This is a genomic window from Sphingobacterium sp. UBA5670 (assembly GCF_002420705.1).
Taxonomy (GTDB): domain Bacteria; phylum Bacteroidota; class Bacteroidia; order Sphingobacteriales; family Sphingobacteriaceae; genus Sphingobacterium.
The window spans coordinates 1-48,555 of the sequence record NZ_DIIM01000016.1 but is presented as its reverse complement, the minus strand read 5'-3'; the positions used below and the strand labels follow the sequence as shown (position 1 = coordinate 48,555).

At 38.6% G+C, this 48,555-nt stretch carries 48 protein-coding genes; 21 read left to right on the top strand and 27 right to left on the bottom strand.

Annotation, left to right across the window (positions count from 1 at the left end; genetic code table 11):
* Window positions 1–15: 15 nt before the first annotated feature.
* Complete coding sequence (locus B3C94_RS13170; protein ID WP_293904358.1) at window positions 16–1,173, bottom strand: aspartate aminotransferase family protein; 1,158 nt, start codon at window positions 1,171–1,173, stop codon at window positions 16–18.
* A gap of 219 nt (window positions 1,174–1,392) precedes the next feature.
* On the opposite strand from B3C94_RS13170, the gene B3C94_RS13165 reads away from it, so the two are divergent.
* From B3C94_RS13165 to B3C94_RS13155, 3 genes are all read left to right on the top strand, one after another.
* The gene (locus tag B3C94_RS13165; protein ID WP_293904356.1) at window positions 1,393–2,826 is read left to right on the top strand and encodes a PLP-dependent aminotransferase family protein; all 1,434 of its coding nucleotides are present in this window, start codon (window positions 1,393–1,395) and stop codon (window positions 2,824–2,826) included.
* Window positions 2,827–3,131: 305 nt separating this feature from the next.
* The gene (locus B3C94_RS13160; RefSeq protein WP_293904354.1) at window positions 3,132–4,130 is read left to right on the top strand and encodes a beta-ketoacyl-ACP synthase III; all 999 of its coding nucleotides are present in this window, start codon (window positions 3,132–3,134) and stop codon (window positions 4,128–4,130) included.
* A 267-nt stretch (window positions 4,131–4,397) separates the two neighbouring features.
* A complete protein-coding gene (locus B3C94_RS13155) occupies window positions 4,398–5,315 on the top strand; it encodes a class I SAM-dependent methyltransferase (protein WP_293904352.1) in 918 nt (305 codons plus the stop codon).
* 115 nt (window positions 5,316–5,430) lie between these two features.
* On the opposite strand, the gene B3C94_RS13150 is transcribed toward B3C94_RS13155, so the two are convergent.
* The 10 genes from B3C94_RS13150 to B3C94_RS13105 all read right to left on the bottom strand — a co-directional run bounded on the left by B3C94_RS13150 (window position 5,431) and on the right by B3C94_RS13105 (window position 17,638).
* Entirely contained in the window at window positions 5,431–6,129 is a 699-nt protein-coding gene (locus B3C94_RS13150; protein ID WP_293904351.1) for a LytR/AlgR family response regulator transcription factor, read from the bottom strand.
* Window positions 6,130–6,134: 5 nt separating this feature from the next.
* Entirely contained in the window at window positions 6,135–7,259 is a 1,125-nt protein-coding gene (locus B3C94_RS13145) for a sensor histidine kinase (protein WP_293904350.1), read from the bottom strand.
* A 191-nt stretch (window positions 7,260–7,450) separates the two neighbouring features.
* Entirely contained in the window at window positions 7,451–8,569 is a 1,119-nt protein-coding gene (locus tag B3C94_RS13140; protein ID WP_293904349.1) for a sensor histidine kinase, read from the bottom strand.
* A 381-nt stretch (window positions 8,570–8,950) separates the two neighbouring features.
* Window positions 8,951–10,111: a sensor histidine kinase gene (locus B3C94_RS13135; RefSeq protein ID WP_293904347.1), complete on the bottom strand. Its 1,161-nt coding sequence runs from the start codon at window positions 10,109–10,111 to the stop codon at window positions 8,951–8,953.
* 406 nt (window positions 10,112–10,517) lie between these two features.
* Window positions 10,518–11,012 (bottom strand): hypothetical protein, encoded by a 495-nt coding sequence (locus tag B3C94_RS13130; protein WP_293904345.1) that lies wholly within the window; start codon window positions 11,010–11,012, stop codon window positions 10,518–10,520.
* Between the two features lie 241 nt (window positions 11,013–11,253).
* Entirely contained in the window at window positions 11,254–12,084 is an 831-nt protein-coding gene (locus B3C94_RS13125) for a hypothetical protein (RefSeq protein WP_293904343.1), read from the bottom strand.
* 631 nt (window positions 12,085–12,715) lie between these two features.
* Complete coding sequence (locus B3C94_RS13120; RefSeq protein ID WP_293904341.1) at window positions 12,716–14,992, bottom strand: multicopper oxidase family protein; 2,277 nt, start codon at window positions 14,990–14,992, stop codon at window positions 12,716–12,718.
* Between the two features lie 231 nt (window positions 14,993–15,223).
* Window positions 15,224–16,108 (bottom strand): DUF3347 domain-containing protein, encoded by an 885-nt coding sequence (locus B3C94_RS13115; protein ID WP_293904339.1) that lies wholly within the window; start codon window positions 16,106–16,108, stop codon window positions 15,224–15,226.
* Window positions 16,109–16,281: 173 nt separating this feature from the next.
* Entirely contained in the window at window positions 16,282–16,686 is a 405-nt protein-coding gene (locus B3C94_RS13110) for a hypothetical protein (RefSeq protein ID WP_293904337.1), read from the bottom strand.
* Between the two features lie 145 nt (window positions 16,687–16,831).
* Window positions 16,832–17,638: an alpha/beta hydrolase gene (locus B3C94_RS13105; RefSeq protein WP_293904335.1), complete on the bottom strand. Its 807-nt coding sequence runs from the start codon at window positions 17,636–17,638 to the stop codon at window positions 16,832–16,834.
* 179 nt (window positions 17,639–17,817) lie between these two features.
* On the opposite strand from B3C94_RS13105, the gene B3C94_RS13100 reads away from it, so the two are divergent.
* The 3 genes from B3C94_RS13100 (at window position 17,818) to B3C94_RS13090 (ending at window position 19,463) form a co-directional block, all read left to right on the top strand.
* Window positions 17,818–18,258 carry an SRPBCC family protein gene (locus tag B3C94_RS13100; RefSeq protein WP_293904333.1) on the top strand — a complete coding sequence of 147 codons (441 nt, stop codon included), beginning with the start codon at window positions 17,818–17,820 and terminating at the stop codon, window positions 18,256–18,258.
* A 240-nt stretch (window positions 18,259–18,498) separates the two neighbouring features.
* The gene (locus tag B3C94_RS13095; RefSeq protein ID WP_293904331.1) at window positions 18,499–18,957 is read left to right on the top strand and encodes a MaoC family dehydratase; all 459 of its coding nucleotides are present in this window, start codon (window positions 18,499–18,501) and stop codon (window positions 18,955–18,957) included.
* Between the two features lie 41 nt (window positions 18,958–18,998).
* Entirely contained in the window at window positions 18,999–19,463 is a 465-nt protein-coding gene (locus tag B3C94_RS13090) for a GNAT family N-acetyltransferase (RefSeq protein WP_293904329.1), read from the top strand.
* On the opposite strand, the gene B3C94_RS13085 is transcribed toward B3C94_RS13090, so the two are convergent.
* Complete coding sequence (locus B3C94_RS13085; RefSeq protein ID WP_293904327.1) at window positions 19,460–20,434, bottom strand: YeiH family protein; 975 nt, start codon at window positions 20,432–20,434, stop codon at window positions 19,460–19,462. The genes B3C94_RS13090 and B3C94_RS13085 overlap by 4 nt on opposite strands.
* A gap of 238 nt (window positions 20,435–20,672) precedes the next feature.
* Between B3C94_RS13085 and B3C94_RS13080 the strand changes: the two genes are divergently transcribed.
* Window positions 20,673–21,032, top strand: coding sequence for a bleomycin resistance protein (locus B3C94_RS13080; protein WP_293904325.1), 360 nt, complete (start codon window positions 20,673–20,675; stop codon window positions 21,030–21,032).
* 75 nt (window positions 21,033–21,107) lie between these two features.
* Here B3C94_RS13080 and cysM read toward each other — a convergent pair whose 3' ends face one another.
* The 4 genes from cysM to B3C94_RS13060 form a co-directional block, all read right to left on the bottom strand.
* The gene (gene cysM / locus B3C94_RS13075; RefSeq protein WP_293904323.1) at window positions 21,108–21,980 is read right to left on the bottom strand and encodes a cysteine synthase CysM; all 873 of its coding nucleotides are present in this window, start codon (window positions 21,978–21,980) and stop codon (window positions 21,108–21,110) included.
* A gap of 5 nt (window positions 21,981–21,985) precedes the next feature.
* Complete coding sequence (locus B3C94_RS13070; protein ID WP_293904321.1) at window positions 21,986–22,795, bottom strand: serine O-acetyltransferase; 810 nt, start codon at window positions 22,793–22,795, stop codon at window positions 21,986–21,988.
* 121 nt (window positions 22,796–22,916) lie between these two features.
* A complete protein-coding gene (locus tag B3C94_RS13065) occupies window positions 22,917–23,300 on the bottom strand; it encodes a DUF3037 domain-containing protein (RefSeq protein WP_293904319.1) in 384 nt (127 codons plus the stop codon).
* Entirely contained in the window at window positions 23,278–24,075 is a 798-nt protein-coding gene (locus B3C94_RS13060) for a HipA family kinase (RefSeq protein ID WP_293904317.1), read from the bottom strand. Before B3C94_RS13060 ends, B3C94_RS13065 begins: the two co-directional genes overlap by 23 nt.
* A gap of 303 nt (window positions 24,076–24,378) precedes the next feature.
* Here B3C94_RS13060 and B3C94_RS13055 point away from each other — a divergent pair, with 303 nt between their 5' ends.
* From B3C94_RS13055 to B3C94_RS13040, 4 genes are read left to right on the top strand one after another with little or no spacing between them, the layout of a single operon-like run.
* Window positions 24,379–24,921: a DUF1599 domain-containing protein gene (locus tag B3C94_RS13055; RefSeq protein WP_293904315.1), complete on the top strand. Its 543-nt coding sequence runs from the start codon at window positions 24,379–24,381 to the stop codon at window positions 24,919–24,921.
* A 7-nt stretch (window positions 24,922–24,928) separates the two neighbouring features.
* On the top strand, window positions 24,929–26,113 hold the full coding sequence (locus tag B3C94_RS13050) for a BT_3928 family protein (protein WP_293904313.1): 1,185 nt from the start codon (window positions 24,929–24,931) through the stop codon (window positions 26,111–26,113).
* Window positions 26,114–26,118: 5 nt separating this feature from the next.
* On the top strand, window positions 26,119–26,634 hold the full coding sequence (locus B3C94_RS13045) for a shikimate kinase (RefSeq protein ID WP_293904311.1): 516 nt from the start codon (window positions 26,119–26,121) through the stop codon (window positions 26,632–26,634).
* The gene (locus tag B3C94_RS13040; protein WP_293904309.1) at window positions 26,635–27,576 is read left to right on the top strand and encodes a glycerophosphodiester phosphodiesterase family protein; all 942 of its coding nucleotides are present in this window, start codon (window positions 26,635–26,637) and stop codon (window positions 27,574–27,576) included.
* 737 nt (window positions 27,577–28,313) lie between these two features.
* Here B3C94_RS13040 and B3C94_RS13035 read toward each other — a convergent pair.
* Together B3C94_RS13035 and B3C94_RS13030 are read right to left on the bottom strand one after the other, a co-directional pair.
* Window positions 28,314–28,610 (bottom strand): hypothetical protein, encoded by a 297-nt coding sequence (locus B3C94_RS13035; protein WP_293904307.1) that lies wholly within the window; start codon window positions 28,608–28,610, stop codon window positions 28,314–28,316.
* 8 nt (window positions 28,611–28,618) lie between these two features.
* Window positions 28,619–28,828 (bottom strand): hypothetical protein, encoded by a 210-nt coding sequence (locus B3C94_RS13030; RefSeq protein ID WP_293904305.1) that lies wholly within the window; start codon window positions 28,826–28,828, stop codon window positions 28,619–28,621.
* A 279-nt stretch (window positions 28,829–29,107) separates the two neighbouring features.
* Between B3C94_RS13030 and B3C94_RS13025 the strand changes: the two genes are divergently transcribed.
* Window positions 29,108–29,632: a hypothetical protein gene (locus tag B3C94_RS13025; protein WP_293904303.1), complete on the top strand. Its 525-nt coding sequence runs from the start codon at window positions 29,108–29,110 to the stop codon at window positions 29,630–29,632.
* Between the two features lie 202 nt (window positions 29,633–29,834).
* On the opposite strand, the gene B3C94_RS13020 is transcribed toward B3C94_RS13025, so the two are convergent.
* Window positions 29,835–30,410, bottom strand: a complete 576-nt coding sequence (locus B3C94_RS13020; protein ID WP_293904301.1) for a 2,3-bisphosphoglycerate-dependent phosphoglycerate mutase — start codon at window positions 30,408–30,410, stop codon at window positions 29,835–29,837.
* 429 nt (window positions 30,411–30,839) lie between these two features.
* Between B3C94_RS13020 and B3C94_RS13015 the strand changes: the two genes are divergently transcribed.
* From B3C94_RS13015 to B3C94_RS13005, 3 genes are all read left to right on the top strand, one after another.
* On the top strand, window positions 30,840–31,214 hold the full coding sequence (locus tag B3C94_RS13015; RefSeq protein ID WP_293904299.1) for a BlaI/MecI/CopY family transcriptional regulator: 375 nt from the start codon (window positions 30,840–30,842) through the stop codon (window positions 31,212–31,214).
* Window positions 31,211–32,578: a M56 family metallopeptidase gene (locus B3C94_RS13010; protein ID WP_293904297.1), complete on the top strand. Its 1,368-nt coding sequence runs from the start codon at window positions 31,211–31,213 to the stop codon at window positions 32,576–32,578. The genes B3C94_RS13015 and B3C94_RS13010 overlap by 4 nt, the downstream gene beginning before the upstream one ends.
* 321 nt (window positions 32,579–32,899) lie before the next feature.
* On the top strand, window positions 32,900–34,192 hold the full coding sequence (locus B3C94_RS13005) for a hypothetical protein (protein ID WP_293904295.1): 1,293 nt from the start codon (window positions 32,900–32,902) through the stop codon (window positions 34,190–34,192).
* 103 nt (window positions 34,193–34,295) lie between these two features.
* On the opposite strand, the gene B3C94_RS13000 is transcribed toward B3C94_RS13005, so the two are convergent.
* From B3C94_RS13000 to B3C94_RS12985, 4 genes are all read right to left on the bottom strand, one after another.
* A complete protein-coding gene (locus B3C94_RS13000; protein WP_293904293.1) occupies window positions 34,296–34,727 on the bottom strand; it encodes a hypothetical protein in 432 nt (143 codons plus the stop codon).
* Window positions 34,728–35,300: 573 nt separating this feature from the next.
* Window positions 35,301–37,691, bottom strand: coding sequence for a PDZ domain-containing protein (locus tag B3C94_RS12995; protein WP_293904291.1), 2,391 nt, complete (start codon window positions 37,689–37,691; stop codon window positions 35,301–35,303).
* 182 nt (window positions 37,692–37,873) lie between these two features.
* Window positions 37,874–38,281, bottom strand: a complete 408-nt coding sequence (locus tag B3C94_RS12990; RefSeq protein ID WP_293904289.1) for an EthD family reductase — start codon at window positions 38,279–38,281, stop codon at window positions 37,874–37,876.
* A gap of 75 nt (window positions 38,282–38,356) precedes the next feature.
* Window positions 38,357–39,412 carry an alpha-L-fucosidase gene (locus B3C94_RS12985; RefSeq protein ID WP_293904287.1) on the bottom strand — a complete coding sequence of 352 codons (1,056 nt, stop codon included), beginning with the start codon at window positions 39,410–39,412 and terminating at the stop codon, window positions 38,357–38,359.
* A 326-nt stretch (window positions 39,413–39,738) separates the two neighbouring features.
* On the opposite strand from B3C94_RS12985, the gene B3C94_RS12980 reads away from it, so the two are divergent.
* Window positions 39,739–40,236 carry a DinB family protein gene (locus B3C94_RS12980; protein ID WP_293904285.1) on the top strand — a complete coding sequence of 166 codons (498 nt, stop codon included), beginning with the start codon at window positions 39,739–39,741 and terminating at the stop codon, window positions 40,234–40,236.
* A 413-nt stretch (window positions 40,237–40,649) separates the two neighbouring features.
* Here the strand turns inward: B3C94_RS12980 and B3C94_RS12975 are convergent, their stop codons facing one another.
* On the bottom strand, window positions 40,650–42,146 hold the full coding sequence (locus B3C94_RS12975) for an acetyl-CoA hydrolase/transferase family protein (protein WP_293904283.1): 1,497 nt from the start codon (window positions 42,144–42,146) through the stop codon (window positions 40,650–40,652).
* 432 nt (window positions 42,147–42,578) lie between these two features.
* On the opposite strand from B3C94_RS12975, the gene B3C94_RS12970 reads away from it, so the two are divergent.
* Window positions 42,579–43,412 carry an AraC family transcriptional regulator gene (locus tag B3C94_RS12970; RefSeq protein ID WP_293904281.1) on the top strand — a complete coding sequence of 278 codons (834 nt, stop codon included), beginning with the start codon at window positions 42,579–42,581 and terminating at the stop codon, window positions 43,410–43,412.
* A 39-nt stretch (window positions 43,413–43,451) separates the two neighbouring features.
* Window positions 43,452–44,303 (top strand): 3-keto-disaccharide hydrolase, encoded by an 852-nt coding sequence (locus tag B3C94_RS12965; protein WP_293904279.1) that lies wholly within the window; start codon window positions 43,452–43,454, stop codon window positions 44,301–44,303.
* Window positions 44,304–44,534: 231 nt separating this feature from the next.
* Here B3C94_RS12965 and rpsT read toward each other — a convergent pair whose 3' ends face one another.
* Window positions 44,535–44,789, bottom strand: a complete 255-nt coding sequence (gene rpsT / locus B3C94_RS12960; protein WP_046671646.1) for a 30S ribosomal protein S20 — start codon at window positions 44,787–44,789, stop codon at window positions 44,535–44,537.
* Between the two features lie 113 nt (window positions 44,790–44,902).
* Here rpsT and B3C94_RS12955 point away from each other — a divergent pair, with 113 nt between their 5' ends.
* Both B3C94_RS12955 and sucD read left to right on the top strand, forming a co-directional pair.
* Window positions 44,903–45,436 (top strand): RNA methyltransferase, encoded by a 534-nt coding sequence (locus B3C94_RS12955; protein WP_293904274.1) that lies wholly within the window; start codon window positions 44,903–44,905, stop codon window positions 45,434–45,436.
* 90 nt (window positions 45,437–45,526) lie between these two features.
* Window positions 45,527–46,399: a succinate--CoA ligase subunit alpha gene (gene sucD, locus B3C94_RS12950; RefSeq protein WP_046671644.1), complete on the top strand. Its 873-nt coding sequence runs from the start codon at window positions 45,527–45,529 to the stop codon at window positions 46,397–46,399.
* Window positions 46,400–46,478: 79 nt separating this feature from the next.
* Here sucD and B3C94_RS12945 read toward each other — a convergent pair whose 3' ends face one another.
* Both B3C94_RS12945 and B3C94_RS12940 read right to left on the bottom strand, forming a co-directional pair.
* Window positions 46,479–46,979, bottom strand: coding sequence for a DinB family protein (locus B3C94_RS12945; RefSeq protein ID WP_293904272.1), 501 nt, complete (start codon window positions 46,977–46,979; stop codon window positions 46,479–46,481).
* A gap of 7 nt (window positions 46,980–46,986) precedes the next feature.
* Window positions 46,987–47,874, bottom strand: coding sequence for a DUF4886 domain-containing protein (locus B3C94_RS12940; protein ID WP_293904270.1), 888 nt, complete (start codon window positions 47,872–47,874; stop codon window positions 46,987–46,989).
* A 419-nt stretch (window positions 47,875–48,293) separates the two neighbouring features.
* On the opposite strand from B3C94_RS12940, the gene B3C94_RS12935 reads away from it, so the two are divergent.
* On the top strand, window positions 48,294–48,555 hold a 262-nt coding region (locus B3C94_RS12935), incomplete at its 3' end, for a hypothetical protein (protein WP_293904268.1).

The following is a 48,555-nucleotide window of genomic DNA, read 5'->3' as shown; positions in this document are numbered from 1 at the left end:
CAATCAATCAATCAATCAATGTACCGAAACAGTGAAGGATGATTTCTCTTGTTGTATGAGCTTCCGTAGACTCTCCAAAAATAGCACAGCATGTTCTCTGCTGAAACACAGTGGTGGTAATAAACGGAGGGTGTAGTGTCCTGCATATCCTGTAAAAATCTTTTCAGAAAAAAGGAGGTTTTCTCTAAGTTGCTGGATATCGTTCTCAAACTCGACACCAATCATCAAACCCTGACCTCTCACCTCGCCTACACCGTCCATTTTTCTCAATTCAGCCAACAAAAATCCCCCTACAGCTGCCGCATTTTCGATCAGCTGTTCATTATGGATCACATCGAGTACTGCCAACGCTGCCGCGCAGATTGCATGGCTTCCGCCGAAGGTCGTCCCCAGTTGCCCGATGACCGGTTTAATTTTAGGCGAAATAATTGTCGCTCCCATAGGCAGCCCATTAGCAATTCCTTTAGCAACGGTAATTAAATCAGCTTCTATTCCTGCATGCTGATGCGCAAAGAAAAGTCCCGTACGTCCATATCCACATTGAATTTCATCCAAAATAAGCATGGTGCCAGTTTTCGTGCAGATTGCTCTTACTTCCTGCAAGAAACTATGACTTGCCTGATGAATTCCCCCGACACCTTGAATAGGTTCAATAATGACAGCACAGTATTCTTCAGTTTCCAATTGTCCTTTCAAACTGGAAATCTCGTTGAAAGGTGTAAAGACAAATTGTTCACTGTCATTTAATGGTGCCCGAATTGACCGGATGTCCGTCGCCGAAACCGCTGCTGAAGTTCTTCCGTGAAACGCATTGGACATTGCCAATACCTTCTTCCTTCCGGTATGGAAAGAAGCAAGCTTCAGTGCATTTTCATTTGCCTCGGCGCCTGAATTGCTAAAAAAAACAGCGTAATCTGGATAACCACAGGCAATGCCCAAGCGACGGGCCAAACGATCCTGCAAATCGTTTTTTACAGCATTCGAATAAAATCCAATTTTATTCATCTGCTGTAAAACCTGTTTAACAACATGAGGATGGCTATGCCCGACAGAAATAACGGCATGACCGCCGTACATATCCAGATATGCCTGCTGCTGGTCATCGTAAACAAAACAGCCAAGAGCATGCTCAATGGCAATATCAACTTTCTCAAAAACGGGAAATGGTTTCATGGATCGCTTAGCATTAGTAAAATTCAAAAATCTATTTAAATTACCTCTAATTCCTAGTCCAAGACGGTTATTTATTACTGGTCCAGACCATATAGACAACAAACAAAATAGCTCATCTTGAATAAAATAGCAGATCAGCGATCAAACAGCAGCTATCCAATATATTTTAATCATGAAGAACAATTGTATCTTTGAACAATTACCTGATACCATAGCCTCATGCTTAGACCTTGGAATTTAACACTGGATATTGACAGATCCTCCTCAAAAGCGATTTACATCCAAATAGCGGATGGTATTGCTGCTGATATACAATCTGGCAGGCTGCCAAAGGGAACAGTGTTGCCCAGCAGCAGATCACTGGCCGCCCAGTTAAACTTAAACCGGAATACGGTAGTTGATGCCATTCAATTGTTGCTCAGCGAAGGCTGGCTGGTTAGTCAAGCCCGCAGAGGTATATTCGTAGCACAACAATTACCCTATGGCTCCAACCTCTATATCGCACAGAGAAACGAATTGTCGGATCATCAGCCTCCTATAGGTATTATCTTCGATGACGGAAATCCAGACAGCAAGATCGCACCGGTAGAACAGCTTGGCCGGGCCTATCGTCAGATTTTTAAACGCAGTGCGCGCTGGAAAATGATGGGTTATGCCGATCCGCGGGGACATCTTGATTTTCGGGAAGAAATCGCCAATATGCTTAACATCGAACGTAAAATGCATATTAATAAAGATAATCTCTGTGTCAGTCGAGGGAGCCAAATGGCCATGTATCTGGTCGCCCAGTGCCTGTTACAGCACGATGATTATATCTTTGTGGAGTCCCCAGGATACCATTCGGCCTGGAAGATCTTTGAAAAAGCCGGCGCAAGATTGATTCCAATCCCCGTCGATGCCGATGGTCTTATCGTTGAAGAACTGCTGCCTCATTTAGTGAAAAAGAATCCTATTAAGGCGCTTTACCTGACCCCGCATCGACAGTATCCAACCACTGTAACATTAAGCAAAGAACGAAGATCACAATTAATAGCGTTATCCAACCAATATAACTTCACTATCATTGAGGATGATTACGATTACGAATTTCATTTCGAACAAACGCCTTATTATCCGCTTGCTTCCCAGCAGGAGCTGATCAATACCGTTTACATCGGGACACTGAGCAAAGTTGTCGCTCCCGCCCTCCGTATCGGTTATCTTGCGACACGGAACGAGCAGCTGCTGCAACAGGTTGTCGATCTCCGCTACATCATCGATATCCAGGGCGACAATATTATGGAGCAAGCTGTACTGGAACTGATTCAGGATGGAACAATCCGCAGGCATATCCGAAAAGCTACACAGCTTTACAAAAAGAAGCGCGATTTTATGATCAGTCAATTGGATATGCACCTTAAGGATCATGTTGATTATACCTGTCCGCAGGGTGGGCTAGCTGTCTGGCTATCTTTTAAACATCAAATCGACTGGGCATTCCTCTTTAAAAAACTAACCGAAAAATCGGTCCATATACCGCATCCCGAAAACTACAGCCGAGGAAATGTTTTTGGTGGAATTCGACTGGGATATGGATCCTTATCGGAGGAACTGATTGAAGAAGGGATCGTTATTTTGGCATCACTTTTAGAACAGGCTCGACGCTCTTCCTGACCAGGACGATAGGCAAAAATTGCTAGACTATTTTTCAATTTGGACGCACCTGATTAGATTAAAATTTCGAAAAAACAAGCTCATTCAATATTTAATTCCGTTCCATCAAGACCGATTAAAAGATTAGTATAGCAAATACGTAAAAAACAGTTAAAAGTGTTGTCAAAACGTAATTATTTTGTCAAAAATCAACTTTTTCACTTATTAATCGCATAAATTAACCGTAGTTTTACGGCGCGAAAACGCACGGGCTATTTCTAGTGGGATAGCTATATAATAAGAGAGAGAATAGAGTACATTAATTTATGACGGAGAGAATACCCAGCAGGCCATATGCAGCAATAACTGGTGTTGGCGGATACATTCCACCAAACAAAAGATCGAATACAGATTTAGAACAGTTTTGCGATACATCCGATGAGTGGATTATCAAACGTACAGGTATTAAGGAGCGGAGAATTTTAGAAGAGAATCTTGCCACGTCAGACATGGCTGTGAAAGCTATACACGATTTGGCGAAACAATATCATAAAAATCTGAATGATGTAGATGCCCTAATTGTGGCTACTTCGACGCCAGATATGCCTATGCCGGCGACAGCAAATATCATTTTAGAAAAATTAGGTCTTACGAATGTTTGGGCTTTTGACGTCAATGCTGCATGCTCTGGATTCTTATACGCCCTGGACATGGCTTCTGCGCTTGTGGAGACAGGACGTTATAAAAACGTGCTCGTCGTTGGTGCAGACAATATCAGCACTTATGTAGATCTAAAAGACCGTTCAACCAACATCCTTTTTGGTGATGGTGCTGGCGTTATATGGCTAGAACCTTCCTTAGAGGGCGGAATCATGGACGCTTATCTTTGTAGCAACGGTTCAGGAAGAGAATTTTTAAAAATAGAGGCTGGAGGTTCTTTGTATCCTATCGATAGCAATCTTCCTGTTAATGACAACAGATTTCTGAAACAAGACGGTAAGACCGTATTCAGACATGCAGTACAGTCCATGAGCGATGCCTGTAACACCGTTTTACAACGTAACAGCCTTCAGATTGAAGATATCAACTGGTTAATTCCCCATCAGGCCAATCAGCGCATTATTGATGCTGTTGGGCGCAGCCTGAATATAGCAGAAGACAGAGCCTTGAGTAATATTGAATATTTAGGAAACACTATTGCCGCCACGATCCCATTGTGTATCTGGCAGAATATTAAAAAATTAAATACAGGTGATTTAGTCATGTTAACCGCCTTTGGTGCTGGTTTCTCTTGGGGAGCCAGCCTATTTAAATGGATGATTTAAGCAATCAAAACTTCAGTCGTCATAAAATTCACACTATGATTAAACGCCAGGAATTAACCATTTCTGGCGTTTTTCTTTACAAGCTCACACCAAAACATATTCTCTATTGCTAAACTGCTTCCAAGCATCTTCATCATGAAAGACCATACTACAGCCATGGCATCTAAGTAAAAAGAGAGTTGGTATAGGTCAAAATGACGTTGGTCGAGATTTTTTGATTAATCGAGAGTTCGATGGTATTTTATACGATTCAAAGCAATCAAATATATGGAAAGTATAAAACCATTTCAAGAAGACAGTTACAATAGACATTCCAATTGGTATACGAATCTCTTCCCCGAAAAAAAACAGAAGATAGCCTTGCTAAATGGAATAAAAACATATAAAGGTACAATAAACCATTGGTTACAGAATCAGTTTTTTGAATGTGTCAAACCCATTACAAAATATAAGAATGCATCTTGGCTGACCGTAGGTGACGCTTACGGGCATGATGCAAATTATTTAATCGAAAGTGGCGTTCAGCATGTAATTGCTTCCGATATAAGTGATGAATTTCTTTCCGTATCTAAAGAAGTTGGCATTATTGAACACTACTCGGCCGAAAATGCAGAAAATCTCTCGTTCGAAAATAGTAGCATAGACTATATTTTGTGTAAAGAGACCTATCATCATTTTCCACGGCCCTATGCCGCTCTTTATGAAATGATCCGCGTAGCAAAAAAAGGAATTGTTATTATTGAGCCACAAGATCCAATCATGAGAATGCCCTTTCTGTTATTTATGAGCAATGTTTTAGAGAAGATAAAATATAGTTTAGTAAATAAAATATGGAAGAACCGTTTTTCTTACGAAGCTGTGGGCAATTTCGTCTATAAGGTCTCCGAAAGAGAAATGGAAAAATTTGCAGCCGGTATTAATTTACCCATGGTAGCGATCAAAAGTTTCAATCCAAATTTCTGGTTCCCTGGAAGTGAAAAAATACCCGCGTTAAAGTCTGAGAAGAAGTTTAGAAAAATTCTCCTCAAAAAAGGTCTCAGGGATTTCTTATCAAATTTGGGCATAGTACCAAGTCAGTCTTTAAGCATTATCATATTTAAAACCCTTCCAGACATAGAATTACAGGAATCGCTAAAGAAAGAGGGATATAAGCTAGTCGAAATACCTAAAAATCCATACCTCTGAAATTAAAAACAATTTATGTAATAAAGTGTCCCTATTCGCTTTATTACATAAACTGATGAAAACCCGCAGAAGTCATAACCTTTTTAAACCAGATGCTTTTAAACAGGATCTAATTTCAGCTTATTCCTAAACGTTTGTAAAGTTCAATTTTATATTGACCTCCTATTGGAATATCGTCAAGACTTCCCCTCATTTTTATAATATTTCCCTCCACTCTTTTGGCAAAATCCAAGTTAACAATATAGGATTTGTGAACGCGAATAAACTGTTTAGCACCGATCAAGGCTTCTTCCATATCAATCAGCTTCTTCCAAACATTATATTTTTTTTCTAAGGTTTCAATCAGCACATAATCTTTATCGCCTTTGATATAAAATACTTCATTGTATGGTGTAATAATAATATTTGATCTATCCTTGATTATCAGAAAATTCAATCCAGAGTTATTATTTCTTTCGGATTCTAGAAATGCCTCAGCCTTTTCAATAGTTTGAATAAGTCTTTCTACTCCAAAGGGCTTTAAAACATAATCTAGTACATTTAATTGATACCCTTCAATAGCATAATTTGGATCCCCAGTCACAAATACAAATAACGGTGGATTTTTCAAGCTTTTTAGAAACGTTACTCCATCTAGATCTGGCATCCGTATATCACAAAAAACAAGATCGACTGTATTAGACTTTACAATCGCCATAGCGTCTAGCGCATTGCTATAGCCCCCTAAAACTTCGACATTAGGAATTTTCCTTAAATGCGACACAAGTATATCTTGCGCCAATTCCTCGTCATCAATTACAATACATTTAATCATTTCTCTCAATTATTCATGTCAATTTTCAAAAAAACAGTGTAACTATCAGGCTCTTCATTAATATCCAGAGAATATTTGTTACTATAATTCAATTCTAATCTTCTTTTGACGTTTTGTAAGCCAATCCCCCCTTTTGGAGGCTCTTTACTATCTCTATTTACGCCATTTGCAACTAAAAAATTTAAAATTCCCTCATTTAAACCTAATGATATTTTAATCCAAGCATTAATTCTACTTCGTTCGGGACCATGTTTAATAGCATTTTCAATAAATGGCAGAAGCATAAGCGGGACAATCCAATAAGGATCATTAATTTCATCTATTTGAAAATCTAATTTTACATACTGTTCAAACTTAGTTGTAATCAGATTAAGGTACGCGCGCAGGAATTGAATTTCCTTTGACAGATATATTTTATCGTCATCAGTTTGATATAGTGTATATCCAAGCATGTTAGAGAGCTGCATTATTGATTCCGCGGTTTTCGGGGAATCCTTTTCAGCCAATCTATAGATACTATTCAATGTATTAAAAAGAAAATGTGGAGCCACCTGAGATTTTAATATCTCTAGCTCCAATTTCAGATTATCTCGCTCTAGCCTCATCTTATCCCGCTCAAGACTAAACCTATCGCGCTCTGAAACTGTTAACTTATAAGCGTCATCAAATATTACTTTTGTTAATTTTATCGACAAAGGGAGGGATACTAAAAACAAGAAATCAAGTATAAAATCAGGAATCTTCTCTAGTTTATAGACACCTAGATAACCGTCCCCAAGAAAAATATTAAAATAATTGTATATTCTCTCCTCAGATGGTGGAATAAAATTGATTGCCATTTTACAGGCAAAATAGTTGACGTTGACCCACCAAAAATAAGCAAATAGAGAAAATAATAATGTTGGTACTATTTTACCTTTTGCCACTAAATTTGGCATTATCCAAGAAGCTAAATAAAACAAACTTGCTGTAACGATAAAATCACTAAGAGTGAAAATCCAGTAATATTTACCAACCAGCCTTTCATAAGTAAAAAAATATAAGACTAACACCCCTATCCAAAATAGGAGATGAATTAGAAGACGTGTTTTTGACGAATACCATTTTCCCAAAACATTTTCACTTCTCATAATTAAAAACTATAACACTTAACAACTAAGTTTAATTTAATATAATAACCAAAGTAAATTAAAAAAATATTTATTTGATTGGTAGAATACTGTAACATTCTCAACCTATGAGAACCTAGCCGCTGTACCAAAGTCCAGGGTCTTTTTCTTTTAGAGTACACCTCTACCAAAAGCCAAGATCGCACGATTTATTACAATTTAATTTCAAGTACTACGGAGTAGCTATTCAGATTATCTGACATGTTTAACGTGTACCTATCCTTATATCGAAGTTCCAGTCTCCTTTTAACATTCTGTAATCCAATTCCGCCTTGGGGTGATTCAGCACCGTTTTTGTTTACACCATTTGCAACAACGAATCTTAAAATACCATCATTTAAACTTAATGATATTTTAATCCAAGCATTAATTCTACTTCGTTCGGGACCATGTTTAATCGCATTTTCAATAAATGGCAGAAGCATAAGCGGGACAATCCAATAAGGGTCATTAATTTCATCTATTTGAAAATCTAATTTTACATACCGTCCAAACCTAGTTGTAATCAGATTAAGGTATGCGCGCAGGAATTGAATTTCCTTTGACAGATGTATTTTATCGTCATCAGTTTGATATAGCGTATATCCAAGCATGTTAGAGAGCTGCATTATTGATTCCGCGGTTTTCGGGGAATCCTTTTCAGCCAATCTATAGATACTATTCAATGTATTAAAAAGAAAATGTGGAGCCACCTGAGATTTTAATATCTCTAGCTCCAATTTCAGATTATCTCGCTCCAAAATAGATTTTTCAAGCTCTAATCTGGTCTTATTTCTTTCCATTACTAACACTATATTTGCGTGTTCTACAATTGATTTAACTAATTTGGGTGTCAAAGGTAATGAGACCAGAAATAAAAAGTCTAAAATTAGTACTGGTGCTTTATCAGGGTTATATATGCCTAAAAACCCATCTTTAAGAAAGTAATTCACATATCTATATATACGTTCATCTGTAGATGGAACCGTATTCTTCAACAAGTCACATGTAATATATGTGAATGCCAGCCACCAACAATAGGAAAATATAAAAAAAAGCAAAATTGGTATTACCTGTCCTTTTGCCACCCACTTAGAAATTAACCATGTGGCAGAATAAAAAAGACTTGTTGTAACAATAAGTTCCTTGATTACAAATGCCCAAATATATGAACCACCAAATCTCAGGAAAGTTAAATAGTAAATAGTGCACACCAAAGCCCAGAATGCAACATGACAGATTACCCTGACAGGAGGTATATACCATTTTCCCCAAATATTCTCACTCCTCATTTACTATAGGGTTAAATTTATTAAAAAAAATACAACAAAACATGTAAGTAAATTATTAAAAATCGTAACTATTCAGGTAGAACACTGTTTGATTATCAATTAATTGCGTTTTATTGCTAAAATATGATAAATACTAAAAATCTGATTTACAAGATCTTATTTTGATAGTTTTTAATTCTGTTAAGAATGTTCAATTTCTGTAATATTCTATTTACTGATAATCAATGATTTAATATACCTGAATAGTTACTAAAAATCATCATAAACTTCCTATCTATAAAAACATAAAGATTCTACAAAAACTATTCTTGTAGTCTGACCTATGCAGGGTCTTTTTCTTTTAGAGTACACCTCTGCCAAAAGTCGAGATCGCACGATTTATTACAATTTAATTTCAAGTACTATGGAGTAGCTATTCAGATTGTCTGACATGTTTAACGTGTACCTATCCTTATATCGAAGTTCCAGTCTCCTTTTAACATTCTGTAATCCAATTCCGCCTTGGGGTGATTCAGCATTGTTTTTGTTTATACCATTTGCAACAACGAATCTTAAAATACCATCTTCTATTGTTAATGAAACATTAATCCAGGCATCCTTTCTGCTTCTATCTGGCCCGTGTTTGATCGCATTTTCAATAAATGGCAACAAGATCAGCGGTACGATTCGATAAGGCTCATTTATCCTCGTTATATTAAAATTTAGATTAACACTGTCACCAAATCTGATCCGGATAAGATCCAAATAATCATTTAAAAACTGAATTTCTTTGGCAATAAATATTTTATCATCATTAGCCTGGTAGAGCATATACCGAAGCATATTAGACAATTTCATAATAGTATCAGCGGTACTGGTTTCTCTTTTTTCCGCTAGCCTATAAACGCTATTTAATGTATTAAATAAAAAATGGGGAGAGATCTGGGATTTAAGGGCTTCCAATTCCATTTTAAGGTTATCTCGTTCCAGACTTGCTCTATCCAATTCTAGATTAGTATTCTTTAATTCTAACTTTGCCTTTTCGAGTTTCAGTTCTGTCTGATTCTTTTCTAACAAGAGTACTTTGTTACCTTGGGCGATAAGAAGCTTAACCAGTTTTGGTGCTAAAGGTATGGATACAAGAAGCAGAAAATCGGGAAAAGCACTAGGGAATTTTTCAAGTTTATAAACCCCAAAATATCCGTCACGAACGAAAAATTGAACGTATTTGTATATACCACCGTCTGTTTCAAGCACGATATTCTTCAAAAGCTCACAAGTTAAATAGGTAATATTTAGCCACCAAAGATAGGAAAAGAGAATAAATAACAACAGTGGCAACACCTTTCCTTTCGTAACCCATTTCGTTATTATCCAAATTCCAGAATAAAACAAGGTTACAGTGACAAAGAGTTCCTTCAATACAAAGATCCACATATAATCTCCTCCAAGTCTTCGAAATGTAAAATAATACAAAAAAAAGACCAGCATCCAAAAAATTATATGCACGACCACCCGAACATACAGTGTATACCATTTTCCCCAAATAATTTCACTTCTCATTTTAAGATCGGTTTACCTACTAATATCTTTTTATTCAATATGTAGTCAAAAATTCACTAAATATAATAAAGAAAAATAATTGGAACCGTCACAATTTTCTTCCAAATATAACGCTCAGAACTGCCAATATTTTATTGCCATTATATTTAAACTGAGGGAATCTATTATTGTATAATAAGATTAACTGTATCCCTATATTCTGAATTATATCGTCGAATGGAACTAAGCCATGCTTTACATTATAGAGAATTGTAATCAATTAAATTGCCACTTGATTATTAGCAATAAGTCGATTTAATCCGCTCTATTTCTTCTAATGTGATGATATCTTTAATATAAAAGCTGGTATGTCTTATCAGAAACCTTACCATTAGAATAATGATCAATAGCTAGCCAAATGTTATTTTTAATCATTTTTTAGCTTAATCAATTTCACCTCAATAGGATTGCCAAGATTGCTTTCTGATATTTGTTTTCCATTGATTAAAATCTGAGAATAACCTATCATAGAATCCGTCCTTTCAACTTTTAATTTGATTGATATATCAGAATACCCTTTTACAACTAATATACTTTCCGCATAATCATTATTTTGTGGAGTAAGATTCCCAAAAACTTTAAGTACTTTCTCCTTTAGGCTTTCTTCATCTACTATTTCCATATTTTTAGGAAGGTCAAGATTCGAGTGATTTTGGATTTCCCTCTCACCTGCCTTGTTTACATAATATAAATCCACATCACCCATTCCCAATGAACCTCCTTTTGACTCAAAAATATTATTTCCCTCTCCGTCTGTCAAAGCTAATCGTACCTCGCTATGAACATGTGCACTGTATGCTTCCTCTCCCTTTTTACAAGAAAATAATGTAAAAAGAATTATCAATAATCCCAGTTTTTGCATATTGTAATTATTTTTTTATTGAATATACTATTCCTCTTTTATATTGGTAATTTGGAATCCAAACCAGCCTTTATTAGACCTCCCCATCTCCAATTCATGTGAAAATATAGGAAAGATGCCTCCCCTTTTCCAAGTACCGTCAAGATTTTGCTCACTACAGCTTGTACCACCTCGGACCAAACCTACCTCCCAAACATAACTAACATCATAAGTATGAAGAATAAAAACGATTTTGCCGCTACTAACTACCAAGTGGCATTCCATTACCGATTGCCCATTTTCGACTTCTCTTCTCTTTTAACTGTCCCTTTTCATCATAGATATTATAACTAGCACTTACCACATTATTCTGAATATTATAATCGGTAATTTTCACAGAATAATCTGCCGGAATATTATTTGTCTCCTTTAGGTTATCTCGCCAGATAACAACTTGTTTTCCCGCCCATTTGTCCTCGACACTAGCGACTATTTGCATCCTACCCACATAGCCGTCATTTAAGAACAGCATATATTCATAGTTGTTAATCGGTATATTCCATAAACCACCAGAAGGGTAGTAAGCATCAGAAGCATCAATATCCTTGGTATAGCGAATGGAAAAATCCCGCTCATAACAGACCAACTGCGTTCCCCGCTGTCCAAGCCCCATAAAACCGCCACCCCGGTTAAGGTCTTTATCTGTCCCCTCCCGGACCAACAACGAATTACCATACCACTGAACTAATTGATTGTCTAGAACTTTATAAGTCCAGTCTAAGGGTTCTTCAACTTTATACTTTTTGGTATAAAATTTCTTACTATCAAGATCTATATTAGCCAGAAGCTGAATATGTTTTTCTTGTATATCTAGGTTATCGAGCACAATTCTTAATGAAAGCGTGGCATGATTGGCATTGATATATTTACTAGGCGCAACAAGAAAGGTAAAAAGCTTTCTTGAACTTTCAGGAATCTCACTTGCTTCAATTGTCGGGCAAACTTCTGAAAAAATGGTCTTTCCATCTTTATTATCGACTCTGATCTCTAATGTATTGTCCAACGTATTTACCACATAGTATTGATTCCCCATGCTATCCGTTTTAGCTTGGGTTCTCCATTTTTCATTTCTTTTTACCGGAACATCTGGCGTATCTTTTTTACATGAGAATAAGAAGCATGCAATTAGTAAACATACACTTATAATCCCTAAACTCTTTTGTTTATATGCTGTATTCATCATCATAAAATATATTTAATGGTCAGATTCACCGTCAGAACTTGGACTGAATACTTTCATTCGGATGATAAAAGATCTTCTTCCCTAACTATTGATAATTCTAAAGATTATCTTATTAATTACCAAATTATTTCTACAAACGGTGTTTTTACCCATACAAACACATCGATTGACACGATGAGAAACTTACGACTTTATGATTTTCTCTTTTGTTAACAGATTTTATGAACTCTTACCTCATAAGGAGCAAACAATACGGTACTTTTTTATTAAATAACAGGGACTTTATAGGTACCTTATTCGGACTTTATAGGGACCTCATTCGGATGAAAGCGTATAAAGTCCGATTTTAGTCCGGATAATATAAGTTTGAAATCCGTTTTATTTCAGAATCTATCTAGTAATTGCTCCCTGTTTTAACCGAACAAAAAAAAGGGGCTCTGCGTTCAGCAAAGCCCCCCGAAACAGTTAAAAAATCTACTTATTAATAATTCAACGACAAGCCTACACCAAAGCCCATATCACTATCGTAATGCGTTCTGAAAGCCATATTTTTGGTGATAACATAATTTAGTCCAGCCATATATTCTAGGTCGGAATTGAACATAAAATCGCCGCGGATCCTTCTAGAAATTGGAATATCTTCACGCATCAGCTGCAGCCGCACAATACCATCGTGATACATCTCCGCCTGAAAATTGACCAACATGGGCAAAGTGTACATAAAACCGAGGCTTACAGCTTTGCGGCTATCTTTTTTATTGGCTTGCCCAAAAATATTTTTCTCGTGTTCGTCCTCGCCCATGCGGCGATAGCGATAATCAAAACCAACAAAAGGCATAAACCATTGCATTTTCCCAAAAAATCTTCCCAAGTGGGTTTCTACCTCATAGCCATGCATATCGTTATAACCCAATCGCCATTCGGAACCAAGTTGCCAACGGGCATTCTGAAACATCGCCTGACCGTCATTTCCATTGGTAGCAAAGTCATTTTGCGCCATGAAATGAGTCATATTGCTTTCCATCTGCAATTCTTTATAGGCTTTAGCTTTGTCCGGAAGATAGGGATTTTTATAATCGTCTACGGCAAAAACGCGATTCATCCCGGCCATCATATGATACAGAATGTGGCAATGGAAAAACCAGTCCCCTTCTTCATTCGCCAGGAATTCGATTGTATCCGTTTCCATTGGCATGATATCAACCACATTTTTCAGTGGTGCTTTTGCCCCTTTACCATTCAGCAATCGAAAATCAAAACCGTGCAGATGTATCGGATGACGCATCATTGAATTATTATAGATGGTAATGCGTAATACCTCGCCCTTTTTTACAGGTATCTTATCCGTTTCAGAGAGAATTTTATTGTCCATGCTCCATACATAACGACTCATATTTCCTGTAAGGGTAAATTTGAGATCTCGTATCGGCGCTTCTTTAGGCAGTTCAGTCCCCTGAGGAGACTCCAGCATCGCATAGTTTAGCGTAACAATATCACCCAATGCATTGGCATTATAACGATTAGGATCTTCGTCCATTTTCATTTGTCCATGATCCATACCGCTATGTTTGCTGTGATCTTCTTTTTTCTTTCCATCACCTGTAATTTCGGGATACATCACCACATTCATATCCATCTGATTCAGACTCATCTTCATGCCCATATCATTGAGATCCCCATTCATCTTCATCATGTCGTTCATCATCTTCATCCCTTCAAAATATTTAAGGCGGGGAAGTGGGGAAATCAACTGTTTGATACCATTTCCGACAAAATAACTGGCAGATTGTGTTCGATCTTCTGTTGTTGCCATGAATTCGTAAGCTGTACCTTCATTTGGGATTGTTACAACGACATCATAAGTCTCCGATACTGCAATCATTAATCGATCGACCTCAACAGGTACCACATCATTCCCATCATTTGCAACAACGGTAATTTTACCACCTGCGTAGCGCAGCCAAAAATAAGACGAAGCACCACCGTTGGAAATTCGTAAACGCACTTGATCTCCTGCTTTCAATGCTTGACCATTCACCGACTTTAAATCCGTGGAATGAGCCCCGTTCATTAAGACTTTATCATAATAGACATCACTGACATCCATCGCTAGCTGACGTTTCCATTCATTCGTGACTTTCGTCTTAAACTTCCCTTCTTTAATTGCTTCGACGTACGATTGTGTAGCCCCTTTTTTTATCGCGGCCCAATCGTTGGCCGTGTGTAGCATCCGCTGAATGTTATCGGGGTTATAATTTGTCCATTCACTCAATATAACGGGAAGCGTGGGTAAATCATCAATTCCTTTTCGGAAAGTCTTATCATCAGCACGCTTGTTGAGAATAAGGCTACCATACATACCGATCTGTTCCTGTAGGCCCGAGTGCGAATGATACCAATGTGTACCGTGTTGAATTATCGGAAAACGATAGGTATAAGTCGAATTCGCCTTTATAGGTTCTTGCGTCAGGTGTGGCACACCGTCTTCTTTGTTCGGCAGAAAAATACCATGCCAGTGTAGCGAAGTACTCTCTTTTAACTCATTGTGGACAACAATTTCCGCTGTATCTCCTTCTGTAAAAGTCAGTGTAGGCATCGGAATCTGTCCATTTACAGCGATTGCCCGTTTTGATTTGCCGGCATAATTGACAATTGTATCCCGTACGTAAAGGTCATGACGAACCACTTTCTGGGCCAGCACTGTCAGTTGTGCCATCAATAGTAAAACAACCGTTAATATATTACTCTTTTTACTCATCTTAATTCATTTACTTGATTTCGTATTCCGTTACTCATAGGTCCTACCCCATACTGATAGATCAGTCTCGCACGTTAGTGTCTCGTGATCAATGGTGTAACTGATAAACTTATCAACAAAATCAATATCAAATAGTTTACCCAGACTTTTGCATCACTGCGAAGTCCTACACAGCGTACAGATGCCGTTGTACAAGCCAACCAATGTGAAAATAATCCATAAGGAGGGCGATTAGTTTAACGTTTCTATTGTACTTCCACAACTAATCATTTGCGCACCAAAGAATGGGTTTTTCACTGCATTCTCCTTACTTAACCAATGCGCACCCTTGCCTTCATTAAACATCGGGCAATGCTGATAATAAATAGGTCCATCCAATTTACTCACCTTCAGCAACTCATACATAGCGTTTGAAAGAGAAGCAAAAGCCACCCGTTGCTTAGCAACATCTTTATTTTTACTTATACCTGTCGCGTCGGTTGCCAGCTTACTCATAACCTTCATCCATATGGTATGTTCATCGTGGCTAAGTTTATTCATATCGACAGTTTTGATTGCAGTTTGAAATGTCTCTGCTTGAGCTGCTGCCGCCACTGCATCTGTCTTCACCAAAGCATCCTTTAGCGCAAAGTAAGAATTTGCCAATTGCGCAAATGCGGTCTTTTCATCTGCTAATTTTGCTTTCTCCGCAGTTGAAACATGATCTGCTATTTGCCCGCCCTGACTATGGTTATTATGATCGATCGGTTGTTCAGCTCGATTTTTTGATGCTGGCTTTAGCACTCTTTCATATTGTTCAGCTTTTGCCAATTGGGCATAAGCATCATTTGGAGCCAGGAACTTTTCATTATCGAATCCCACTAAGGCAACACGTTTAAGAACCTCATCCTCACTTGTCTTTGAAGAGTCATAGGTAATAACCGCAAGTTTGGTGGTCTGGTTCCAGTCGACTTTAGCGGACTTGGTGCTGCCTTCTTTTTCAATTATCGTTTTAGCAGCCGTCGTATTTCCAAGAATTTTTGCAGTTGCTATCTTTGCATTTTTAATTTGTGCATAGGTATTTTCGTTGGATAGTAATGCTAGAATTACTAAACCAAATAATGGAATTAATTTCATGATTATAATATGTTTGTAGATAAAAAATACTGACGAAAACCCCAGTTGCCGCGATTTACTGCATTCGAGTCTTTAATCCAATGGATCAACAGGGGTTTTCATAAGCTAAATAAACTTGGTATTGGATAGAACAATCTACCCAAAAGGACATAGCATGGGCTATCAGTCGATTATTAAGCTATCTGAGGAGGTTGCCAAATGGAAAAATAAGCATCTGCGCAATAAGGTTGTTTATAGCGCGCATAAGAACTTAAAGCATCAGCATACATGGGTAAAATAGACTGTGCTTCGATTTCTGAAACAATAGGATTGCATTGAGGAGATGTACGACATGATTTTTCACCGCAGTGTTTACCACAGTCGTTTGCATGGCGATCTGATTTTGTCGACTCAGCTGTTCCATCTTTACAACAATCTCCATTTTCAGCATCCTTTGTCGTTTGTTTTTCATCCAGACAACAGGATTTTTCTTCCTGTTTTGGCCTTTCTGACGTTTCATGGCAGGCAAATAACCTATTTGGTGCTAAAAAAAGCCCCAGCACACAGATTATAAAAACGATATTGCGTTTCGCCCACATAACAGATTAAAATTTGCAAAGTAAAGGTATATACTTTGGAGGTAAATGTCGGTAGAATTTTCGAATGGGCAATTGTAATATTTTTTATTTTGTTTATAATATTTTGGTCCACTTTAATTCCTTCTGTCTTTTGAAAGCATCAAAACTATTTTTCAAGCCTGCCGATCCAGTTCATCATCAGTAGGCAGCCGGGAGCATAGACGCCCCCATGATCGAAGCCCTGCAGCTGGTACAACGAGGTTTTGGTATGCCCTACCTGCTTTAAGATTGCTGCCAAATGCGCATTTTCTTCGAATCGTGCAGCCATTTCCAATTGTTGATCGCCAGTGATCAGGAGAATCGGAGGTGCATCTTTCCGTGCAAATGAGAGCGGTGCAAACTGATCAATCTGCGGGATCACCATGGATTGTCCACGTTCTTTTTTAATCGTATAATGCGTATTGGTCTGCCCACTTATCGGAGCCAGTCCTTTTATGCGGTCTGCATCAACACCAAATTTTTGAAGATAATGTTTATCCAAGCCAACCATTAAAGCCAGATACCCACCTGCAGAATGACCTGATACATAAATCTTTGAAGGATCACCACCATAGCTGGCGATGTGCTCAAAGGTCCAAGCGACGGCTTCTGCAGCATCTTCGATATAACCGGGTGCTTTGACTTTTGGGCTCAGTCTATAATTGACGGCCACTACCGCCACACCTTTCTCTTTAAGTTCAAGGGGAATAAATTTGTTTCCTCCCTCTAGACCGCCGCCATGAAACCAGACAATGGTAGCAAAATTTTTACGATCAGTCGGGATATAGATATCCAATTTACAACGTTCTTTCTTATAAGAATCTGGCTCGTCTGGTTTGCAATAAGCAACATCAGTTGTGGTTTTATACTGCTGCGCAAAAATCAAACCTGGAGAAAATAGAAAAAAGAAGATAACAAGCAATTTGGAGGACATATATATCATGTTTAAGTATTAGATAGCATAAAGTTAACAAAACTCTATTAAAACCATTTGGTTAGGTTAAAATAAGTTTCAGCTTTACACTTTTTATAATATCTTGTTATTTATCTGACAACAGATATAACAAAACACAAATTTTCCTGTTATTACTTAGAGAACATTATTAACATTATATGGAACAGATAAAGATTGAAACCCATATTAACGTACGCGTAGAAACAATCTGGAATGCATATAACTCAGCGGAGGATATTATACAATGGAACCATGCTTCAGATGATTGGCACTGCACGAGCTCAGTCAATGATTTACGCATCGGCGGAAAGTTTAAAAACCGTATGGAGGCAAAAGACGGATCTATGGGTTTTGATTTTGAAGGTACCTATACCGCATTGGATCCCTTTAAAAAAATAGCCTATGTCATGCCGGATGGCCGTCATGTTGAAGTCAGCTTTCATGAAAAAAAGTCCGCCACGGATGTCACTGTAATTTTCGATGCAGAATCGGAAAACCCTATTGATATGCAACGCAATGGATGGCAGGCCATACTTGAAAATTTCAGATCCTACGTTGAAAATACCTATGGTAATACGCAGACAATGCAGTCGCATTGAGGATAAACAAGCTTTGCCGGCCCTATGTAAATAATTTGTTCTTTAAAGACTGCATGGAATATCCAGTTTATCTTCATCAATGTCGGTGTACCAAACTCGTGGATATTTGATTTGATGATCATTTGAATAAAGGAAATGCATAGGATTCCTAAAACTATAGCTATATTTAGCCACTAATTCATATCTCCTCTTGGTAAATTAGGGGATCGATACCAACAAAACGCGATAAAGAGATCACATATGACAATAATTAACAATTATGAAGAGTACAAAGCCTTTGAAGGAAAATCATTAGGCGAATCCCAATGGCATGTTATTGATCAAAAACAAATTAATCAATTTGCGGATGCAACCCTTGATCATCAATGGATTCATTTGGATAGCGAAAAAGCAAAAACTGAAAGTCCTTTTAAATCGACTATTGCCCATGGCTATCTGACTTTGTCACTCATTCCTTATTTATGGAAACAGATTGCTGAAGTACGGAATGTTAAAATGGAGATCAACTATGGGATTGAGAATTTGCGTTTTGCACAACCCGTTTTGGTTGACAATGCTGTACAGCTACATACGCAAGTAAAATCGGTCGTCAATTTGAGAGGGGTTATTAAAGTTACCATTGAAGCTACATTGAAAATCAAAGACAGTGCAAAACCGGCTTACGTGGGTGATGTTATCTTCTTATATCATTTTAATTAATTCAGGCTTTAGACGCAAGGCAGTTAGCGAAATCTTTATAAATGCGCGATAGCTTTCAAATAAAACTTATCACAAATCATAAGGATTACCCTTATGATTTGTTGCTTTTAGCAGATGAAACAGTTGCTGCGATCGACAAATACCTCTATGACTCTCTAGTTTATGTTGTATTTGAAACAGCAAAGCCGATCGCTGTTTTCTGTTTATATCCAGTCGATTCTGAAACCTTGGAAATTAAAAATATCGCTGTATCGCCAGACTTTCAATCCATGGGGTTGGGAAGTCAGTTACTTGAGTTTATCAAAACGAACTACCAGCAATATCCTAACCTAATTGTTGGCACTGCAGATTGCGGATTGGCCCAAATCCGTTTTTATGAACGAAATGGCTTTGTTAAATACGCTATCCGTAAAGATTTTTTCATCGAAAATTATGAGCTGCCTATTTATGAAAACGGCACATTATTGAAAGATATGATTATGCTGCGATATACTTTAGATTCCTAGAGACAAAAATAGATATAGACAAGCACTGGTATTGATAGGCCTAGCCACAATATTACGCCCTGTAATATAGCCTTAAAGCCTACTGACAACAGGACTTCCCTAGACAAACTTGCTCCAATTAAAAACAACGTTAAGGTGAGCTCCATTTTGGAAATATGGACAACATAGCTTCCGATATGTTGAAAAAAAGGGATATAACTCATTAAGATAACGGCCAGCACAAATAGCCCGATAAAATAAGGTATTTTAATTTTTGCTCCCTTGGTTTTGAAAGCTAATGCACTTAAAAATGCGATTGGAATAATCCACAGGGCTCTTGTTAATTTCACTGTCGTCGCGACCTGCAGTGCCTCATTGCCATATTTACTCGCCGCGCCAACTACTGAACTTGTGTCCTGAATAGCGACCGCGCACCATAGACCAAACTGTGTCTGTGTGAGTTCAAGCAAATGACCGATGACCGGAAAGACAAATAAAGCGACGGCATTGAGTAAAAAAATCGTTCCTAAGGCCACACTGACCTGTTTCTCATTGGCTTTTATGGTCGGTGACACCGCGGCAATAGCGCTTCCGCCACAAATTGCTGTACCAACGGAAATCAAATAAGCAGTCACCTTTTCCAACTTAAGCAGCTTCCCCAGGAGATACCCCAATGACAATGTTCCGATGATGGAAATAACGGTCAACATAAATCCCTGCTTCCCAGTCTGAATAGCCGAGTCGATATTTATCCCGAATCCAAGTCCAACGACAGAGATCTGCAATAAAATCTGTGTAGCCCTGTGATTGATTGCCAAAAAGGGGTGGCCGATCCATTGTGCAACGATGATACCTAGGAGTAAAGCCAGCGGTGCTGAAATGAATGGTGTCAAACACAAGATGAATAAGACGATAAAAATGATTTCCCGAACGGATACTTTGCGATTGAGCAATTGTCGGTAACGAATTGCTGTATTTATTTTTTTGTCCATGACAATGATACCTTGATTTGGCACAAAATTGAATAACTCTTAATTATTTTAAAAGACACAATTACAAATAAGTCATAACCAAATGTTATTAATAAAAAATTACAGGTCAAGAAACTCAAAAAAATCAGGCATAAAACGAGCAAACCTAACAGAAACGAGATTAAAGTATTACGATAAATGATTATATTTCAACTAGGTTATTCATATGGATTAAACTCGACTTATTAATTATATACAGATGACACTGACAGCCATTCATCCCAAACTGCCCATGCGCAACAAAACCATCACAAAAGATTTTTATCTACATAAACTTGGATTTTCATTATGTGGAACAGTCGAGTACGAAGGTTACCTGATGCTAAAAAAAGACCATATTGAAATTCATTTTTTTGAATTCCAAGAACTTCCACCCGAAGAAAATTATGGTATGGTCTATATCCGTACAGACGATATTGATCGTTTATATCAATCATTTCAAGAAAATAGCGTTGCCATCCATCCCAATGGCCAACTTGAAACTAAGCCATGGGGGCAGCGTGAGTTTTCGATTTTGGATCCCGACAGCAATCTACTCACATTTGGCGCTGATAGCTAGCGGCAAAAAGCCCACTATAGATCGCTTTAAGTAAGCAAAGATCCATAGTGGGCTTGGTATTGTTCGTATTGGTTCTTAGCCAAAAAGATCTGAACTCAAATAGCGATCCCCGCGGTCACAGGCGATAAAGACAATAAGACCTTCTTCGATTTCATTTGCAATTTTTAGTGCTCCGGCAAAAGCTCCGCCGGTACTCATTCCTGCAAAAACGCCTTCACGCTTAACGAGCTCGCGAGCAAGCGCTGTAGCCTCCTGCTGGGATATATCAATGACGCGATCGACCCTGCTTGGATCAAAAATTTTAGGCAGATAGGCTTCGGGCCAACGCCGTATGCCTGGTATGGAGGATTCAGGTGTGGGCTGGCAGCCTACGATCTGAATGGCTGCATTTTTTTCTTTCAGATAGATGGAGTTTCCCATAATTGTTCCAGTAGTCCCCATAGCACTGACGAAATGCGTAATTTTGCCTTCGGTATCGCGCCAGATTTCAGGTCCCGTTGTTTTGATATGCGCTTCGTAATTATCTGGATTTGCAAATTGATTCAATATAAAATAGCCTTCTTTTTCGGCTTTTTCTTCTGCATAATCGCGACATATTTCCATGGATTCCAATAAAGTAACTTTCGCCCCGTAAGCCTCCATCGTAAGCGTTCGCTCCCGCGTTGAAGAGGCTGGCATCACAAGCTCGAGGTTAAGTCCATATATACCTGCAATCATTGCCAATGCGATTCCTGTATTGCCACTCGTTGCCTCAATCAATTTGCTATCTTTTGTAATATCGCCCCGCTCCATTGCCGAACGGATCATATTTAACGCCGCACGATCTTTAACTGAACCAGCAGGATTATTCCCTTCCATTTTCGCAAAGATCCGCACTTTGGGATTTGTATGAAATTGTGTAATCTCTACTAAGGGAGTATTTCCTATGGTATCTATGATATTTCCCATGGTATCTATATTATTGGTTTTGAGTCTATAAATTTTGATGAAGCCTGGTGATACACGGTAGTATAAGGCTCTACAGAACTAGTCAACCACACATTCCCGCCGATAACTGAATGATGGCCGATGTGTGTTTCACCACCGAGGATTGTGGCTCCAGAATAGATGATCACATGGTCACCTATCGTGGGATGGCGTTTTACATTGGAAAAAACCTTATCCACACTCAACGCTCCTAAGGTTACACCCTGATAAAGCTTCACATAGTTACCGATGGTACAGGTTTCGCCGATCACCAGCCCAGTTCCATGGTCAATATGTAAATGATGACCTATCGTTGCTCCGGGATGGATATCAATCCCTGTTTTGGAATGCGCATGTTCTGTCAATATACGGGGTATCAAAGGTACACCCAACCGATGTAATTCATTGGCCATACGAAAGATACAGATCGCAAAGAATCCCGGGTAGGTGCGTACGACTTCTCTCTTATTCTGTGCGGCAGGGTCTCCTTCCATTAACGCGTCCGCATCCCAGCACATCAATTCATAAAGCTGCGGAATCCGTTCAAAAAACCGGTGTGCTACCTCCGAATGATTGCAGCTTTGACATGCCTTGGATTTACTCAAGAGCTGCTCCAACTCCAATTCAAATTGTTCAAAAGCGAGCTTTACATCATCGACCGATTTCATCTCGCCAGAATTTCGTTCCGGGAAGAGTACATCCACAATTCGGATAGCCCATCCACAGATCTTCTTATTAGAAGGCATTTCTAGGACAGCCAATTGCTGTTCATAGATATGTTGATAAAAATCATGCATCTTCACTAGTTTATTAAAACAAATATACTATACAATATTGATAGATTAAGCCTTATTATTAAATCTTGAGTCCATTGACCATCATTTATTGCCCCTTAATAAAAGGCGCAATTCTTTCAGCTTAAAGGACCAATCGTTCAAACAGCTCTTTCAATGTCGCTTCGGGGTCCTCACACAATCCGGGATGCGATGCCGAACATTGAATCAGGGTACTCCGCTTGGCTGTCAGCCAACGGAATCGTTCGGTCATATCCAGTGCCGCAAGTTTGCCGGCATCCTTTTCCCCATGGCAGATTCGCTGGAAGGAAGAAAGATGATTCTCAATCAATTCCAATTCTATATCCGGACAAAGCGATCGGACCTTTTGTTCATTGACCAGATAAACCATCTTCGCAAAACGATGCTTACGACAGTAAAGAGCTACACCTACATTGATAAATTCCTCTCGCTCCACTCGTGGTATTAAACGTACCACAGCATACTCATATACGGTCTTTTCTGGCATCTTCTATTTGTTTTACAAAAATGGATGAATGTCCTACACGTCTGTTCAGGAAAGAAACATACACTTCGCGCGCATCGGCAGCCGAAAGCTCGCGTTCAGGATCTTCAAGCCATTCATCGGGTACCACAGCTAATATTCCCCGAAATGCGGCTTCCGTAAAAAGAGAACGGTATTCCTGATCTATTTTCTCCACCATACTGGCATTTTTTAGCAATACGTGATCTTTAATCTGAACAAATGGTTTTAGGGATTGTTCTTCCCAGTTATCCCAACTGTGATGGAAATATAAGGAAGCGCCGTGGTCTATCAACCAAAGTTCTTTATGCCATATCAGCATATTTGTATTCCGCACGGTGCGGTCAACATTCATCAAGAGAGAATCCAACCAGACAATTTTCGATGCTTCCTCCGCGCCGATAGCATCAACATTCGCATCAAATGTGATGGCTCCACTCAGAAAATGAAGTCCCAGGTTTTTGCCTACACTAAATTTGAGCAGGTCCTGAATTTCCTCATCGGGCTCCGTCCGGCCAAAGGATTCGTCCAACTCCGCAAATACAATTTCGGGAACTCTCAATTTTAGCAATCTTGCCAGCTCTCCACCGATCAGTTCAGCGATCAATGCTTTTCGTCCCTGACCTGCCCCTCTAAATTTTATAACATAACTAAAGCCGTCATCGGCATCGACTAATGCTGGTAAAGATCCACCTTCCCGAAATGGCTGAACATATCGGATGATCTCTACTTCTCTAATAACAGGTTGTTTAAAATCCATGAATTTATATTTTTACGATCTTCAAAGTTGGCAATACCGTGCAAACTGATCAAACTTATCTAAAGTTACCTATATTTAAACGTTTGAGGCTATAGGAAACGAGAAATTGACGCCATGCACTTGCACAATACAGCTGCCCCTTGTTATTGCGAACTTTTAATTGTGGTAATATCCAAAATTATTGCTTATATTTTAGCAATAAAGCACAAATTGTACATTCATTTGACCGTTGGAAGTATTATTTTCTAATTATATTTGTAGTGTAATCACAACTTGTCTCATCAAGTTTCTTCAATCAACGATATGGATACCATTCAGGAATATAACAGTGTTATCAGACATTGTCAGGATTTATTTATTAAAAAAACAAAAGATTATGGAACGGCATGGCGGATTATGCGCCTATCTTCCATTACGGATCAGATTTACATTAAGGCACAACGTATACGCACGCTAGAAATCAAGAAGGTTTCCAAGGTGGGCGAAGGAATTGTTGACGAATATATCGGTATTATCAATTACTGTGTCATGGCCATGATTCAGATTGATTTGGGTGAAGATGGCGAAGAAAATTTGGATCCTACCTTTGTGAATCAGAAATATACCGAAAAGGTTACTGAAACCAGAGACCTCATGCTTGCCAAAAATCACGATTATGGTGAGGCATGGCGCGATATGCGAGTCTCTTCCATGACGGATCTTATTCTGATGAAAATACACCGCGTTAAACAAATTGAAGATAATGATGGACAAACCCTTGTCTCCGAAGGCATTCATGCCAACTATCAAGATATGCTCAATTACGCAGTTTTTGCATTAATTAAATTAGGAATCGCACAACAATAATCGGATTATGACAGCTACACAGCAGCGTACCAAAACAAATTATCTTTTAGGATTTTGCCGGATTTTTACGGGACTTCTTTTCATATTCTCAGGTTTTATTAAAGCAAATGACCCGACAGGGTTTGGCTATAAGCTCCAGGAATACTTTGAGGTCTTTCATCTCACAGCTTTTAACGAATACGCTACTGCCATCGCTGTGGTAATCTGTGGCTTTGAAATTTTGTTAGGAGCACTGTTATTACTGGGGGTCTATGCAAATGCCGTTGCTTGGGGCCTGCTGCTGCTGATCCTGTTTTTCACCTTTCTAACCTTCTATTCGGCATTTTTTGAGGTCGTTACCTCATGTGGCTGTTTTGGCGATGCCATCCCACTCACACCTTGGCAATCATTTTCTAAAGATCTGGTGCTCTTGGCGTTGATCCTTATTATATTTTTTAACCGAAAACAATTACGATCAATTATCAAAGGATCAGGCAATCAATTCGTTGCTACTTTGATTACTGCGATCATCTCCTTAGGTATTGGTGTTTACACCGTAAACTACCTCCCCTTTATTGATTTCTTACCCTACAAAGTTGGTAACAACTTGCCTTCGCTCATGGTGTTACCTGAAGGCAAACAAGGTGATGTGTTTGAGCAAATCTATACCATGAAAAATAAAAAGACGGGCGAGACAAAAAAGGTCAATGACAAAGTCTATATGGCTGATAAACTATGGGAAGATGAATCATGGGAAATTATAGGTGAGCCTGAGAGTAGATTAGTAAAAAAAGGATATGACATCCCTATTCCTGATCTCTTAATTACAGACGCTGATGGTGCAGATCATACACAGGAAATCATTGCCAACCCTTATTATAATCTTGTAATCGTTGCAAAAGATCTCTCTTCAACCAATATTGACGCTATCCAAAAGATCAACCAGGCAGCCATCCAATTAACAAAAGATTATAATGGACTCCGCGTTGTTCTATTGACTGCTTCTGCATCCAAAGACGCTCAATATCTGAGTGATAAAATGCAATTAATTGCGGAGATCTTCTATGCCGATCTCATTCCTTTGAAAAGTATGGTCAGAGCAAATCCCGGCGTACTGCTGCTAAAGGGAGGCAATGTTGTAGGAAAATGGCATTACAATAATTTTCCGGATGCCAAGACCATTGAAGATAAATTTCTAAGTAAAGACAAATAACAAACATGCCTAAACCTATATTTTTGATTGGTTATATGGGAAGTGGAAAAACTACCCTGGGTAAGAAACTTGCTGCCAAACTTGAACTCCCTTTCATTGACACAGATGAGGAGATTGTAAAACAAATTGGCATGAGTATTACCGAATATTTTGGTCAACATGGTGAAGACGCATTCCGGGCTTTAGAACGCGAACAATTGCGTAAATTTGCTGAGAATGCGGCCGTAATATCTACCGGTGGCGGTGCCCCCTGTTTCTTTGATAACATGGAATGGATAAAGGCGAATGGTTATACCGTCTATTTACAGATGTCACCCAAAGCACTTTTTGATCGCCTTTCTCAATCAAAATTACACAAGAGGCCTATTCTGATCGGAAAATCTCCTGAGGAACTCCGCGTATTTATTGAAGAAAAGTTGACCGAGAGGGAACCCTACTACACACAGGCACATCTGACCATCGACCAGTTAAATACGAGCTTGGAGACATTAGCCGATCTAATTAATCAGCACAATAAATAGATGATGAATATCCGTATACGACACTACTTCCTTTTATTGATCTGCTTTGTGGCAAGCAGCTGCTTTCGTAATGGAGCCAATACAGATGGATTGCCAGTGGGTAAACGTATACAGCTTCAGAATGTAGAGGAATTATATCAGTTTCTGACCTATGACGATAATCGCTATCCTTTGGTCAGTTTACATCGTGGTGGCCCGGCATCCGGATACCCTGAGAATGCTATCGAAACATTTTCATATAACGCGAGTCTGCAGCCTGTTCTTGTTGAGTGTGATGTCCGCATCAGTAAAGATTCAGCATTGGTGTTGATGCATGACAATACATTAAACCGTACAACCACAGGCAGAGGACCTGTAAGTGCCAGCACTTTATCGGAACTCAAACAACTCCGTCTATTAGATAACAACAAAAAAATAACGCCCTATAAGATCCCGACGCTGGAAGAAGCATTATCCTGGGGAAAAGGAAAGGTAATTTTCACGTTAGACATCAAGAACGATGTACCCTATGAAGCTGTTATCAATGCTATTCGTAAACAACGCGCAGAATCTAGTGTAGTCATCATTACCTATAGTGCCAACCAGGCCGCCAAAGTCCATAGCCTTGCCGGAGACTTAATGATTTCGGCTTCTATCAATACGACAAATGATCTGGCAAGACTCAATGAAAAGGATATCCCCGACAATCGTTTATTGGCCTTCGTTGGAACACGGGAAGCGGATCCCCAATTGACAAAAGTACTACATGACCACGGCATCATGTGTATATTGGGCACACTTGGTAACCTGGACAAACAGGCCGACAAAAAAGGATTCCAAGTCTATGCTGGATTTATTGACCGCGGCGCCGATATATTAAGTACAGATCGACCTACAGAGGCTGGTCGAGCGCTGAATTTCTATATCAAGAAAAGAGGGATTACTTCGAAATTTATTCAATAGTGCTCCTATAACTTTTTTCCTTCGAATCAATATAGAAATCATTGCGGCATATTAATCATTACTCCGTCAAGTGAGCGCATCGAACGCCATATTACATCCTATCGTTAGATCTTCCAATGATCCCTTTGCCCTGGATAAAGTAGTTACCTAAGCTAATCGCTGCCCGTATAGATTTTAAATCATCAACTTAAACCAAGGTTCATCAAACCTTCTTTGCTGCAATCCTTTTGACCAATTTATAGATCTCGAACCATATTGAAGCCTTTAACCTAGGAGTTTCAGCTTTTATGGCGAAGCCTTTTAGCCCATGAGAACTCCTACTACGGGTCAACCGTCTGAAAAGTCACCAAATGGAAACTAAATCCATTTCAGATAGTCTTTCATAAAACGTGGAGCCTGTCTTTTAGATATACCCTATCAATTGGCTAAATTCATTTTTTCAATAATTTAAAAACTTTGTTCTTTTTAGCACAGGATGGATAAATTCAAGTTGGACAGAGAAAATTTAGATTGAAACATGACAGCCCTTTCGTGTGAAAATGCCTTAAAACCGAACTGTCCATGGCAACTGCCCAAGCTATTTCCATTGATCCCTGTTTTAAATAGGCCATTTTTTCCCTTTGGGCAATACAACAAAGCAATCTTGACGCTATAATGGAAAACAAGGGTGTACTAAGACCATAGGCTACTCTTATACTATCCACGCGCGGATACATCAACCAAAAAAATACAAGCTTTCACCATACGTCGCGATTGGATGCACGCAAGGTTTCCTTAGCATAATTTGCTACTTCATCGTCCTCATCTACGGTCTTTAAACGCAGACGTAAATTTTCTAACCAATCGGCTAGGGCATCCATAACGGTTTCACCGTTTCCGAATATACCTTGATGTGGATCTGGCCCCAATAGGCACCAATAGGAAGTTTCCTCTCTAAATACCACTGGACGAAGTGATCTAATTTCAGCAGGCAATTCATCCGATTCAAAATCAAGCGGTACAATTTTATCCGTAGCTATTTTCATTTGTTCCATAATGCGTATTACAATTTTTCAAGCTCTTCGTCCGGCCAAGTTAGCAGCTCTTTTAACAAGTAAGTTTTTGGTACAGTATCTGCCGTGTCCTGTGCAAATTGCCGTAGAAATTCCTGTAGATCACCCTCAATTTTAATTAATTTACCATCTTGTAGCACATCGTATCCCTGCGCTATCCAGTCTTCAATTTTTTTCTTACTGATTATTAGTTTCTCCATCTTTTTCTTCTTTGCAAAATATTAAAACAGTTCAGTGATATAGAACAATCCCACCTTAGATTAGCTATTGAAAGCAGTCCTTTTGCAACTGGAACAATTCCATTGCGTAGATAGTTGGCGTTATTTTAAATTATCCATAAAAAAAACACATTAAAAGATAAGCAGTTACAAATCATTTATTGTTTATCAAAACATTTAAAAAAATATTTGGCAAACTATTTGTTTCAACAGCGAAAGTTTTCTGAGCGAAAACTCAATACTCAATTTTTTTAATTTATCATGAAAAAAGTAATTCTACCTTTTCTTACACTTTTTACACTATTATTTGTTGCTCATCAACAAGTAAATGCACAAACACCTTATCGCACAGCTATTGGTTTAGGAATAGACGTTGGCGACGGTCAAACACTTTTCGGTCCACAGATTAAGCACAATTTTGGTGGAAATGATGCCGGGAACGCGCAAGTATTATTTGGAGACAATATTACTGTTATCGGCGTTGATTATTCATACAACAAACGTATTCCGGGATCTCGGGGTCTTTCTTGGTATATCGGTGTTGGTCCACAGGTGTCCTTTATTGATTATGGCAAATGGCATGATGACTGGTATGACGATTATCACTGGAAAGATGGAAAAACACATACGGACTTTGCAATCCGTCCAACCTTAGGTCTAGAGTTCAGAATTCCTTCTGCCCCGTTAGCGATGCATTTCGACTGGAAACCTTGGTGGAATCTTTCCCATGGATCTAATTTCGAGCCATCGCGTTTTTCTCTAGGATTTAAATTCGTTTTGAAATAGAATAAAGATCATATAAGCAACAAAATCCTGCACATCATCCGTATGGCAGGATTTTTCACAATCAACTCTTGAACTTGGTATCAAGCTAATTATTAAGCAAATAAACCTCTTACATTAACGTAAATTTCTCAAAAATTGCTATTGATATGACCCTAACAATCGAGTAACAAATTGCAAAAATTGGTATTTGAATATAGAATGTTTATCCGTCGATTTGATACGTGATCGGTTGTCCGGTAGCAATCTCCCGTTCCAATATCTGTTCTGGAGAAAGGTGTTCCAAATACATAATCAGTGCCCTTAAGCTATTACCGTGTGCAACAATAAGCACATTTTTACCCACTTTAAGCTGTGCTGCTATAACATGTTCATAGTAAGGAATAACACGCTCGTAAGTATCTTTTAAGCTTTCCCCTCCTGGTGGCGGAGTATCAAAAGACCTTCGCCAGATATGCACTTGCTCAGCCCCATATTTTTCTGCTGTTTCGTCCTTGTTCAACCCCTCAAGTTTTCCATAGCCCCGCTCATTCAATGCTGCATCTATCACAATCGGAATGGGAGGATTTCCCATTTCGTCCAAAATAATTTTTAATGTATGTTGCGCTCTTATAAGTGTTGAAGTATAAGCAATATCAATTGGTTCATGTGCTAAGGCCACGCCAGCCTGTCGCGCTTCTCGCTGTCCTAATTCGGTAATATCAATATCTTGCCAGCCCGTAAAGCGATTTTCTAAATTCCATTGCGACTGTCCATGTCGGACTAAAAAAAGTTTTGCCATTATTTATTTCAAGTTTATCTGCTGCTGTCTTAATTGATTTATCTATCCAAAAAGATCCAATTTTTCTATGAAGAGACGGTAAGGTTACACTATATCCACCCACAGGAATATAATAGCAATATCTCCAGTTTTGTTTTATTTATCTCCTTTGCCACGCACTGAACCGTCTAAAGTTTCTATTCGCAGCCTATCCAGATGAAATGACAGATTCTTTATCCCAAAGCTGCAATACCATCCCCTGCCCCCTTACTATTTGTATATAGCTAGTGCTGATAGTCAAGATAAAAAGAAGAACCCTGTTGCTAAACCCCCTTTTATCTCCAATAGAAAAATAAATTAAAACACTAAAAATCAATTAAATAAAATAAAAAAGAATTATTTAACATATTTTAATTCTACAGTATGTAGAATGAATTCTATATTTGTAGTATGAATAAATTATCAGCTACGGAAGAACAATTGATGGGCTACATCTGGGAGATGAAAAAAGCATTTATGAAAGATATTATGGAAGCTTATCCCGAACCCAAACCTGCTCCGACAACTGTTGCTACATTATTGAAACGAATGACTGAAAAGGGGGCAATATCTTATGTGCTTTATGGGAATTCGAGAGAGTATTATCCATTAATCGCTAAAGACAACTATTATTTAGCACACGTCAATGATATCGTAGAAACCTACTTCGACAATTCAGCTTTAAAGTTTGCTTCTTTTTTCACGAAACAATCACAATTAAGCAAGGAGCAACTGGAAGAGCTGAAGAATATAATTGATTCCGAAATAAAAAACAAAGAGACATGATCCTATACATTGGAAAATTGATAACCTGTTCGGGTTTACTGTATCTTATCTATTGGTCGGTACTACGCAATCAGAAGCTGCTCGTATTTAACCGGCTTTATTTACTTGGAATTATCCCTTCGTCTGCCATCATTCCTTTGATAACGATTGTTGTTCCATTTGATATTCCGAACTTATTCAGCGACGGAAGCAATACATCCCGCTCCCTTGCAGCAGTCAATATGCGGCAGACAATGGATTTAGCACTTCCCCATCACGATCCTATCGATTGGTACAGCATTGTTCTGCTGGTTTATGCAATTGTCGCCATAGCATTACTGTCGAAACAGTTATTGTTATATCGCAAATTCTTGGCTTATATTCATGCTGCTGCGCCAAGCAATGATCATTCCATTTATGTTATAACAGGTTTAAAAACACCATTTTCATTTTTTCAAAAAATTTATGTTCCCAAGGAAGCCTATCAACGGGGGATTATTGATCAGTCAATTATAGCCCACGAACAAGCGCATGCGAATCAATACCATTCTGTCGATGTACTTTTCATGCAGCTATCGTGTATACTTCTTTGGTTCAATCCCTTTATCTATTTTATCCAAAAATCGATTCGACAAACGCACGAATACCTTGCAGATCATGCAGTCGTTCAGGTTCATGAAAAATTGAGATACCAACATTTGATTATCGAGTGGAGTATGTCCACACCTGATATAAACGCATTACCGGCCAGTAATTTTAATTTCTTAACAACAAAAAAACGATTAATTATGTTACAAAAAAGAACAACCAAAGGTAGGCTCTTGCTAATGCCCGGGCTTACTTTATTACTGACAGCAGCCATTTCTATCTTGTTTTCAACACATGTAGAGGCACAAAAAACAACGCCGGCTAAAACAGAAAAAGAGAAACCAGCCAAACCTTTAACAGCTCCACCAGCCTCAAGGCAACCAGGTGCTCCCAAAGCTAACGAAACCCGGCCTAGTCCTCCGAAAAAAGATATTACAGCTCCAATGAAATCCCAGCCGAGCGCTGCTTACCAGCAAGAAGATAAAATACGTTTCCCGGCACCCAAGAAAAAATCTACCCCACCTCAAAAATCACCGAAAATAGTCGATGAGGTACGTGTTGAACGAATCAAATTTGCGGATACTCAAATAGAGCCTGCTCCATCAAAAAATGTTTCACCGATAATTGAAGAAGTAAAGGTCGAAAATATTCAACCACGGCAACCAAGACGGATCAATGTTTCTGCAAATGCGAATGTCAATTCGAATCAAGACCTGCAGTTACACGAAGAAAAAACTGTAAGGATTGTCTTAAAAGGAAAACCAGAAGTAGAGGTAAATACACTGAACAAAAGATAGAAAAGTACCGCTCTGAATAACAATAAGAGGAATAATTTTCCTCTTATTGTAACATCTGACCGCTTCAAGCTCATTTGCCTTTCAATCGCTGAAAACATGATTACCTAACGAAATATAAATTACCTCCGTTTTATTTTTCCCTTCAGCTTAGCACTAACATGCGAACAAACTCCAAAATGTTACGACCCCAAATTTCCAATAAGCATAAAACCATTCGATGAAGCTATCCCCAGCAAAAAAATAAAAATCTTTTTTATTACCTTAGATAAATAAATCGAACAAGAAAACAACTTGTTTTTTCATTAACTATAGTTCACATATATGAAATTATATGCCTTTGTATTGGGAATAGGCCTATTTCCTGTTACAGGATTGTGTCAAAAGACCGTCAGTCCAGGTAGCGGGGATATCAATACCAGTAATATAAAACCAGAAAAATCACTATATACGGTCTATTATGTCAAAGATAACACTTGGGACAAACAAGGATCATTGACCTACGATATTGTAGCCGCCAACAATCAACTGACCTTAACCAATACCTATGTTCCCAAGGATAACGCCTGGACCTCCATCCGCACGACTGTCGCTGATGCAAAAACACTTCAGCCTATCAGCTATACCAGTGATGGCAAGGAAACAAAAGTGAACCTCAACTTTGGTGAAACAATTACAGGTAATTATTATTCGAAGAAAACCAAAAAGGAAAAAAAGATCAACTTAAAGCCAACTAGATCGTTTGTCGATTTTAACTGGACCGACCACATGATTTCAGCCCTACCTTTAGACGTTGGTTATAAAGCGCGCATCCCGCAATTCTATTACAATAGTGATTCGGACATTTTTGTCGAAGACTATACTATCAAGGAAGTAAAGAGCTACAGTTATGGTTCGCCAAAAACAGGCAAGCACAACAGCTGGCTGGTCACACTTTTAGAAGAAAGTACCGGAGCCATCTATAATTACGTCATCGATAAGAAAGATCATCGATTATGGCAAAGGGAAATGTCTATGGGAAATGGCAAGTGGGAAATTACGGTAAATGAGGAACTGGACTATCAACCTATTAAAAATAGATTCAACAAAGAACAAGCCGCCCAGCAAATTTCCCAGGGGAACAGTGTTATTATCGGAACTGCCTACGCACGATCCAGTTCCGGAAAAAGACTTGGCGGACTCGTGAATACAGCCAAAAAGCAATATGCTCCAAAAGGGACAGAAATTACTCTTTTTGCCAACTCTGCCTATTACGAAGAATGGCTGGAAGTCAATAAAATGATCCGTAAACAGAAAAAGGTTCAGGAAGTTCCATTAGATCCTGATTTCGGTTATGCTGTTAAAAAAGCGAAGGTATATGATGATGAAGGCCATTTCGAGTTTGCAGACCTCATGCCTGGTGCCTATGTCGTTATGGCCAGCTTCGATTTTACCAATTCGTACAACTATTCCTATGTATCGGGCTATACTAATTATTATAACTATTGGGGCTATACAGGTTCCACGACAAATTATGGTACAGCTAGGTCCTCTTATGTCGACAAAGCCAATGTTGAAAAACATGTCACTATTGACAAAGATGGTGAAAAGAAAGAGGTAAACTTAAAGGAAATGTAATTCTAAAAAAGCCGTTAAACCATTTTGTTTTAGCGGCTTTTTTAGGCATTTATAAATACAATTAAATACGAGAAAACCATCGTTCCATTCTTTGTCTATCCATTTACTTTTTTCGAAGTTCAATATACCGGTCTATGCTAAACGGAAAGTTATCAGCGCTACGCAGCAGAAAACAGACAGCCGCTCCTACCCAGACCGAATAATCAAAAGTCGATTTGATCCCTAACGATAGGGTCATTACCATCGCAAAGCTAATCAACAGAATACCAGCAATTAATGCACTAAAACGCAACTTATAGCCAACCAGCAGCAAGATCGCTAAAATAACCTCTAAGAATGTTGCACCGATAGCAAGTACATTACCGAAAGATTCAGGCACAAAAAAATTAAGCGTATTGGAATAGGCCACAAAATTGGCCCAATTTCCCCAGGAAACATGAGCTGCTCCTGGTGCTCCCCAAAGGCCCAAACGATCTGCCACAGCAGATAAAAATGCTGTAGACACAGCTAAACGTACAAATAGTTGACTATACATGAGATAAAATTATATCAATCAAATTTAAGAGAACAAAGACAGTTTAAACTTAAGCCAGTTTAAGAAATTAGGCTAGATCATCCAATACCAGCGAAGTTGCGTCCTCATCTTTACAGCTATAGTTATGGCTTCACTTACATTCACCACTACGCATTGTATTTACTTTCTTCTGCTTTTATACTTAGACTTTCAAGCTTCTCGCGTTTATTATAGCCCGTTAAATAATTGCTGCTTTATACTTTCATGTGCCTCACCATTACCCTCTTTTATTAGATCTCTTTCGGAATTAAAACAATAAGGCTGCCAACACATGAGTGCTGTACAGCCTTATATATCATTAATACGAATAAGAATTTATTATCATGTGTCTACTCCATTAAATGTTGACACACTGCTATAATGACAACCAAGATGCTCTATAGTCCCAATGGAAATAAAAATTATTAATAAAAAAGTATCGTCATAAGATGCTCGATCTATCAAAACTACCTTAGTTTAATGCTAAATTATCACAAGAGCTGTAGCGCATGTCCAACTACAATGCTATATTTCAATCAGCCCATAGAAAATTTACTACAGCTGCAGGGTTAATTCCTGCTGTTGTTGGTTTCTAAAAATTAACACCTTTGGCTTGTCAGCGTGTACATGCTTTTTAATCGCTTGTTGCAGGTCTATTAATTGATCTATTTTCTCGCCCTGATAATTCAATACAACATCACCGACACGCAAACCGCTTCTATAAAGATTGCTTTTTTCATCCAACTGGAGTAGAAGCACGCCGTTTACCGAGGGTAGGCCGGCAGCCGACTGCTCGCCCAAGGTCTCCACAGATTTAAATAAGCCCGACTTCCAGGTCCACCTGCCCCCCTGCTCCTTTGCCAAGGATTGGATCGGCTGCGGTATTTCAGGACTAGCGGAAAGAGTTTTAAGTCTTTTACTGATAACTCCAAAATGCAGCATATCAAAATTCTTAAAACCTTGATCTTTCCAGTTCTTCAATCGGAAGTCGCCATGTGCAGGATTCGTAAAGTTCAATTGAATAACACGACCATCTTTTTCTATGCCTTTCGCCTGATCTTTTTCTAAGTCACCCTGCAGTCCATAGATATTATGGTCTACCTCTTCGCCCCAATATTTGACCTGGATATCCTGATGGGACTGCATCACGATATTATTACGGAAGACGTCATGACTATGCTGAAACCAGACATGCGGATGGAAACCATTGTTGATCATCACATTATTATATACTTTGCGATAAAATCCCTCTCTAAGCTTTAATCCTCCGCTTAAACAGAGATTGTTGTAGATCTCATAGTTGGAAGATCCGTCGTCCAAATCAATATCCCAACCGTGATCACATCGAAATCTATTGTCATGAATTTTGGTTGTTTTGATTGCATCAAGCAATATTAAATTCGGATGTTTCGTCGTCAGTTCATCCATCTCTTTGCGATTGGGATGCCAAAACCGGTCGCGTCCCCAAGAATTGAAAGCGCCATGATCACTGGTTTCCAAGACCGTATTAAAGACATCGTTATAGGCGATCTCATGACCTCCCCAGGTGCCATCGCCTACATTGATACCCGCACGGGGCACATTGTAAATAGTATTGTGCAAAATCCGTAACGATTCAGCCATAGAAACCTGTACGCCTGCAACTTGTTTTTCAATCAATCCAATGTTATGAATCAGATTGTCGCTGGCCTCACAGTCCTTGGGATAATTATTGGTTCTTGGTCCCTTGATGGTATCCATTTGGTCAAACGGAACAAATTTTTCATAGCGAAATGAAGGTGAACGGACCGCCTCCGGATCTCCTACAAAGTTGATTGCCCCAGCGCCGACCTGTTCGATCCGGTTGCCTTCAATCTTTAGACCTCGGTTGTACTTATTAACGAAAATTGCATTCCCGCCTAATTCAATAAAATCGTTCGCACGGAAGGTACAGTTTTCAGCACCCTCAATCATCAAGGCCCCTTGTCGGTAGATCGTCCAGTCACTGCGCAATAAGGGTTCGGCTGTTTTCATAAAGGTTGGAGCAGTATACATAAAGCAAAGGCCACTAACCTCAATATCATGTACTGGATTGGAAGATGATCCAGACAGGTTGATCAAATTTTCCAATTGTGGAGCCACAAACTTCAGTTGATTCGGATTAATTCCTTTAGCCGGCATAAAATATAATGTTGCTTCCTGCTCGTCCAGATACCACTCCTGAAAGGTATCGAGTTCTTCAAAAATATTCTCTACAAAGCGATAGGTCTCGTGCATTTTGCTGGGACGATTATTTTGCTGTCCACCTTCAAGTGTAACTGTTGATAAGCCATCTTTTCCTGTAATCTCATAATGGAATCCTCCCCAGCGACCAGCATGCAAAGCATGTACAATTCCGCCCTTAGGGTTTTTCCAGGTTGCTACACGTTCGGGACTTAATGCATCTGCAGCATAACCTTGAAATGGCAAGACAGTGGGATCATAGTTTGGATAACGTGCCCGGACAAGATGCTTATCATTAGCATATAAACTTTGGAAGTTTGTTCCTCTGGGCACCTTGGCTGCCCAAATACCGTGATCACCTTCTTGCCATTTGAGGTCAAGAGATTTGGCACCACTCAGTATAACCTTTGCTCCATCTGCGGATTTGATCCGCAAGGGATGTGTTGTTGTACCCGATACTACGGCGGACATCTGGATCGGCTTGTCCAGCTGATAAGTCCCAGCCATAAAAATGATTTCGATGCCTGGGGTATTTTTCCCGTTTTTATATTTTTCTACCGAGCGCAGTGCAGCGTCGGCTGTGGCATAGGGACTATCTATAGTCCCCTGGTTTCGATCGCTTCCTTTTGTGCTGATATAAATGCGTTTGACCGAGCCAGACTGTTGCCCATACACACCAAGGGTAACGGCACAGGTTAAGCCAATAAATAATAATTTAGGGAATAGCATGAGAGATCTCTTCATAATTTAGTCGTTCATATTAATTTCTAGCAGGACTATACCGGATATAAACTGCATATATAGCAAAGCGGTTAAGGTCATAAAATAAAGTCGTTTGCAATGCACAGACGACTTTTCTATTCGTGTATCCATACCATAGATCATATGAATATGAACTATGATATTTCGTCCAGTCAACTAATGTTCTATTGAATAACTTCACTAATCTGTACCTCTGGAGTAATATTCGTATATTTTGGAAAATCTTCAGCAAATTTTTTCCCATTTTCTTTTAAAGGATCCTGATAGGCTGCAATCGAATCAAAGTATAAATGGCAAATTGCTAAATAAGTTGGTCCAGCTTCCGAGCTACGTCCCGAAAGTCCCTTATCAATAGTTACACCTTTCAATGCTTTACCGTAAACTTGTTTGACAAGCGCAATATGTTGAGGGATATAATAGCTCCAATCAAATGTCTTTCCAGGTCCATTTGGATAAAAGATCGAGACCTTGATCATCCCTTTTTTATGAAAAGGTGGATCTGCCTTTACACGGTGCTGAACCCCCAATAACATGGTGATCAGCACCAGAACTAAAATGTGTTTTGTTTTCATAGCTGTTGATAAGTAAGATTAAATAACATTCTTTTTTTCCTATAGCCTTTGTCAAAAATCGATAATCAGCGATTATTATAAAGTCTGGTTGTTTTTCCGCTCCGCCGCAGCTTTTAACAAAATTTCCCTACTGGCTATGGGTACATTTCCATTCGCATCAGGCCCAATATTGAGCAACAGATTTCCACCTTTTTCATTGATCTCGTGCAGCTTGTTATTTACATCCATTGGAGATTTCCAATTATTGTCTGACTTTTTGTATCCCCAAGAATTGTTTAGGGTATAACAGGCTTCCCAGTCGTAATCCAATGCAGCTCCCGGATGTTCTTGCTCAGGCGTTCCAAAATCACGCTTAAATTGATCACGCTTTGCTACGCGGTTATTAATGATAAGAGAGGGTTTCAATTTGCGTAGATATTGGTACAGATCCTCCCCTGCGGCCATATCCCACCAATTCACCCAGTCTCCGTCAAACCAAAGGATATCTGTATCATATTTATCAACCAATTCCTTCAATTGATTTTTCATGTATTGAATATAAGCAGCCTTCTGTTCCGGTTTCATCAGTATCTGCCCCCAATCACCTTTACCCTTGGGATCAACATATTGTGAATTGTGGTGCCAATCGATAATGCTATAGTAAGTACCAAATCTGATTCCGGCTTTTTTACAGGCTGTAGATAACTCCTTTACCAGATCTCTTCCACTCATTGGCGTCGAAGCAATATCGTAATCTGTATAGGGAGAATCCCACAAGCAAAATCCCTCGTGGTGTTTAGTAGTCAGAACAATGTATTTCATACCAGCATCCTTAGCCAATCGAACAATACTGTCGGCATTAAAGTCTTTGGGGTTCCATGTATTGATTAGTTCTGAATACGTATTCTTCGGAATATTCATTTCCGATTGTATCCACTCAGCATATCCTTTGGTGGAGTTCCCTTTATATATTCCTCCGAGTTGACTATAAAGCCCAAAATGAATAAACATTCCATACTTTGCCTCTCTAAACCATTGCATCCGTTTGTCGAAATCCTTTTTGGATTCCTGTAAATAATTAACTTGGGCGTATCCCATGTTTATAAATAACATGGTCATTAGAGAAAGAAAACAGTGCGTTACTTTTATCATATTAATTTATATTGGTTAGTTCAATACTGCAAAAGCAGCTGTTGGATCTTTTAATCGTAGCTTGCTTACATGCGCAAAAGCTAAACCTTTCTGCTATTGCGAGATATACTGCAAAATAAATATAGAAAATATGAACAATACTTTCTATTTATTGCAAATAAGTTACGCTGAAAAATTACAACTTTATATCAGCCATGATTGTATAGAAAATAAAAATTGCCAAAGCTGGTTTTTAAACAGGCGACCGAGAAATTTAATATACATTTTTTCGAAAAAGGATTTATATTTAGTAAACAATTCACTAAACGCCATTCTATCCCGAAATTATGAGTTTAAAAACATTAGTTACTAAAAGCGTCGAGTATAACAATTGGGTCGTCAACAAATATATAAATTGGCTAGCTGATAAATCGGAGGAGCAACTTAACCAAGAGGTTCCCTCAAGCTTTCCGACCATTTTACAAACCTTGAACCATATCTTGCAGACACAGGAATACTGGTGGAGCCATATTTCAGAAAGCAATGATTTTGATTTTGAAAAAAAGCTATCGACAAAAGAAGAAATATTTGAAGCTCTAAAAAGAAGCTCAGCTCAACTTATAGCCTATGTACAAAAGTTATCTGAATTAGATCTGGAAAAAAATATCAAAGTGGAATCACCATGGTTTCAATGCGATTTCACGAAGTATGAATACATACAACAACTTATCCTTCACGGCACATACCATAGAGGACAGATCGTCACAATGGGCCGGTCTATTGGAATAACGGATGCTCCAATGACAGACTTTAATTATTGGAATCTTTATAAAGATCAACAATAAGGATTGGATCATCTCCATGGATAAAACATACTGAAAAAGAAAGTTAGTTTTTCGCTTGTAGAATTCGCTGCTCAGGGGCTCTACCAGCAACTTACGTAGACATCATGTTTCGTTTGCTGATTTCTTTATCCAGTTCAGCAGATTTTCATGTGAAGCAGAGAATTGGCAGAGGCGCCAAAACATGAGCAAAATTCTATACCGAACTTGTTGCTGCCTACAGTAAAACAATGGAATCTCCAGAAACCGGAGAATGGTTTCGGACAAAAATTACGATTGCTCTCAATCGCACAAATTAGGAGCTTCGCCGGATCAAAAAAGTTACAGCGGCTGGCAATAAGATAAAAAAATGCGGAGTTTAATTTTGAACTCCGCATTTTTTTATGCCTTTAGACAATAGCCAGGCTGGCCCTAGATTATTGGTCTTTTTTCATTGTTCCTTTTTCACGAAGATTGATATGCCAACTAAACGCTTCCTCCAACAAATGTGGGGTATGGCCTCCTCTTTCACACGCGCGATTATAGTAGTCAAAAAGCTGTTCTTTATAATCAGGATGTACACAGTTCTCAATAATTACTTTCGCTCGCTCACGAGGTGCTAAACCACGTAAATCGGCCAAGCCATAATCTGTTACCAAAATATCAACATCGTGTTCGGTATGGTCTACATGTGAAACCATGGGAACAATGTGAGAAATTGCATCCCCTTTGGATGCAGCCTGCGTGACAAAGATGCTCAAATAAGCATTACGGGCAAAATCACCAGACCCACCAATACCGTTCATGATATTCGTTCCTGAAGTATGGGTGGAATTTACGTTTCCATAAATATCGAACTCGATAGCTGTATTGATCGCGATGATGCCCAAACGTTTAATCAGTCCAGGTGTATTGGAAATGTTCTGTGGACGCAATACAATCTTATCACGGTATCGATCCAAATGATCGAACACTCTTGAATAACATTCTTCAGAGACAGTAATGGAAGAAGCAGAAGCAAAATCCAGTTTTCCGGCATCAATTAAATCAAAGGTGCTATCTTGCAATACCTCCGAAAACATGGTCAAGTTACGGAATTTACTATGTATGAATCCAGTCAACACAGCATTAGCAACCTTACCAATGCCCGCTTGAAGTGGCATCAGACTTTCTGTCAAATGACCTAATTCTACTTCATTCTCAAAGAATTGCAAGATATGGTTGGCTATCGCGGTTGTTTTGGTATCCGGTTCAGCAATGTCAGCAGGACTATCAAGCTCATTGGTAAAAACAATCCCCACTACCTTACTCGCATCTAAGGGGATAGTCTTCCGCCCAATCTTATTTTCTGGCGCTACGATAGGAATTACATTACGACGTGGGTAATCCTCGGCCTGATAGATATCGTGTATCCCCTTGATAGTCGTAGGTATTGCTGTGTTTACTTCTAAAATAACCTGTTTAGCCAAAGCAGCAAAGGTTGCAGAGTTACCTACTGAAGTCGTTGGCACGATACTCCCGTCCGATTCTATTGCAGCAACTTCCAAAACGGCAATGTCCACCTGCGGTAAATTCCTGTTATGAAGAAGCTCTGCAGTTTCACTTAAATGCTGATCTATGAACAATACATCACCAGCATTAATTTTATTACGTAGAATACGATCAACCTGGAAAGGCATCCGTTTGGATAGCGCCCCTGCTTCCGCTAATTTACCATCTGTTCCGTGTCCCAGCGAAGCCCCAGTAATTAAGGTTATTTTTAACGGCTCGACTTTCGCTCGCTCAGCCAAAGCGGGTAACACTACCTTACTGTCTCCAGCTTTGGTAAAACCGCTTGAACCAACGACCATTCCGTTTTGAAATAGTTTAGCAGCTTCTTCCGCTGTAATCACTTTATCATGTAAGCTTTGAACTTTTATTCTTTCGTAAGCCATATTGTTATAGTTTGATTTTATTCCATTATTGTAAACTTAAGAAATTGAAACCTATATATTTCCTTTATTTGAAAAGTTCTTTGGTATATTTTCCAACCTCTTAACCAAACAATTTTAGCTTTTTTTTCAACTGCATATTTATTATCATTCGACACAAAGTTATCCAAACGCGACTTAAAATAGACAACTCGCTACAAATCAAAAATATACAACAAACCTTAATAAAAAAATATTTTGTATCACACTGATTGATAATATATATCACGCTGAAAACAAACAACTTACAATAATAAAAGGAAAACCAAAGTAAGTAAATACTAACTCTCTAGCCGATTAATTGCAATTTTAATGTAAGCATACACTCACTTTCAAGAAGTAAAGGCGCTGTCTAGTAAAAAAATCTTACCTTTGCTGCATAGTATATAGGTTAAAATGAATACACAAGATATACCAACAGATGCTAAATATGTCAACCGTTATTATATGACGGAGGTCGACTCGTTTGAAGATAGCATTTACTGTCACCACGCTATTATAGCAGAGAACCATATTTCAGAGCATTGCCACGATAAAGATCAATTTTTATATACAGAAGGTGGTGTAGTATTTATCAAAACGGAGGAAAAATCATATTTTCTGCCTGCCCGTCATTATTTGTGGATTCCAGCCGGCGTAAGACATAGTATTCATCCAAGTACCCCTGAGGTCGTTATGCGTAATTTGTACTTTCCAAAAACTAATAATGACGCACCATTTTATAGTAAAATGGGAATTTATCCTGTCAATGATCTTTTGATAGAGCTGATTATGTTTACAAATCGCTGGAATGGCAATATCTTTCCGGTCGAAGAACCTAAATATAGTATAGCTACAGCATTTAAACTTATCCTGCCGGAATTATCACTACATGAGCTTCCATTAGCCCTACCCTATCCTAATCATCAGAAATTAAAGGATATCGTCACTTACCTCGAAGAGAATATAGAGGAAAATGTCAGCTTTAAAAAACTTGCCGGATTATTTAACATTAGTGAACGTACATTAGCCAGACTATTTCAAAAAGAATTAAATATGTCTTTTATCCAATACTACACGATACTCAGAATGCTGACCGCTCTAAAGCTCCTTTTGGACGAAAAACTAAGTGTAAATGAAGTTGCGCTCAAAGTCGGGTACAATAGCCTCCCCACGTTTAGTAACACGTTCAATAAGGTCGTCGGCATCCGTCCAAGCGAATATGTCAAACAAAAAGAATTGCTTATTTAAAAATGTTTACCTAATTTAGGTCAATAAACCTAATTCAGGATGAAATTCAAACATATCATTTATAGTGCTGGAATTTTACTGCTTAGCACTTCTTTATTTGCCAAATCTCAAGATAAAAAACCCAAACCCATTCAGTTATTTAATGGGAAAGATTTGAAGAACTGGACCCCAAAAATCAGAAACCACAAAGTTGGGGATAATTATAAAAATACATTTCGTGTAGAAGACGGTTTACTCAAGGTAAGATATGATGGTTATGATAATTTCAATTTTCAGTATGGCCACTTGTTCTACAATAAAGAATTCTCTGCTTATTTGCTGCGTGTTACTTACAGATTTGTCGGTGAACAGGTGAATGGTGGTGAAGGTTGGGCTTGGCGTAATAGCGGAGCTATGCTACATGGACAAGATCCTAATACCATGGGTGTAGATCAAGACTTTCCAATATCTATCGAAGGGCAATTGTTGGGTGGAAATGGCAAGGACGAACGGACCACAAGCAACCTTTGTACACCAGGCACAAACGTTGTGATCGACAATAAACTCTTTACGCCACATTGCATTAGTTCGACATCAAAAACTTATGCCGGTGATCAATGGGTAACAGCAGATTTCTTGGTATTGGGAGACTCCTTGGTCCAACATATCATCGAGAATAAGGTTGTTCTGCAATATAACAAACCTCAAATTGGAGGTGGAAATGTGACCGATTTCGACCCTAAAGTTAAAAAAGATGGTCAGCTTTTAAATAAAGGTACAATTTCACTCCAAAGCGAAAGTCATCCAATTGATTTCAAAAAGGTTGAGCTTTATGACTTGGAACCTTATATGAAGGATCCCAATAAATTGAAAAAGGTCATTGCAGAGTTACTTCCAAATTTGCAGCAATAAGATTATACCGTGGGAAGATTTAAAATAAAACCTTCATGCCTTTGAAAGCATCAATGGTCGTGAAAGCGAGCTGAAGATTCTTTCTGACCTATAAAATAAATACATCAATAAAAAAGCATCGATTTTCGATGCTTTTTTATTAACCATTCGCTTGGAAAGAGAAATCCAAAGTATATAACATAAAGAAAAGGGATACAGCGAGCTGTACCCCTCTATATCTATACAAACAGCTTACGCTAAACCGTTAACGAATTTTGTTAACTTAGATTTGTTGTTAGAAGCTTTTTTCTTGTGGATCACATTTTTCTTTGCCAAACGATCAAGCATAGAAATTACGCGTGGTAATAATGTTTTTGCTTCTTCTGCAGAAGTAGTGTGACGTAATTTTTTGATTGCGTTACGTGTAGTTTTTGCTTGGTAACGGTTTCTTAAACGTTTAGTAGCGTTTGCTCTAATTCTTTTGATCGCTGATTTATGATTTGCCATTTTTTTTAGCTAATTTTTATTCAATTTTTTCTTGTAATTCGGACTGCAAAAATAACACCTTATTTTCAATATTCAAAATCTATTTTATTTTTTAGGTTTAGTATATTTGCGACATGCAAAAATTATCGATGGATGAACTTCAACGTACAGACGTTGAATCGTTTAAAAAACAAGAAAAAACTCCTATCACAATCGTTATGGACAATGTACGGAGCATGCATAATGTAGGCTCAGCCTTCCGTACTGCAGACGGATTTGCTATTGAAAAAATATATCTATGTGGTATTACGGGTACACCTCCCCACCGTGAAATCGAAAAGACAGCGCTTGGGGCAACTCAATCAGTCTCTTGGGAATACCACAAAGATACAATTACCGTGGTCGATCAGCTTCGGGCAGAAGGTTACGTTATTGTTGCTATCGAGCAAGCAGATGACAGCGTCATGTTACATCGCTTTGAACCCGAAGATAAAAAAAAATATGCATTGATTTTTGGAAATGAGGTCAATGGAGTCGATGAAGAAGTCATGGAAAAAATTGATACCTGCATTGAAATCCCTCAATATGGAACCAAACATTCCCTAAACGTGTCTGTCGCAATTGGCATTATTCTTTGGGATTTTATCCAAAAACGCAATCTCAATTAAAAATTTATCAATAAAGGTCACATTACTATTCACATTGCTTCCATTTTAGAAAGCAAAATAGTAGATTTGTGTGCAAAATTTAAAGAAGAAATGAGTGTATTAGTTAATAAAGATTCAAAAGTAATCGTTCAAGGTTTCACTGGAAACGAAGGTACTTACCATGCTACTCAAATGATTGAGTACGGAACAAATGTAGTTGGTGGTGTTACTCCTGGTAAAGGTGGTCAACAACACTTAGACCGTCCTGTATTCAATACTGTTCAAGATGCGGTAGACGCTACAGGAGCTAATGTTTCTATTATCTTTGTACCTCCAGCATTTGCTGCAGATGCGATCATGGAAGCTGCCGCTGCTGGTATCGAAGTGATTGTTTGTATTACAGAAGGTATCCCGACAAAAGACATGATCCAAGTAAAATCTTACTTGAGCGACAAAAACTCTCGTTTGATCGGTCCAAACTGCCCTGGTATCATCACTGCAGGTGAAGCTAAAATCGGTATCATGCCAGGATTTATCTTCAAAAAAGGTAATGTAGGTGTTGTTTCTAAATCTGGAACTTTAACTTACGAAGCCGTAGATCAAACTGTAAAAGCAGGATTAGGTATCACAACAGCAATCGGAATTGGTGGTGACCCTATCATTGGTACAACAACGAAAGAAGCTGTTGAATTATTAATGAATGACCCTGAAACTGAAGCGATCATCATGATTGGTGAAATCGGTGGCGGAATGGAAGCTGAAGCTGCTCGTTGGATCAAAGAACATGGTACTAAACCTGTTGTTGGATTTATCGCAGGTCAAACAGCGCCTCCAGGACGTCGTATGGGACACGCCGGTGCAATTGTAGGTGGTGCAGATGACACTGCTGCTGCAAAAATGAAAATCATGCGTGAGTGTGGTATTCGTGTTGTTGAATCTCCAGCTGAAATTGGAAAAGCAATCGCAGAAGAATTGGCTAAATAATTAGACCATCAACCATATAAAAAAGGGAATCAAATTTGATTCCCTTTTTTGTTCTTAAACAATCTAACAAATCATCGCACTAACTAGGCATTCCTTCGTCTGCCGATGGTCCATATAAACCCGGTACAGCAATATCCAATAATCGCAAATAGACGGTCAGCTGACCACGATGATGAACAATATGATTATTGACAATAAAACGTATCGCTCCAGCACGTGGCAAACGTGCAATCTCGTAATCTCCTGCTTTCAACACCCATTCATTAAACCAATCTGCTTCAGCAATATTCTCAATTGTTGCCTTGTTGGCTTCCAGCCCTGCCGATAGAATCGTCTTTAATTCATCCACCGAAGACACTTTGAGCGGCGAATAATCCACTTTAAAATCAAATACATCTTTTGGTATTGCCTTATGTACCCAGCTATGTAATTCCACAACATGAGCTGCCAATTCTCCCAAGCTCATCGATTTCTCGTGTGGACGCCAATCCAGTTTATTGTCTGGAATCCGTTCTAAAATACGTTTGGTATTTTTTGTTTCATGATCCAATTCGATCAAATAGCTCTTTTTGATACTCATATAAATATTAATACATTAATTGAAAATCTTCTAATACCGTAACGGCATAAGGGGACTCCACAGCCTTATGTGCTGCCTCCCGAGCAATCTCCCCCTCAACATAGGTGACCTTAAGCGGTAAAAAGCTATTGTTCATCACATTTTCATGGAACAAAGACTCGTACCAGGCACAAGCGGCAACAAAACGCCCGTAATTCAAATTCAAGTGATAGCCATCACGCGTAAAATGATCACCTATAAAGCTTGAACGTGCATTTTGAATAGCTGTACCCGAAGGAACCAATAGACTAAAACTACCCCAGTTAAAGACCTCCTTCGAAGTATGAGTAATGGCCTTATACATGTTGTCTTGACTGCGGTTATAACGAACAAATCCCTCATGAGATGAACCGTTCTGGTAAGCCCAAGTCTGATGCAATATATATTGAGTTTCCGGGAATATGACATGTTTTCTAACGTAATCATATAAAAGCGGTAAATCCTTGGCGTATGAATCATAATCTCCGGATAATGGGCTCGCTTGCTGAAAACTAATATAATCCCATGCTTCATCGATAAGCGCCTCAGATAAACGCTCATTTGCTTTCTCGGACATTTGTCCGTCAAGATTGATTTTGCGGTAGCGATAGGCTGGTTTATCCTCTTTTGCGTTACTGACATGCAAACTTAGAGGAGCGCCACCAATATAGAGATTGCCGATCACGATCTTTTTCTTCCCAGCTTTCGCCAATTCATATAAATTCTGTTCAATAGCATCTTCCGAAAAACTATTACCGATAGCCAATATACGTAGCACACCATCGTCTAAAGCTTTACTTTGCGCATTCAATCGATTATCTTTTAAAAAGAACAAGATCAAAAAGCCAAAAACCAATACCTCTTTTACTTTCATCATAATACAACGTAATAACAACTAAATTAGATAATATCTAGTAAAAATACTAATGATAGGTCAATAAAGGGAGACTTTCTAGGGAATGAGCTTTGTGTCTCAAAAAGATTTCTTTGATGTAGCTCACGTTTCAAAACTCAAAATTATAAATCTAAATCTCTTGTATCAAAGGATTTGAATGAGGAATATCCAGTTCCTGTACATATCAGCTTTTATAATCGAACCATGGGGACTAGGTACTAGAACTAGCTGGGCTGTCCTCATGCTAAAGTTAAAGCTACACCATCTGAAAGAAGCCCCGTCACCAGTCTCCCTTGCTGCATAATATATCGTTAGGGGCCAATCAAAGCTCGCCCCATACCATTCGATATTCAGGATGGTAAATAGAAGCGGGATCCACTTCTCCACAAATCATGCTGTAGTTGCAGGTATACATACATAAGGGCGACGTCCCCTTCAGCAGAGATAGTGTTAAGGGATCAGAGGAGGTAAAGGAAGTTCAGCAACATTTTCAAATGTTCTTATCATGCCGCGATCCGATTATCCAGAACTCATCCTGCATCTTGCAGCTTGGGATAAATAAGGGAGCACCCGGTTTAAGTGATATGATTAAAGGGCATAATGATGCGTTACACCGCTACGGCACAATGACGCCAAGGGAAGTACGAAAGTATTTAAACGAAG

Bases quoted from the DNA above. Each gene is read 5' to 3' on its own strand.
- B3C94_RS13160 (WP_293904354.1), top strand. From the start codon at position 3,132: ATGACGGAGAGAATACCCAGCAGGCCATATGCAGCAATAACTGGTGTT.
- B3C94_RS13085 (WP_293904327.1), bottom strand. From the start codon at position 20,434: ATGGACAAAAAAATAAATACAGCAATTCGTTACCGACAATTGCTCAAT.
- B3C94_RS13030 (WP_293904305.1), bottom strand. From the start codon at position 28,828: ATGGAGAAACTAATAATCAGTAAGAAAAAAATTGAAGACTGGATAGCG.
- B3C94_RS13170 (WP_293904358.1), bottom strand. From the start codon at position 1,173: ATGAAACCATTTCCCGTTTTTGAGAAAGTTGATATTGCCATTGAGCAT.
- B3C94_RS13100 (WP_293904333.1), top strand. From the start codon at position 17,818: ATGGAACAGATAAAGATTGAAACCCATATTAACGTACGCGTAGAAACA.
- B3C94_RS13135 (WP_293904347.1), bottom strand. From the start codon at position 10,111: ATGAGAAGTGAAATTATTTGGGGAAAATGGTATACACTGTATGTTCGG.
- sucD (WP_046671644.1), top strand. From the start codon at position 45,527: ATGAGTGTATTAGTTAATAAAGATTCAAAAGTAATCGTTCAAGGTTTC.
- B3C94_RS12995 (WP_293904291.1), bottom strand. From the start codon at position 37,691: ATGAAGAGATCTCTCATGCTATTCCCTAAATTATTATTTATTGGCTTA.
- B3C94_RS13045 (WP_293904311.1), top strand. From the start codon at position 26,119: ATGCCTAAACCTATATTTTTGATTGGTTATATGGGAAGTGGAAAAACT.
- B3C94_RS13150 (WP_293904351.1), bottom strand. From the start codon at position 6,129: ATGATTAAATGTATTGTAATTGATGACGAGGAATTGGCGCAAGATATA.
- B3C94_RS13000 (WP_293904293.1), bottom strand. From the start codon at position 34,727: ATGTATAGTCAACTATTTGTACGTTTAGCTGTGTCTACAGCATTTTTA.
- B3C94_RS13125 (WP_293904343.1), bottom strand. From the start codon at position 12,084: ATGGGGAATCAATACTATGTGGTAAATACGTTGGACAATACATTAGAG.
- B3C94_RS13010 (WP_293904297.1), top strand. From the start codon at position 31,211: ATGATCCTATACATTGGAAAATTGATAACCTGTTCGGGTTTACTGTAT.
- B3C94_RS13105 (WP_293904335.1), bottom strand. From the start codon at position 17,638: ATGTCCTCCAAATTGCTTGTTATCTTCTTTTTTCTATTTTCTCCAGGT.
- B3C94_RS13040 (WP_293904309.1), top strand. From the start codon at position 26,635: ATGATGAATATCCGTATACGACACTACTTCCTTTTATTGATCTGCTTT.
- B3C94_RS13050 (WP_293904313.1), top strand. From the start codon at position 24,929: ATGACAGCTACACAGCAGCGTACCAAAACAAATTATCTTTTAGGATTT.
- B3C94_RS12955 (WP_293904274.1), top strand. From the start codon at position 44,903: ATGCAAAAATTATCGATGGATGAACTTCAACGTACAGACGTTGAATCG.
- B3C94_RS12970 (WP_293904281.1), top strand. From the start codon at position 42,579: ATGAATACACAAGATATACCAACAGATGCTAAATATGTCAACCGTTAT.
- B3C94_RS13095 (WP_293904331.1), top strand. From the start codon at position 18,499: ATGACAATAATTAACAATTATGAAGAGTACAAAGCCTTTGAAGGAAAA.
- B3C94_RS13140 (WP_293904349.1), bottom strand. From the start codon at position 8,569: ATGAGGAGTGAGAATATTTGGGGAAAATGGTATATACCTCCTGTCAGG.
- B3C94_RS12990 (WP_293904289.1), bottom strand. From the start codon at position 38,281: ATGAAAACAAAACACATTTTAGTTCTGGTGCTGATCACCATGTTATTG.
- rpsT (WP_046671646.1), bottom strand. From the start codon at position 44,789: ATGGCAAATCATAAATCAGCGATCAAAAGAATTAGAGCAAACGCTACT.
- B3C94_RS12975 (WP_293904283.1), bottom strand. From the start codon at position 42,146: ATGGCTTACGAAAGAATAAAAGTTCAAAGCTTACATGATAAAGTGATT.
- B3C94_RS13130 (WP_293904345.1), bottom strand. From the start codon at position 11,012: ATGCAAAAACTGGGATTATTGATAATTCTTTTTACATTATTTTCTTGT.
- B3C94_RS13080 (WP_293904325.1), top strand. From the start codon at position 20,673: ATGACACTGACAGCCATTCATCCCAAACTGCCCATGCGCAACAAAACC.
- B3C94_RS13025 (WP_293904303.1), top strand. From the start codon at position 29,108: ATGAAAAAAGTAATTCTACCTTTTCTTACACTTTTTACACTATTATTT.
- B3C94_RS13165 (WP_293904356.1), top strand. From the start codon at position 1,393: ATGCTTAGACCTTGGAATTTAACACTGGATATTGACAGATCCTCCTCA.
- B3C94_RS12985 (WP_293904287.1), bottom strand. From the start codon at position 39,412: ATGATAAAAGTAACGCACTGTTTTCTTTCTCTAATGACCATGTTATTT.
- B3C94_RS13060 (WP_293904317.1), bottom strand. From the start codon at position 24,075: ATGGATTTTAAACAACCTGTTATTAGAGAAGTAGAGATCATCCGATAT.
- B3C94_RS13155 (WP_293904352.1), top strand. From the start codon at position 4,398: ATGGAAAGTATAAAACCATTTCAAGAAGACAGTTACAATAGACATTCC.
- B3C94_RS12965 (WP_293904279.1), top strand. From the start codon at position 43,452: ATGAAATTCAAACATATCATTTATAGTGCTGGAATTTTACTGCTTAGC.
- B3C94_RS13090 (WP_293904329.1), top strand. From the start codon at position 18,999: ATGCGCGATAGCTTTCAAATAAAACTTATCACAAATCATAAGGATTAC.
- B3C94_RS13110 (WP_293904337.1), bottom strand. From the start codon at position 16,686: ATGTGGGCGAAACGCAATATCGTTTTTATAATCTGTGTGCTGGGGCTT.
- B3C94_RS13070 (WP_293904321.1), bottom strand. From the start codon at position 22,795: ATGCATGATTTTTATCAACATATCTATGAACAGCAATTGGCTGTCCTA.
- B3C94_RS12940 (WP_293904270.1), bottom strand. From the start codon at position 47,874: ATGATGAAAGTAAAAGAGGTATTGGTTTTTGGCTTTTTGATCTTGTTC.
- cysM (WP_293904323.1), bottom strand. From the start codon at position 21,980: ATGGGAAATATCATAGATACCATAGGAAATACTCCCTTAGTAGAGATT.
- B3C94_RS12945 (WP_293904272.1), bottom strand. From the start codon at position 46,979: ATGAGTATCAAAAAGAGCTATTTGATCGAATTGGATCATGAAACAAAA.
- B3C94_RS13005 (WP_293904295.1), top strand. From the start codon at position 32,900: ATGAAATTATATGCCTTTGTATTGGGAATAGGCCTATTTCCTGTTACA.
- B3C94_RS12980 (WP_293904285.1), top strand. From the start codon at position 39,739: ATGAGTTTAAAAACATTAGTTACTAAAAGCGTCGAGTATAACAATTGG.
- B3C94_RS13020 (WP_293904301.1), bottom strand. From the start codon at position 30,410: ATGGCAAAACTTTTTTTAGTCCGACATGGACAGTCGCAATGGAATTTA.
- B3C94_RS13115 (WP_293904339.1), bottom strand. From the start codon at position 16,108: ATGAAATTAATTCCATTATTTGGTTTAGTAATTCTAGCATTACTATCC.
- B3C94_RS13015 (WP_293904299.1), top strand. From the start codon at position 30,840: ATGAATAAATTATCAGCTACGGAAGAACAATTGATGGGCTACATCTGG.
- B3C94_RS13120 (WP_293904341.1), bottom strand. From the start codon at position 14,992: ATGAGTAAAAAGAGTAATATATTAACGGTTGTTTTACTATTGATGGCA.
- B3C94_RS13145 (WP_293904350.1), bottom strand. From the start codon at position 7,259: ATGAGAAGTGAAAATGTTTTGGGAAAATGGTATTCGTCAAAAACACGT.
- B3C94_RS13065 (WP_293904319.1), bottom strand. From the start codon at position 23,300: ATGCCAGAAAAGACCGTATATGAGTATGCTGTGGTACGTTTAATACCA.
- B3C94_RS13035 (WP_293904307.1), bottom strand. From the start codon at position 28,610: ATGGAACAAATGAAAATAGCTACGGATAAAATTGTACCGCTTGATTTT.
- B3C94_RS13055 (WP_293904315.1), top strand. From the start codon at position 24,379: ATGGATACCATTCAGGAATATAACAGTGTTATCAGACATTGTCAGGAT.